Annotated in this window: 30 protein-coding genes, 1 tRNA gene and 1 pseudogene; 22 read left to right on the top strand and 10 right to left on the bottom strand. The window is 66.2% G+C overall.

Features of this window, described 5'->3' with window-relative positions; all coding sequences use genetic code 11:
* Positions 1–223 precede the first annotated feature (223 nt).
* The 12 genes from folP (at position 224) to V3B41_RS19150 (ending at position 12,031) form a co-directional block, all read left to right on the top strand.
* Complete coding sequence (gene folP / locus V3B41_RS19205) at positions 224–1,120, top strand: dihydropteroate synthase (protein WP_329861790.1); 897 nt, start codon at positions 224–226, stop codon at positions 1,118–1,120.
* The gene (gene miaA, locus V3B41_RS19200) at positions 1,120–2,073 is read left to right on the top strand and encodes a tRNA (adenosine(37)-N6)-dimethylallyltransferase MiaA (RefSeq protein WP_329861789.1); all 954 of its coding nucleotides are present in this window, start codon (positions 1,120–1,122) and stop codon (positions 2,071–2,073) included. The genes folP and miaA overlap by 1 nt, the downstream gene beginning before the upstream one ends.
* Before the next feature lie 96 nt (positions 2,074–2,169).
* Positions 2,170–2,445: an RNA chaperone Hfq gene (gene hfq, locus V3B41_RS19195; RefSeq protein ID WP_004152891.1), complete on the top strand. Its 276-nt coding sequence runs from the start codon at positions 2,170–2,172 to the stop codon at positions 2,443–2,445.
* Positions 2,446–2,459: 14 nt separating this feature from the next.
* On the top strand, positions 2,460–3,770 hold the full coding sequence (gene hflX / locus V3B41_RS19190) for a ribosome rescue GTPase HflX (protein WP_049428128.1): 1,311 nt from the start codon (positions 2,460–2,462) through the stop codon (positions 3,768–3,770).
* 103 nt (positions 3,771–3,873) lie between these two features.
* On the top strand, positions 3,874–4,368 hold the full coding sequence (locus V3B41_RS19185; RefSeq protein WP_049428177.1) for a nicotinamide-nucleotide amidohydrolase family protein: 495 nt from the start codon (positions 3,874–3,876) through the stop codon (positions 4,366–4,368).
* A 34-nt stretch (positions 4,369–4,402) separates the two neighbouring features.
* A complete protein-coding gene (gene ubiB, locus V3B41_RS19180) occupies positions 4,403–6,085 on the top strand; it encodes a 2-polyprenylphenol 6-hydroxylase (RefSeq protein ID WP_049428179.1) in 1,683 nt (560 codons plus the stop codon).
* A 186-nt stretch (positions 6,086–6,271) separates the two neighbouring features.
* Positions 6,272–6,907, top strand: a complete 636-nt coding sequence (gene lexA / locus V3B41_RS19175; RefSeq protein WP_049428130.1) for a transcriptional repressor LexA — start codon at positions 6,272–6,274, stop codon at positions 6,905–6,907.
* 204 nt (positions 6,908–7,111) lie between these two features.
* Positions 7,112–8,149: a recombinase RecA gene (gene recA / locus V3B41_RS19170; protein WP_049428133.1), complete on the top strand. Its 1,038-nt coding sequence runs from the start codon at positions 7,112–7,114 to the stop codon at positions 8,147–8,149.
* Positions 8,150–8,259: 110 nt separating this feature from the next.
* The gene (gene recX, locus V3B41_RS19165) at positions 8,260–8,751 is read left to right on the top strand and encodes a recombination regulator RecX (RefSeq protein WP_005409024.1); all 492 of its coding nucleotides are present in this window, start codon (positions 8,260–8,262) and stop codon (positions 8,749–8,751) included.
* A 109-nt stretch (positions 8,752–8,860) separates the two neighbouring features.
* A complete protein-coding gene (gene alaS / locus V3B41_RS19160; protein ID WP_049428135.1) occupies positions 8,861–11,509 on the top strand; it encodes an alanine--tRNA ligase in 2,649 nt (882 codons plus the stop codon).
* 147 nt (positions 11,510–11,656) lie between these two features.
* The gene (gene csrA / locus V3B41_RS19155; RefSeq protein WP_004152909.1) at positions 11,657–11,860 is read left to right on the top strand and encodes a carbon storage regulator CsrA; all 204 of its coding nucleotides are present in this window, start codon (positions 11,657–11,659) and stop codon (positions 11,858–11,860) included.
* A gap of 78 nt (positions 11,861–11,938) precedes the next feature.
* Positions 11,939–12,031: transfer RNA gene (locus V3B41_RS19150), tRNA-Ser, on the top strand.
* 105 nt (positions 12,032–12,136) lie between these two features.
* Here V3B41_RS19150 and V3B41_RS19145 read toward each other — a convergent pair.
* Positions 12,137–12,571, bottom strand: coding sequence for a DUF4189 domain-containing protein (locus tag V3B41_RS19145; protein WP_049428182.1), 435 nt, complete (start codon positions 12,569–12,571; stop codon positions 12,137–12,139).
* Between the two features lie 120 nt (positions 12,572–12,691).
* On the bottom strand, positions 12,692–15,022 hold the full coding sequence (locus tag V3B41_RS19140; protein ID WP_049428137.1) for a TonB-dependent receptor: 2,331 nt from the start codon (positions 15,020–15,022) through the stop codon (positions 12,692–12,694).
* A 203-nt stretch (positions 15,023–15,225) separates the two neighbouring features.
* Between V3B41_RS19140 and V3B41_RS19135 the strand changes: the two genes are divergently transcribed.
* Positions 15,226–15,708: a hypothetical protein gene (locus V3B41_RS19135; protein ID WP_049428141.1), complete on the top strand. Its 483-nt coding sequence runs from the start codon at positions 15,226–15,228 to the stop codon at positions 15,706–15,708.
* Between the two features lie 51 nt (positions 15,709–15,759).
* Here the strand turns inward: V3B41_RS19135 and aceE are convergent, their stop codons facing one another.
* A complete protein-coding gene (aceE, locus tag V3B41_RS19130) occupies positions 15,760–18,432 on the bottom strand; it encodes a pyruvate dehydrogenase (acetyl-transferring), homodimeric type (RefSeq protein WP_049428143.1) in 2,673 nt (890 codons plus the stop codon).
* 244 nt (positions 18,433–18,676) lie between these two features.
* On the bottom strand, positions 18,677–18,976 hold the full coding sequence (locus tag V3B41_RS19125) for a hypothetical protein (RefSeq protein ID WP_049428145.1): 300 nt from the start codon (positions 18,974–18,976) through the stop codon (positions 18,677–18,679).
* A 139-nt stretch (positions 18,977–19,115) separates the two neighbouring features.
* On the opposite strand from V3B41_RS19125, the gene V3B41_RS19120 reads away from it, so the two are divergent.
* From V3B41_RS19120 to V3B41_RS19105, 4 genes and pseudogenes are all read left to right on the top strand, one after another.
* Positions 19,116–19,631, top strand: a complete 516-nt coding sequence (locus V3B41_RS19120; protein ID WP_049428148.1) for a sigma-70 family RNA polymerase sigma factor — start codon at positions 19,116–19,118, stop codon at positions 19,629–19,631.
* The gene (locus tag V3B41_RS19115) at positions 19,628–20,650 is read left to right on the top strand and encodes a FecR domain-containing protein (RefSeq protein ID WP_049428151.1); all 1,023 of its coding nucleotides are present in this window, start codon (positions 19,628–19,630) and stop codon (positions 20,648–20,650) included. The genes V3B41_RS19120 and V3B41_RS19115 overlap by 4 nt, the downstream gene beginning before the upstream one ends.
* A 141-nt stretch (positions 20,651–20,791) precedes the next feature.
* A complete protein-coding gene (locus V3B41_RS19110) occupies positions 20,792–23,725 on the top strand; it encodes a TonB-dependent receptor (RefSeq protein WP_049428153.1) in 2,934 nt (977 codons plus the stop codon).
* 10 nt (positions 23,726–23,735) lie between these two features.
* Positions 23,736–25,322 (top strand): annotated as a pseudogene (locus V3B41_RS19105) (alkaline phosphatase D family protein); the annotation flags it as partial.
* Between the two features lie 109 nt (positions 25,323–25,431).
* Here V3B41_RS19105 and V3B41_RS19100 read toward each other — a convergent pair.
* Both V3B41_RS19100 and V3B41_RS19095 read right to left on the bottom strand, forming a co-directional pair.
* A complete protein-coding gene (locus tag V3B41_RS19100) occupies positions 25,432–27,540 on the bottom strand; it encodes a phospholipase C, phosphocholine-specific (protein ID WP_049428159.1) in 2,109 nt (702 codons plus the stop codon).
* Positions 27,541–27,548: 8 nt separating this feature from the next.
* Positions 27,549–29,927: a TonB-dependent receptor gene (locus V3B41_RS19095; protein ID WP_049428162.1), complete on the bottom strand. Its 2,379-nt coding sequence runs from the start codon at positions 29,925–29,927 to the stop codon at positions 27,549–27,551.
* A 60-nt stretch (positions 29,928–29,987) separates the two neighbouring features.
* On the opposite strand from V3B41_RS19095, the gene V3B41_RS19090 reads away from it, so the two are divergent.
* Positions 29,988–31,607, top strand: a complete 1,620-nt coding sequence (locus V3B41_RS19090) for an OmpA family protein (protein ID WP_238378627.1) — start codon at positions 29,988–29,990, stop codon at positions 31,605–31,607.
* A gap of 12 nt (positions 31,608–31,619) precedes the next feature.
* Here the strand turns inward: V3B41_RS19090 and V3B41_RS19085 are convergent, their stop codons facing one another.
* Both V3B41_RS19085 and V3B41_RS19080 read right to left on the bottom strand, forming a co-directional pair.
* Positions 31,620–32,546, bottom strand: a complete 927-nt coding sequence (locus V3B41_RS19085; protein ID WP_049428164.1) for a c-type cytochrome — start codon at positions 32,544–32,546, stop codon at positions 31,620–31,622.
* Entirely contained in the window at positions 32,543–33,889 is a 1,347-nt protein-coding gene (locus V3B41_RS19080; protein WP_049428167.1) for a cytochrome c, read from the bottom strand. Before V3B41_RS19080 ends, V3B41_RS19085 begins: the two co-directional genes overlap by 4 nt.
* A 183-nt stretch (positions 33,890–34,072) precedes the next feature.
* Between V3B41_RS19080 and V3B41_RS19075 the strand changes: the two genes are divergently transcribed.
* On the top strand, positions 34,073–35,191 hold the full coding sequence (locus V3B41_RS19075; protein WP_049428170.1) for an alpha/beta fold hydrolase: 1,119 nt from the start codon (positions 34,073–34,075) through the stop codon (positions 35,189–35,191).
* 94 nt (positions 35,192–35,285) lie between these two features.
* Here the strand turns inward: V3B41_RS19075 and V3B41_RS19070 are convergent, their stop codons facing one another.
* A complete protein-coding gene (locus V3B41_RS19070) occupies positions 35,286–36,425 on the bottom strand; it encodes an MFS transporter (RefSeq protein ID WP_049428188.1) in 1,140 nt (379 codons plus the stop codon).
* A gap of 184 nt (positions 36,426–36,609) precedes the next feature.
* Here V3B41_RS19070 and V3B41_RS19065 point away from each other — a divergent pair, with 184 nt between their 5' ends.
* Positions 36,610–37,305, top strand: coding sequence for an alpha/beta hydrolase (locus tag V3B41_RS19065; RefSeq protein WP_049428171.1), 696 nt, complete (start codon positions 36,610–36,612; stop codon positions 37,303–37,305).
* Between the two features lie 144 nt (positions 37,306–37,449).
* The gene (locus V3B41_RS19060; RefSeq protein WP_080354986.1) at positions 37,450–39,654 is read left to right on the top strand and encodes a TonB-dependent siderophore receptor; all 2,205 of its coding nucleotides are present in this window, start codon (positions 37,450–37,452) and stop codon (positions 39,652–39,654) included.
* Between the two features lie 112 nt (positions 39,655–39,766).
* On the opposite strand, the gene V3B41_RS19055 is transcribed toward V3B41_RS19060, so the two are convergent.
* Complete coding sequence (locus V3B41_RS19055) at positions 39,767–40,468, bottom strand: pirin family protein (RefSeq protein ID WP_049428172.1); 702 nt, start codon at positions 40,466–40,468, stop codon at positions 39,767–39,769.
* Positions 40,469–40,608: 140 nt separating this feature from the next.
* On the opposite strand from V3B41_RS19055, the gene V3B41_RS19050 reads away from it, so the two are divergent.
* Positions 40,609–41,529 (top strand): LysR family transcriptional regulator, encoded by a 921-nt coding sequence (locus tag V3B41_RS19050; protein ID WP_100443621.1) that lies wholly within the window; start codon positions 40,609–40,611, stop codon positions 41,527–41,529.
* Positions 41,530–41,820: the final 291 nt, after the last annotated feature.

Here is a 41,820-nt window from a genome sequence, read left to right as displayed (position 1 = left end):
TGTCGAAGGCGGGGTGGGTCCGGTTGCGGGGGCGTGAGCCGCATGGATGCGGCGACCGAGCTTACATGGACGTACTTGCAGCGGCCCCCGCAACCGGACCCACCCCGCCATTCTTCAGTAAACCCGCTGTTGCTCCGGCTGTTGCTGTCGCTCTGGCCTCGGCGGGTGCAGGGCGCCGCCCTGCCGAACTAAACTACCCGCCGTTGTCCCTGCAGGATTGCCCATGTTCGATACCTCGCCCCAGCTCGATTGCGCCGGCCGCATCCTGCGCCTGGACCGTGCCCGGGTCATGGGCATCGTCAATGTCACGCCGGACTCGTTCTCCGATGGCGGCGCGCACGACACCACCGAGGCGGCCGTCGCCCACGGCCTGAAGCTGGTCGAGGAGGGCGCAGACCTGCTCGACATCGGCGGCGAATCGACCCGCCCGGGCGCTGCGCCGGTATCGATCGAGGATGAGCTGCGCCGGGTGATTCCGGTGATCGAGCAGCTGGCCGCGCGCAGCGCCGTGCCGATCAGCATCGACACCTTCAAGCCGGAGGTGATGCGCGCGGCGGTGGCCGCTGGCGCCGGCATGATCAACGACATCTTCGGCCTGCGTCAGGACGGCGCACTGGAAGCCGCTGCCGACGTCGGCGTGCCGGTGGTGCTCATGCACATGCAGGGCGAGCCGGGCCACATGCAGGGGAATCCACACTACGACGACGTGGTCGCCGAGGTGCACGGCTTCCTGGTGCAGCGCCTGTTCGCTGCCGAGATGGCAGGTATCGCGAAGAAGAACCTGCTGATCGATCTCGGTTTCGGCTTCGGCAAGACCACCGCCCACAACATGACCCTGCTGGCCCGCTCGGAGCGCTTCCTGGAGCTGGGCGTGCCGATGCTGGCTGGCCTGTCGCGCAAACGCAGCCTGGGCGAACTGACCGGGCGCGACACCCCGTCTGAACGCGTGGCGGCGTCCGTGGCCGCGCATCTGATCGCGGTGCAGCGCGGTGCGCGCATCGTGCGCGTGCATGACGTGGCGGCTACGGTGGATGCGCTGAAGATCTGGCAGGCCGTCGACGCCGTGCCGACGCCACGTGCCGACGCCACGCCGACGATCCGCTGGCCGGACGAAGATTGATGGGCATCGACCGGCGGCCACTGGCGATCGCCGTGATGGGGCCGACCGCCAGTGGCAAGACCGCCACCGCGATCGCCCTGGCACAGCAGCTGGATGGCGAAATCGTCAGCGTCGATTCGGCGCTGGTCTACCGCCACCTGGATATCGGTTCGGCCAAGCCCGATGCGGCTGAGCGCGCGCAGGCGCCGCACCATCTGCTGGACCTGCGCGATCCGTGGCAGACCTATTCGGCAGCCGAGTTCGCCGCCGATGCCGGCCGGGTCGTGGCCGACATCGTGGCGCGTGGCAAAGTGCCGATCCTGGCCGGTGGAACGGGGCTGTATTTCCGGGCCCTGCTGCAGGGCCTGTCGCCGATGCCGGAGGCCGACCCGGTGATGCGCGAGGCGCTCAGCGCCGAGGCGGCCGAGCGTGGCTGGGCGGCACTGCACGCTGAGCTTGCCAAGGTCGACCCGGCTGCGGCGGCACGCATCCATGCCACCGACCCGCAACGCATCCAGCGGGCGCTGGAGGTCTACCGCCTGACCGGCACCCCCATCACCGAATGGCAGCGTCGGCCGGGCGTGGCACCCTTGCCGGTGCGCACCCTCAAGCTGATCCTGGCTCCCCGTGACCGCGCGGTGCTTCACCAGCGGATCGAAGCGCGCTTCGACGCCATGCTGGCGCAGGGCTTCCTTGATGAGGTACGGGCACTGCGCGCGATGCCGGAAATGGCTGCCATGTCGGCGCCATTGGACCTGCCGGCGGTGCGCGCGGTCGGCTATCGCCAGGCCTGGGAGTACCTGGACGGGGAGGGCGATGCCGCCCGATTCCGTGACAAGGCGATCTTCGCCACCCGGCAACTGGCCAAGCGCCAGCTGACCTGGCTGCGCGGCGAGCTTGATGCGCGCTGGTTCGACCCCCATGTGGATGGAGAGCGCCTGGCCGGCGCGGTGTCGACCTTCGTCGCACGCTGAACCCCCGCCAGCCGTGTAACATCATCGGTCGGCGGGCGGCTCGGGGGCCGTGGCAACCGTCGGCAACCCAATAAGAACAATAATCAGGAGTGTGCAATGTCCAAGGGGCAATCGCTGCAGGATCCTTTCTTGAACGCACTGCGGCGCGAACGCGTGCCGGTTTCGGTGTACCTGGTCAACGGCATCAAGCTGCAGGGCACGATCGAGTCGTTCGACCAGTTCGTGGTCCTGCTGCGCAACACGGTCAGTCAGATGGTTTACAAGCACGCCATTTCCACGGTCGTTCCGGCACGCAACGTGAAGGTCGGTCCGGGCGGTGGTTATGTGCAGTCGGGTGAAGGTGGTCAGGCAGGTGATGAAGCAGACGAGTAAGACCGGAGCGGTGAATGTTTGACCGCTCGAAAAAGGGTGAACACGCCCTGTTGATCCAGCCCCATTTCGGCAAGCTGGAAGACGATGTGCTGGAAGAATTCGGTGATCTGGCCCGCTCGGCTGGGGCCAGCATCGCCGCGACCATTACCGCACGCCTGGACCGTCCCAATCCGTCGACCCTGATCGGCAGCGGCAAGCTGGACGAGATCAAGGCAGCGGCCGACGCCAGCGGTGCCGACCTGATCCTGGTCAACCATGCCTTGAGCCCAGGCCAGGAGCGCAACCTGGAACGTTTCCTGGAGCGCCGGGTGATCGACCGTACCGGCCTGATCCTGGACATCTTCGCCCAGCGTGCGCACAGCCACGAAGGCAAGCTGCAGGTCGAGCTGGCGCAGCTGCGTCACCTGGCCACGCGGCTGGTGCGCGGCTGGACCCACCTGGAGCGCCAGCGTGGCGGTTCGATCGGCCTGCGCGGCCCGGGTGAAACCCAGCTGGAAACCGACCGCCGCCTGCTGCAGAAGCGGGTCGAGCAGCTGCAGAAGCGTCTGGAAAAGGTCGAAGTGCAGCGCACCCAGATGCGTCGTGCGCGCGTGCGCAGCGAGCTGCCGCGCGTGGCCCTGGTGGGCTATACCAACGCCGGCAAGTCGACCCTGTTCAATGCCATGACCGGCGCCGAGGCCTACGCCGCCGATCAGCTGTTCGCCACACTGGACCCGACCGTGCGCCGCATCGCGGTGCCCGGTGGCAACGTGGTGCTGGCCGACACCGTCGGTTTCGTCCGCGACCTGCCGCATGACCTGGTCGCCGCGTTCCGCTCGACGCTGTCGGAGGCACGCGAGGCCGATTTCCTGCTGCACGTGGTTGACGCCGCCGATCCGCACCGCGAGGAGCGCATCGCTCAGGTGGACGAAGTACTGACCGCCGTCGGTGCCGGTGACCTGCCGCAGCTGCTGGTGTTCAACAAGATCGACCGCATCGAGGGTGCCGACGTCCGCCACGACGGCCAGGATGGCATCCCGGACGAATCGCGCCGCGAGCGGGTGTGGATTTCCGCACGCGACGGGCAGGGCCTGGAGCTGCTGCAGGCGGTGCTGGGCAAGCGCCTGGGCCTGCAGCACGTCACCGGCGAACTGCGCCTGCCACCCGATGCCGGTCGCCTGCGCGCGCGGCTGCACCAGCTGGAAGTGATCCGCAGCGAACAGGCGGATGAAGAGGGCTGGCTGCTGCAGGTTGACCTGCCGATCGCCGAAGCCGAAAAGCTGGCCGCCAGCGCCGACGGTGCACCGATCCGGTCGCTGCTCCCGGAGAAGCTGCCGGAGTGGTGAGATAGCGCCGGGCCATGCCCGGCGGCTGCCATTGCGGTGGTGCGCGACATGAGGCTGTCATCTGCGGTACAACGTGCAGGTTCTTCACCCCACCGTCATGCCGATGTCCATCCCCACCGACGCTGAACTCAATGCCCAGTCCGCCGCGCTCGGGCGGCGCCTGCAGCAGGCCTCGCTGCAGCTGGTGACCGCTGAAAGCTGCAGTGGTGGCTGGATTGCCAAGTGCATGACCGACATTGCCGGTTCCTCGGCGTTCTTCGACTGCGGCATGGTGGTCTACAGCTACGAAGCCAAGCAGCGCCTGCTCGGCGTGCGCGCGCAGACCCTGGAGCAGTTCGGTGCGGTCAGCCGCGAAACCGTGCTGGAAATGGTCTCCGGTGCGCTGGTCAATTCCGGTGCCGGCATCGCGGTGGCGGTGACCGGCATCGCCGGCCCCGGCGGTGGCAGCCCGGACAAGCCGGTGGGCAGTGTCTGGATCGGCTGGAAGCGCCGTGGCGGCTATGCCCGCGCCGAGCTGTTCCAGTTCGATGGCGACCGCGAAGCCATCCGCCGGCAAACCGTGGCGGCGGCATTGCGCGGCATCGACGCCCAGCTGTGACATGCTGCTCCGGTAATCGTCCGGAGCACGCATGATGTGGGAAACGCTGGGCACGGTCCGTGACCTGGGCCGACTGCAGGAAATTGCGGTTGTCCTGATCCGCTATGGCTTTGGTGACGTGGTGCGACGCATCGGCCTGGCCAGCACGCTGGAGCGGGCAGGGCGCCTGCTGCACTGGAACGAAGAGCGGCAGGAACTGCTGCGGATGACCGCGCCGGTGCGTGTGCGCAGTGCGATGCAGGATCTCGGTCCCACTTTCGTCAAGCTCGGGCAGGTGCTGGCGACGCGCGTTGACCTGCTGCCGCCGGAATGGATCGCTGAACTGTCCGAACTGCAGAACGCGGTGCCGGCGCTGCCGTACGCGGATATCCGCGAGCAGCTCGAAGCCGACCTTGGCGCCTCGCCGACGGAAGTGTTCGCCTTCCTCGATGAAACCCCGATGGCCGCCGCCTCGCTGGCGCAGGCCCACCGCGCGCGCCTGCATGACGGCCGCGAGGTGGTGCTGAAGGTGCGGCGCCCGGGTATCCGCGATGTGGTCGAGGCCGACCTGCGGCTGCTGGCCCGACTGGCCGAGATTGTCGAGGCGCGCCTGCCGGACCTGCGTCGTTACCGCCCGGCCGAGGTCGTGCAGCAGTTCACCGTGTCGCTGCGCCGCGAACTGGATTTCGCTGCCGAATGCCGCAATGCCGAGCGCATCGCGCGCAACTTCAACGGCCGTGACGACATCCTGATCCCCAGCGTGCACTGGCAGTGGACCTGCGAAAGCCTGAACGTCCAGGACTTCGTCGACGGCATTCCCGGGCGTGACCTGGCCGGTGTCGATGCGGCGGGCCTGGACCGGCGCGAACTGGCCCGGCGCGGCGCGGACATCGTGTTGAAGATGGTGCTCGAAGACGGCAGCTTCCATGCCGACCCGCACCCCGGCAACATCATCTACCTGCGTGACGGCCGCATCGGCGTGATCGATTTCGGCATGGTCGGCGCCTTGTCGGAAGTGCGCCGCTTCCAGGTCGCGCAGCTGCTGCACGGTCTGGTCGAGCAGGACCCGCAGGGCGTAGCCGACGTATTGCTGGACTGGGCCGGTGGCGTGGAAGTGGACGAGAACCGGCTGCAGCACGACATCAGCCAGTTCGTCGATCAGTACCGCGGCGTGCCGCTGAAGGACCTGCGCATCGGCCTGATGCTGGGTGACATCACCCAGCTGCTGCGCAGTTACAGCCTGACCCTGCCGGCCGACCTGGCGCTGATGATCAAGGCGTTCCTGACCCTGGAGGGCATGGGGCGCCAGCTGGATCCGGATTTCGACATGGCCAGTGCTGCGCGCCCGTTCCTGGAGCGGGTAGTGCTGCAGCGCTATGCGCCCAAGGCGCTGCTCAAGCGGGGCCGACGCAGCCTGCTGGGCCTGGTCGACTTCGCCGGTGAGCTGCCGCGCGACCTGCGCAAGCTGGTGCAGGCGGCGCGTCGCGGTCGTCTCCAGCTGAAGGTGGAAACCAGCGCGCTGCAGGGCTTCGGCGAACAGGTGAACCGCGCAGCGAACCGGCTGGTGATGGGCATCGTCACCGCCGCGTTGATCATCGGCTCCTCGATCGTGATGCACAGCGTCGGCGGTGTTTCCAGCCGCTGGCTGCTGGCGCTGGGGGTCTGCGGCTTCATCGGCGCCGGCTTCTGCGGCGTGTGGATCCTGTTCTCTATATGGAGAAGCGGTAAACACACATGAGTGTGTTTACCGCGGAATCGCGCAGCGATTCCTGTAGAGCCGAGCCATGCTCGGCTGCTCTTGCCCAGGTCAGCCCAGCCCAGCCCAGCCATTCGCCACATTGCCGAGCACGGCTCGGCACTGCAGATGTCGCCGTGTCGTCTTCGGCACTTGCAGTCCCGCACGTTAGTAGTAATACTACTAACCATGGACCTGACCGACACCCAGCAGGCGATCCTGCAGTTGATCGCCGAGCGTATCGAGAGCGAAGGCGCACCGCCGTCGCAGACTGAAATCGCACGCGCGTTCGGCTTCAAGGGCGTGCGCGCGGCCCAGTACCACCTGGAAGCCCTGGAGCAGGCCGGTGCGATCCGTCGCATCCCAGGCCAGGCGCGCGGCATCCGCCTGGTGCAGGCACCGCCGGTCGAGAAGCTGGCCGAGCCAGATCTGCCCGACAGCGTGCTGCGCCTGCCGGTGCTCGGCCGGGTTGCGGCCGGCCTGCCGATCGGCGCCGATATCGGCTCGGACGATTTCGTGGTGTTGGACCGGGTCTTCTTCTCGCCAGCGCCGGACTACCTGCTGAAGGTGCAGGGCGATTCGATGATCGACGAGGGCATCTTCGACGGTGACCTGATCGGCGTGCACCGCACCCGCGACGCCCATTCCGGGCAGATCGTGGTGGCCCGCATCGATGACGAGATCACCGTCAAGCTGCTGAAGATCGCCAAGGATCGTATCCGCCTGCTGCCGCGCAACCCCGACTACAAGCCGATCGAGGTGCTGCCGGACCAGGACTTCTCGATCGAAGGCCTCTATTGCGGCCTGTTGCGACCCAACCGGTGACCCGTTCCATAGCGCATTACCCCGCGGTCTTTTGTGGCGATTCTCTGGTTCCACTGAGGTTGGTACGGATGTCCGATAATTCTTTTCAGAGCGCCGGGCAGAATCTCAGCCTGTGCGATACGTCCGACTTAAAGTGAGCCCATGGCAAAGAAGACCCCCAAAGACAGCACCTCCAACGACACGACCTCTGCAAGGACCCATCCGATGGACGAGAACAAGAAGCGCGCCCTCGCTGCAGCTCTGGGCCAGATCGAGAAGCAGTTCGGCAAGGGCTCGGTGATGCGCATGGGCGACCGTGTGGTCGAGCCCGTCGAAGCCATCCCGACCGGTTCGCTGATGCTCGACATCGCACTGGGCATTGGCGGGCTGCCGAAGGGCCGTGTCGTTGAGATCTACGGGCCGGAATCCTCGGGCAAGACCACGCTGACCCTGCAGGCGATCGCCGAATGCCAGAAGCTGGGCGGCACCGCGGCCTTCATCGACGCCGAGCACGCGCTGGACCCGATCTACGCCGCCAAGCTGGGCGTGAACGTGGACGACCTGCTGCTGTCGCAGCCGGATACCGGTGAGCAGGCGCTGGAAATCGCCGACATGCTGGTCCGTTCGGGTTCGGTCGACATCCTGGTGATCGACTCGGTCGCCGCGCTGACCCCGAAGGCCGAAATCGAAGGCGAGATGGGCGACCAGCTGCCGGGCCTGCAGGCCCGCCTGATGAGCCAGGCGCTGCGCAAGCTGACCGGCAACATCAAGCGCTCCAACACCCTGGTGATCTTCATCAACCAGCTGCGCATGAAGATCGGTGTGATGATGCCGGGCCAGAGCCCGGAAACCACCACCGGTGGCAACGCGCTGAAGTTCTACGCCTCGGTCCGCCTGGACATCCGCCGCATCGGCGCGATCAAGAAGGGCGACGAGATCATCGGCAACCAGACCAAGATCAAGGTCGTCAAGAACAAGCTGGCACCGCCGTTCAAGCAGGTCATCACCGAGATCCTGTATGGCGAGGGCATCAGCCGCGAAGGCGAACTGATCGACATGGGCGTGGATGCCAAGCTGGTCGAGAAGGCCGGTGCCTGGTACAGCTACGGTGAAGAACGCATCGGCCAGGGCAAGGACAACGCCCGCGGCTACCTGCGCGACAACCCGACTGTCGCCGCCAAGCTCGAGGCCGAGCTGCGCGAGAAGTTCCAGCCGGCCGAAGCGGCCCGCGAGGAAGGCGACGACGAAGGCGACGACGAGTAAGGCTTGCTGTGGGGCAGGGCGGCGCCGTCAGTGACGTCGCCCTGTCCCGCAGGTTCGAATCGCCCAGGGATGGGCTGGGCGCCACGGATGGCGCCACCCTTGGAGTACCCATGTCCGACGCCGAAGACATTCCGACCGGCCGAAAGCGCCGGCCGCGTGAGCAGACCCCCGTGCAACGGGCGCTGGGCCTGCTGGTCCGCCGCGAGCACTCGCGCAAGGAACTCACCCGCAAGCTGACCGCCCGTGGCATCGAAGACGAGGCCGCGCAGGCCGCTGTCGCCAAGCTGACCGAGGCCGGCTGGCAGGACGACACCCGTTTCGCCGAGAACCTGGTGCGGATGCGCGCCAACACCGGCTATGGGCCGATCCATGTCCGTGCCGAACTCGGCACCCACGGCCTGGACAGTGCCGCCATTGCCGCGGCGATGGACAGCTACGAAGGCGACTGGCAGGAAAACGCCCGTGACCTGGTCCGCCGGCGCTTCGGCGAGGCCGGCCCGCAGGATCTGACGCAGCGGCGCAAGGCGGCCGATCTGCTGGCCCGACGCGGCTTCGACGGCGACAGCATCCGCCGTGCGACCCGCTACGACCCGGATGACTGAGACTGGCGGCGCCGGGCCTGATACCCTTTAGGTTTTCGGCGGTCCCTCGCGACTCTGGCCAACGCGGCTGGTGGTCCGGGCCCGCCGGCCCGCAGACTGCCAGCCCCCAATGAACGCATCCGCCAAATTCACGACTTCCCAGATCCGCAGCGACTTCCTTGAATTCTTCAAGGGCAAAGGCCACACCATCGTGCCGTCGGCGCCGCTGGTGCCGGGCAATGATCCGACCCTGCTGTTCACCAACTCCGGCATGGTGCAGTTCAAGGACGTGTTCCTTGGCGCGGAGAAGCGCAGCTACGTGCGTGCAGCCGACGTCCAGCGCTGCCTGCGCGCGGGCGGCAAGCACAACGACCTCGACCAGGTCGGCTACACCGCGCGCCATCACACCTTCTTCGAAATGCTGGGTAACTGGTCCTTCGGCGACTACTTCAAGAAGGATGCGATCGCCTGGGCCTGGGAACTGCTGACCCAGGTCTGGAAGCTGCCGGCCGAGCGCCTGCTGGTCACCGTGTACCAGACCGACGACGAAGCCTACGAACTGTGGCGCGACATGGTCGGCATTCCGGAAGCGCGCATCGTGCGCATCGGCGACAACAAGGGTGCACCGTTCGCCTCGGACAACTTCTGGCAGATGGCTGACACCGGCCCCTGTGGCCCGTGCACCGAGATCTTCTACGACCACGGCGACCATATCGCCGGTGGCCCCCCGGGTTCTCCGGATGAAGACGGTGACCGCTTCATCGAGATCTGGAACCTGGTGTTCATGCAGTTCGACCGCCAGCCCGACGGCACCCTGGTGCCGCTGCCGGCGCCGTGCGTTGATACCGGCATGGGCCTGGAGCGCCTGGCGGCGATCCTGCAGCACGTGCATACCAACTACGAGATCGACCTGTTCCAGGCGCTGATCCGCAAGGCCTCGGAGCTGACCGGCACCGCCGACCTGGAGAACAAGTCGCTGCGCGTGATCGCCGATCACATCCGCGCCTGCTCGTTCCTGATCGTCGATGGCGTGCTGCCGTCCAACGAAGGCCGTGGTTACGTGCTGCGCCGTATCATCCGCCGCGCCCTGCGCCACGGCTGGATGCTGGGCGTGCGCCAGCCGTTCTTCAGCAAGCTGGTGCCGACCCTGGTCGAGCAGATGGGCGAGGCCTATCCGGAACTGCCGGCAGCGGTGGACACCGTCACCCGTGCGCTGCAGGCCGAGGAAGAGCGTTTCGCTGAAACCCTCGATGCTGGCATGAAGATCTTCGAAGACGTCGCGGGCAAGGCCAGCAATGGCGTGATCCCGGGCGTTGACGCCTTCCGCCTGTACGACACCTATGGCTTCCCGCTCGACCTGACCCAGGACATCGCCCGCGAGCGTGACCTGACCGTCGACATCGCCGGCTTCGATGCTGCGATGGAGCAGCAGCGCGAAACCGCACGTGCGGCCGGCAAGTTCGGCGGCGGCGTGACCCTGCCGGCCGAGCTGGTGGCGACCCTCAGCCCGACCCGGTTCCTGGGCTACGACCGCCTGCAGGCCGATGGCCTGACCGTGCTGGCCGTGCTGAAGGACGGTCGTCCGGTGCAGTCGGCCGATGCCGGTGACGCCGTCATCGTGATCACTGACCAGACCCCGTTCTACGCCGAATCCGGTGGTCAGGTCGGCGACACCGGCGTGCTGACCGGCAACGGCGTGCGCCTCGCGGTGGACGATACCCAGAAGTTCGCCGGCCAGTTCCATGGCCACGTCGGCACCCTGTCCGAAGGTGGCCTGAAGGTTGGCGACGTCCTGTCCGGCCAGGTCGATGGCGAGCGCCGTGGCGCCACCATCCTCAACCACTCGGCCACCCATCTGCTGCACGCCGCCCTGCGCGAAGTGCTGGGCACCCACGTGCAGCAGAAGGGCTCGCTGGTCGCACCGGACCGCCTGCGTTTCGACTTCTCGCACTTCCAGCCGATCAGCGCGGAAGAGCTTGCCGTGATCGAGCGCAAGGTCAACCAGCAGGTGCGCGCCAACAACGCCGCCGAAGTGCACAACATGGGCATGCAGGAAGCGCTGGACTTCGGTGCGATGGCGCTGTTCGGCGAGAAGTACGGCGAGCACGTGCGCGTGCTGAAGATGGGTGACTACTCCACCGAGCTGTGCGGCGGCACCCACGTCAACCGTACCGGCGACATCGGCCTGTTCAAGATCACCTCCGAGGGTGGTGTCTCCGCCGGCGTGCGCCGCATCGAGGCCGTTACCGGCCAGGGCGCCCTGGATTACGTGGACGCCGAAGAGGCCCGCCTGGCCGAGGCCGCTGAACTGCTCGGCGGCAGCGCTACCGACGTGGTCGAGAAGATCCGTGCCCTTGGCCAGCGCCAGAAGCAGCTGGAGCGCGAACTGGATGCCGTGAAGGCCAAGGTCGCCGCAGGTGCCACGGCCGACCTGTCCGGCCAGGCCGTCGAGGTTGCCGGCGTGAAGGTGCTGGCGGCCCGCCTGGAGGGCTTCGATGCCAAGGCCCTGCGTGACGCCATGGACCGTCTCAAGCAGCAGCTGGGCGATGCGGTGATCGTGCTGGCCGGCGCCCAGGACGGCAAGGCCGCCTTGGTCGCGGGTGTGAACGGCAGCGCAATGGGCAAGGTCAAGGCCGGGGAACTGTTGTCCCATATCGCCAGTCAGATCGGGGGCAAGGGCGGCGGACGCCCGGACCTCGCCCAGGGTGGTGGCGAGGACGGGCCCGCCCTTGCCACTGCGCTGGCTGCGGTCGTCGAATGGGTCAGCCCCCGCCTGTGATGAACCTGGCCGTCCCCCTCCTTGTAGGAGCGGGACGGCTGACGGTACCATTGCGAATCTTTTCCCTTTGTCGTGGTAGCGCTTCTTGACGGAGCGTCAAGCCGGTGGGGGATACCCTTCCACACGGTTCCATGGAGACTTACAAAAATGTTGATCCTGACTCGCCGCGTCGGCGAAACCCTGATGATCGGTGACTCGGTGAGCGTCACCGTGCTTGGCGTCAAGGGTAACCAGGTGCGTATCGGCATCACCGCGCCGAAGGACGTCGCTGTGCATCGCGAAGAGATCTATCAGCGCATCCAGCGCGGTGACGAAGCCGGTGGCACCGGTAGCGAAAATTCTGCCGAATAACGCTTTACCTTCGCACTCGATTAACGTTATGATTCACGCCCCGCTGAGGTGCAACGCACCAGACGCGGAGAAAACCCCGGAGTGATGCCCGAGTGGCCGAAGGGGCTCCCCTGCTAAGGGAGTATAGGGTCAAAAGCTCTATCGAGGGTTCGAATCCCTCTCACTCCGCCAGATACAAAGAAGCGCCTGCAGATCTTCGATCTGCAGGCGTTTTTCTTTGCCTGAGGCTCGAATGGACAGGTCAGTGCCGAGCCGTGTCTGCCTGGTCCACCGTGCTCATCGCAGGCGCCGGTCGGGAGTGGCCGCGGGCACCGAAACAGGTGCGCCTGGGTGGACCGGCGGTTCAAGCTCATCGGATGGCGCTTCCCTCCACAGCAGGGCAAGCACGCAATCGTTGGCACGCTCCCTGCACATTCTCTCTGCCTTCTTCTGCGCAGCATCCGGCGTCTTCTCTGCCAGTGCAAAGCCCAGCGCAATCGTGCCTGTGGCGATGGCCGAATAGCCTTCGTTGGCCGTGCTGGCGGATTGACCACAATTGCGTGATCGCGCTGCGCAGTAGTGCAGCGACTGCTGCATCGCGGTGGTCAAGGAACGTTGGTTCATCGAGTAGCCGTAGCGACCGTCCTTGTCGTAGGTGATCGCCGATGCGGCACCGGCGCCGGATGCAATGTTCAACAGCACCCCGAGGGAAATCGCTTGTTTCCAGTTCATCACCTTCTCCATTTTCGCCGATGGTGGATCAATCGCGGCCCGGGAGGCAACCACGCAGTCCGTGACCCAGGACGCCCACAGGTGGCTCACCTGCAGGCTTGCCTTTCTCCGGCCTCTGCCTCAGAGCCTCACCGTCACCCCCACCTGGAACCCACGCCCCGGCAACGGCGCGATGTACTTCAACGGTGAGTTGTGCGGCCGTGCTTCTTCATTAAGCAGGTTGCTGCCATTGACGAACACTTCCATGCCGGCGATGTAGCTGTTGCGCACCGGCAGCTCACGACTGACCTGCAGGTCGACCAGGTTGAAGGCATCCAGCGGTACTTCCTCGCTGACGTTGCGGCCGAGGTACTTCTGCGTGTCGTAATAGGTGCTGGACAGCTGCGCCTTCCAGCCTTCGCGCTGCCACTGCAGGTTGGCACCGTAGCGGTTGGTCGGCATGTTCGGCAGGTACTCGCCGTCATTGTGGGCACGCAACGAATCGGGGTGATCGGCCTTGTTCTTCACCAGGTCGGCGAAGGCGGAGACGTTCAACGTGCCGTAGCGGCCCAGGTCCAATGCCTGCGAGGCATCGATCTCGAAGCCCTTTACCGTGGTATCGGTCTGTTTCCAGTATTTCAGCGGCAGGCGGTTGGCCATCTGCGCGCCGGAATGGCCGAGGTAAAGATAGTTCTCGTAGCGCATCCGGTAGGCGGTGCCTGACAGTTCGAAACCGCCGAGGTGGAACAGGCCGGTCAGCTCCAGATTCTTCGCGCGCTCCGGTTCGAGATTCTGGTTGCCTTCTTCCTGGGTCATCACCGAGTAGTGCGCGTTGCTGGCGTACAGCTCGTTGATTTCCGGTGCGCGCTGCGAGGATGAGTAGCGCACTTTGGCGGCGAACAACGGACCGAGCTCGACATACGAACCCAGGCTGTAGCTGTTGAGCCGGTAGGAACGATCCTGCAGTTTCGTGTTGGCAGCATTGCGCGCGGTCTTGAAGCGGCTCGGCTGCAGTTCGTGATCGACACGCTCGTGGCGCACGCCAGCGTCGAAACTGGCCCAGCCGAAGTCCAGCGTTTCCTTCAGGAACACCGCGTTGCTGCGGGAGTCCACATCAGGCAGATAGCGCAGCGAGCCACTACCTGTCACGTCACGCGACTGGTGGCTGAAACCGAGCAGGCCGCTGAGCGGTCCGATCCGCTGGTGGCTGAGCAGCAGTTCGGCCTGGGTACCCTCGAAATCGTAGTCGTTGGCCCTGGAAGCACCCAGCCGTTCGCCCGAGGTGTTGTCCAGCCTGGAGACACGCAGTTCGGCACGCTCCAGCCCCGGCAGCGGATCGCGCAGCAGTGCTTCCAGCGCGTAGCGCTCCTGCTTGATCACCACGCCCACCGGCAGCCCGTCGGCATAGTTGGAACCGAATGACAGGTTCTGCATCGAGAACCCTGGCACGCCGTATTCGCTGTCCTTGGCATCGATGCTGATGCCCACATAGCCACGATCGAAGAACAGCGTGGAGCCGAACGCCACCTGCGAGTTGCGCGCGTAGCTGTTGCCCAGCCGGCGATGGTAGTCGGGCGTCACATCGTTGTTGATCTGCTTCTGCACGTATGAGGGCGTGCCTGAGACATAGGCAGGATTGACCGGATTGATGTAGGTGCGGCGCTGCCAGACCGAAGTCGGGTTGTTGGTGTAGAACGAGAAATCACCGTCGGCCCAGTCCGGGTTCTCGGTCATGAACTGGTCGATGTACGGCTGCGAGGCCTTGTTGTAGATCTGCTGCACGCGCGCTTCCTTCTGGCAGCTGTCGGCCAGCGCAGAGTTCACACCACCGGTCGGCGGGAACAGACGCGTATTGCAGACACTGGCCTTGCTGTTGCCAGGGATGTCGTAGTGCGAGATGCGCTGCCGAGAGACCTGCAGGTTGGTCGAGACGTTGTGCTGGTTGTTGAAGTTCATGCGGAAGCCCTGCGCGTCGGCGGCATTGAAGCCCTTGCGCAGGACCAGTTCCATCGACTGGTCCCTGTCTTCCATGCTGCGCGAGATCAGGCCGGAGTCGATCTCCACGCTGCCGCCGATCGCGTTGCCACCGTAGCGCACGGTATCGGACGACTTGTTGACGGTGACGCTGCGCACGAACAGCGGGTCGAACGGAATGTTGATATCGGCGCTGATCGCGTTCATGCCAAGGATGGACTGGCCGTCCTGCAGGATCTGCACGCGGTTGCCGCTGAGGCTGCGGATGACCGGCGCGCCGGCGTTCGGGCCGAAGGCGCTGCTCTGCACGCCGGAGACGTGCTCCAGCAGGTTGCCCAGGGTGCGGTTCTGCGCCTGCGGGTTGTCGACGGTGACCCGGCTGTCGATGCGCGAGGACTGGGAGGCCTCGACCCGGAGGGTGGGAAGGGTGGGTTCGTCCGCGGCATGGGCGGACTGGACGGCGAACAGAATGGCTGCAGCAAGGAGATGACGACGCATGACACGATCCGTGAAAATGACGTGAAATGTTATAACGTAACTATTTGATGTGACAAGTTGCAGACGCGCCTGCTGCAAGCGTCTTGGCAGGATGCCCCTGTTCATCTGAATGGCTTGCCTGGCGCCTTGGCAGCGCGCACGATCCGGGTCACTGCGTAGCGCAATACTCCCGCAGCCCCTTCTTCACTCGAACGGAGCAACGTATGAAGCTGCTGTCCGCTGTGTTGTTGTCTGCGCTTTCGCTGCCGGCCGCCCCGGCGTTCGCGATGGAGGCACCGCCCTCACCGCTGCTGGGACGCTGGTCGCTGGACATTGCCACCTCGGCGCTGCCCGAGGCGCAGCGCCCGAAACAGGTGGTGCTGGAATTCAAGGATGCCGGTGGTGGACGCTGGAGTTCGCACGTGGACATCGTCCTGCACGACGGCAAGACCATGAAGTCCGATGGCACGCTGTCCCTCGACGGCACGCCGGGGCCTTTGTCCGGCACCTACGGCGCGGACAAGGCCAACCTGAAACTGCCGGCGCCGAACACGCTGGTCATGCAGCTGGTGGACCATGGCACGCCCGCGTCCACCCGCATCTATACCGTGGCCGCCGACCGCACGACGATGACTGAGACCAAAGCGTTCTACGGCCACGACGGTACGCCGATCCTGCAGACCAATCTGTTCAAGCGGGTGCCTTAGCGCTGCTGCATTCACCACGCCCGTACCTCGGGCGTGGCGAATGCAGCCGTCTTACACCGCAGCCGGATCGCGCTTGCCGGTGTCGATGCCGTACCTGTCGATGGCCTCCTGCATCCGCGAGCGCTCGATGCGGCCTTCGTCGGCCAGTGACTTCAATGCCGCCAGCACGATGAAGTGGCGATCGACTTCGAAGAACGTGCGCAGCGATTCACGCGTGTCGGAACGGCCGAAGCCATCGGTGCCCAGTGCGGTGAAGCGGCGGTCGTTGATGAAGGGACGGATCTGGTCGCCGACGATTTTCATGTAGTCGGTGGCTACCACCACCGGGCCGTCGTGGCCCTGCAGGCACTGCTGCACGTAGGGCACGTGCGGTTCTTCGGCCGGATGCAGCAGGTTCCAGCGTTCGGCGGCCAGCCCATCGCGGCGCAGTTCGGTCAGGCTGGTGGCGCTCCAGACGTCGCTGGCGATGCCGAAGTCCTGCAGCAGCAGTTCTGCCGCCGCTTCCACTTCGCGCAGGATCGAGCCGCTGCCCATCAGCTGCACGCGTGGCTGTGGGGCGGCATCGGCGGCCGCCGGATGCAGCAGGTACAGGCCCTTCAGGATGCCAGCCTCGACGCCTTCGGGCAGGGCCGGCTGCGGGTAGTTCTCGTTGAGTACGGTGATGTAGTAGTAGATGTCTTCCTGCTCGACATACATGCGGCGCAGGCCGTCGTGGATGATCACCGCCAGTTCGTAGTTGTAGGTCGGGTCGTAGGACACGCAGCTGGGAATCACCGATGACAGCACGTGGCTGTGGCCGTCATCGTGCTGCAGGCCTTCGCCCATCAGCGTGGTGCGGCCCGACGTGGCACCGAGCAGGAAGCCGCGCGTACGTGCATCGGCTGCAGCCCAGGCGAGGTCGCCAACGCGCTGCAGGCCGAACATCGAATAGAAGATATAGAACGGAATCGTGGCCAGGCCATGGTTGCTGTAGGCAGTGCCGGCGGCGATCCACGAACAGATCGCACCGGATTCATTGATGCCTTCCTGCAGGATCTGGCCGTCCTTGGCCTCCTTGTAGTAGCTCAGCTGGCCGGCATCCTGCGGGGTGTACAGCTGGCCGAGGTAGGAGTGGATGCCGATCTGGCGGAACAGGCCCTCCATGCCGAAGGTGCGCGATTCATCGGGCACGATCGGAATCACCAGCTTGCCCAGGTCCGGGTCCTTCAGCAGGCTGGTGAGGATGCGCACGAAGCCCATGGTGGTGGACTGGCCGCGATCGCCACTGCCCTGCAGCTGGGTGTTGAAGATCGACAGTGGTGGCAGCGGCAGCGGATCGACCTTGGCCAGGCGCGCTGGCAGCTGGCCACCTTGGACGCGGCGGCGTTCGGCGAAGTAGGCTGCCTCGGCGCTGCCGGGTTCGGGGCGCAGGTAGGGCATTTCTTCCAGCTGGTCGTCGCTGACCGGCAGGTTGAAGCGGTCACGGAAGGCGCGCACCGCGTCGGCGCTCATCTTCTTCAGTTGATGGTTGATGTTCTGGCCTTCACCGGCCTCGCCCATGCCGAAACCCTTGACCGTCTTGGCCAGGATCACCGTCGGCCGGCCGCTGGTGTTCGCCGCCTGCTGGTAGGCAGCGAACACCTTCTGCGGGTCGTGGCCACCACGCGCCAGCGCCCAGATATCGTCGTCGCTCATGTGCGCGACCCGCTCCAGAAGCTCGGGATAGCGGCCGAAGAAGTGTTCGCGCACGTAGGCGCCGCTCTGCGACTTGAAGGTCTGGTAGTCGCCATCCACGCATTCCATCATGCGCTGGCGCAGCAGGCCGTTGTGGTCGCGGGCCAGCAGGTCGTCCCAGCCGCTGCCCCAGATCAGCTTTATCACGTTCCAGCCAGCAGCGCGGAAGGTGCCCTCCAGTTCCTGGATCACCTTGGCGTTGCCGCGTACCGGCCCGTCCAGGCGCTGCAGGTTGCAGTTGACCACGAACACGAGGTTGTCCAGCCGCTCGCGGCCGGCCAGCGAGATCGCCGCCAGCGATTCAGGCTGGTCCATCTCGCCATCGCCGAGGAAGGCCCAGACCTTGCGTCCCTGGTGTGCTTTCAGGCCGCGGTATTCCAGGTAACGCATGTAGCGCGCCTGATAGGCCGCGGTCAGCGGGCCCAGCCCCATCGACACCGTGGGGAACTGCCAGAACTCCGGCATCAGGCGCGGGTGTGGATACGAGGACAGGCCTTCGCGGCCGGCTTCGCGGCGGAAGTTGTCCATCCGTGCCGGATCGATGCGGCCCTCCACATACGCGCGGCCGTAGATGCCCGGCGCGGAGTGGCCCTGGATGTAGATCATGTCGCCGTCGAAGGTGTCGGTGCGGCCACGAAAGAAGTGATCGAAGCCGACGTCGTACAGCACCGCCGCCGACTGGTAGGTGGCGATGTGGCCACCGACGTTGGAGTGCTTGCCGGCGCGCAGCACCATCACCATCGCGTTCCAGCGGATCATCGCGTTCAGGCGGCGTTCGATGGCCAGGTCGCCCGGGTAGGCCGGCTGGCGCTCGGGCGGGATGGTGTTGACGTAGGCGGTCCAGACACGGGTATGCAGGTCGCCGTGCTGCTGGGCGTCCAGATCGCTCAGCTGGTCGATCAGATAGTGCGCGCGCGGCCGGCCGCCCGCCTGCATCACCGCCTCCAGCGATTCACGCCACTCCTGGGTTTCCAGTGGATCGGTATCGAAGGGAATGAGGGCTTGGTTCATGGCTGTCTCCAGAGGGCGCCGGTCGGACGTCTGCCTGGGCGACAACACCGGCAGGGCGCACAGCACTGGAGCGGGGTCGCAACGGCAGGGCCGTGACGCGAAGAGCGGCCGTGGCGGCCACCGAGGAGACAAGCGTAGGCCGGCCCCCCCGGCTTCGATAGGCGGGCCTGGCTTGGGTCTCTGGCAAGCAAGGGTTGGCGCCGCGCGCCGTATCATGGGCCGATGCGCTGGGCGCGGGCGCTGATCAGGCCGGGGACAGCCCAGGCAGGAACACCGGGATGACCGCCACGCCGATGCCGAGCAGGCACCAGGCGACGATGGGCAGCCAGCGCGCCAGGCGTTGGGCGGGTTCCGGTGTGCGACGGCCGCCGATCCACAGCAGCAGCGTGAGCACGCCCAGTGCATAGGCGAGGGCGACGATCACCGGATGCACGTGGATGACCCGGCTGGGCGGCCACATCTGCTGCTGGTAGGCGGTGGTGTGGGCGACCAGCAGCAGGAACAGCAGGCTGCTGAGGGTGTTGATGGCGGTGCGTGCGTTCATTGCGGGGCACTCCTTGTGCCGGCTGCCGGGACATTGCAGGGGCGGCATTCTAGCGGCTGCCTGCCGGTCGTTGAAACGCCACTGTCATCGATGGCGGTCACCCTGCGGGGCTTTCCAGCCTCGGGATGGTTGGCCGGCCGTGAACAGCGTGAGGATCTGGGAGAAGAGCTACGCGCTGCGGCGACGACTGCTGCGTGGCTTCTTCCTGCGTCGCGGTTCGGCCAGCGAGGATGCCGAAGACCTGGCACAGGAGGTCTACCTTCGCCTGTTGCGCAGCACCGGCGAAGATGCCGATGCGGTCGAGAACCCGGAAGCCTACCTGTTCACCGTGGCGGCCAACCTGGCGCGCGAGCATGCGCGTGCGCGGTCGTCGCTGCCGCCGCTGGAAGATGTCGATCTGTTGGCCGAAGTGCTGAAAAGCGAAGAAGACATCGAGGGTGAATTCGAGCGTGCGCAGCGCTGGAGTGATATCCGCAGCACCATTGCACGACTGCCGGCGACCACGCGGTGGGTGATGGAGCTGCACTACCGCGATGGGCTGGATTGCCCGGGAATCAGCCAGCAGCTGCAGGTGTCGGTGCACATGGTGCGCAAGCACATAGGCAAGGGGCTGGAGGCTTGCAGGAAGGCGCTGGGCGCCAGGGACCACACATGAACCGGAACTCATCGCCCGTGGTCGACGACACGATCGCCTGTGAGGCCATGGACTGGTTCCTGCGCAATCGCGACGGAACACTGGGCGAGGCCGAGCGGGTTGCGTTCCTGGACTGGATGAAGCGCTCGCCGGAGCACGTGCGCGCCTATATGCACGCCCTCGCGCTGCACCGGCAGGTCGGTGAGGCGCTGCAATCGCCGTTGCCTGAAGAGGCGCCGGTGCCACCGCGGCAGGTCGCTGCCAAGGTGGTGCCGCTGTTCGGTAGCGTGCACGCGCCGCCGCGCGCTGTGCCGCGTCGCGGTCGTGCGCGCTGGTGGATGGCGGCTGCCGCAGCCTGTATCGCCCTGCTCGGCGTGGGCCTGGTTCCGCAGGTGATGCCCACCGAGCAGCTTTACAGTGCCGGACAGGGTGAGCTTCGCGACGTGGTGCTGCCCGACCAGACCCAGGTGCGGCTCAACGCGGACAGCCGCCTGCGGGTACGCATGGGCTGGTTCAGCCGCAAGGTGGAGCTGCTGCAGGGCGAGGCCACGTTCGATATCGCCCGTGACCGACGGTCGTTCGAGGTGCAGGTGAACGGATTGCAGATCCGCGATATCGGCACGGTGTTCGATGTCTCGCGACGGTTGCAGAGCACACGCATCGGCGTGGTTTCCGGCGAGGTGGAGATCTGGAGCCAGCGTGCGGACGCCCGGCGTCTTGCGCAACTGGGCGAGGGCCGGGTGGTGCAGGTCGATGCGCGCAGCCATTCGGTGGAGTCACTGGACGTACCGTTGTCGATGCTGCTGGACTGGCAGCAGCGCAAAGTGTCCTTCCTTGATGAACGGCTGGACGAGGTGGCCGCTGCCTTCAACCGGCACAACCAGGTACAGGTGCGCGTGCTGGACGAAGGCGCGGCATCGGCACGGTTGTCGGGCAGTCTCGATGCGCATCGCATCGGTGCGCTGCAGGCCTTCCTCGAACGCGACCCGCGTTTCGTGGTGAGGCGTGAAGGCGACACCGTGCGGGTCGGCAGTCGCTGAGGCCGACGTGGCCGTTGACTGTCAGAAAAAATTCATCGAATCCGCATTCTCCACTTCGGTGGATGCGGGCTCTTACTTGGGAGAAGCCGCTGCCGAGCCACGCAGCGGCGCCTGCTGCCTTCTCTCTTCCAAGGACCCGTGATGCGCAACACGCTCTACCTGTCGATCATCCTCGCCCTGTCTCCCTGCAGCGTACCGCTGGCGGTCGCGGCCACTGCCGATGGCCTTGAGGCCCGTGTTTCGGCGCCGATCGCGGCGCAGCCGTTGGCACGCGCACTGGAGCAGTTGTCGCGCAGTTCCGGGGTGCAGTTCCTGTACTCGGCCGGCGGTGATGCCCGCATGGCCGGTGCGGTGCCGCGCGGTGCCACCGTCAAGCAGGCGCTGGATGCACTGCTGGCCGGTACCGGCCTGGGTTACACCGTGGTCGATGGCAATGTCATCGCAATCGATCCGGCACCCGTAAGCAACGCGCCGAAGCCGGCCGCGCCGAAGCCGCGCGAGGCAGAGGCGGTGGTGGCGCCGACCCTGGACACCGTCAAGGTGATTGCCGCGCACGAGGTGATCGACCAGAAGAAGTCGTCGCCGGTGATCAAGGATTCGGTGGTCTACGACGAGATGGACAGCTACGGCGACGAGACCCTGGCCGAGAGCCTGATGGCCGCTCCAGGCCTGAGTGCGGTGGAGGATGCCGGCGAGCCACGTTACGTGACCGTGCGCGGCGTACAGGCCAACCTCAACTACACCACCATCGATGGCATCGCGATTGCCAGCGTGGGAGGCAGTGGCTCCGGCGAGCGGATGAACAACCTGCAGCTGATTCCCAGCGACATCGGTACCCGTACGGACATCTACAAGAGCTTCAGTGCGGAGCAGGCACCGGATGCGATCGGCGGCGTGATCGACATCATCAGCCGCAGTGCTTTCGACCGATCCGGCAAGTACGTGTTTGCCGATGTGGCGGGCATCTATTCCACCGCTGAGACCAACGTCGAGCGCAGCGCTGGTGGCAACCACGAGGCGATGGGTCACTTCGGCAAGAGCGCCAAGATGGTGTTCTCCAATCAGTTCGGCGCCGACCAGGAGTTCGGCATCGTTGCGGTGGCACGCTACGAGCAGCGTTCACGCAACAGCGTCAAGCGCTGGGTGGAGTCGAACTACTACTACAACGACGCTGGCAGATACCTCACCGACGGTACCACCGGTCCGGACGAGGCCAAGGGCTGGAACGGGCTGCGTGCGCCTGGCAACTTCAGCACCGGCACCTATACCAACTTCATCACCAACTTCGGTGGCTCCGCCAAGCTTGAGTGGAAGCCGTCGGATGACCCGTTCTACGCATCGCTGCTGCTGTACTCGTACCGGTTCTACGAGAACTCGACGATGAACAAGACCGATCTGTACGGCAATGCCAGGTTTCCGATCCGCAACCAGACCGAGGACAGCGGCACCACCCAGATCAACAGCATCTACATCAAGAACCGTCACGACCGCTGGGACCGCAGCAACCGTGGTGCCATCGCCAGTTTCAACTGGGACATGGGCGACCGTTCACGGCTGACCCTGCGTGGCGGCCATACCGAAGAGACCTTCCACAACAGCCAGGTCTACTGGGGTGTGCGCGCCTACCCAAGCAATCTGTTCGTCGACTACGAGAACGACAGCCACGGGTTCCCGAACGCGGTGGCGGTTTCCGATTCCAGCCTGCTGACCAGCTCGGCGTTCAAGCTCAATCCCGCGCAGGCCTATGTCTCCCCGCGCGATGCCAAGGAGAGCATCGACAACCTGCGCGCCGATTTCAGCTACAACATCGACGCCGATGCCCGTGGCTTCGGCCTGGCCACCGGCGCCGAATACCGCCATCTGAAGATCTGGCAGGACATCGACTTCGACTACTTCAAGAGCAGTGCCACGCTCAACGATTACCTGTATCCGGGTTCGACGCTGCTGGGAAGCGTGCCGGGCTTCCCGCTGATCGACAACCGCAAGTGGAACGAGGAACTGCTGCCCAAGCTGGGCAACAACAATGCGGCGTATCCGAATGCCAACTTCACCAGCGACTACAGGTACGTGGAGGACATCACCAATGCCTATGTATCCGCGCACTACGCCTGGGATCGGCTGCTGCTGATCGGCGGCCTGCGCTATGACCACACCCGCTTCGATGCCTACAGCCCGTTCAGCGATGATGGCGGCACTACCTATACCTCCGCCTTCCGCAATACGAGCGGTGGCTACAACAACCTGCTGCCTTCGTTGAATGCGACGTTCAAGCTGAGCGAGGACCAGCGCTTGCGATTCTCCGCCAGTCGCACGCTGGGCCGGCCGACGCCGAGCAACATCGCGCAGGCCACCAGCACCAGCTGTGGCGATGACGAGGAGGGCAGGGGCTTCTGCAGCATCAAGCAGGGCAACGCCAACCTGCAGCCGCGCCGTTCCACCAACATCGACCTGGCGTGGGACCTGTACTTCAACGGCAACAATGGCCTGGTCTCGGTGGCGCTGTTCGACAAGGTGATCAAGGACGATATCTACACCTTGACCACGTTCGAGAACGTGGGGGATACCCGCTACCGGGTCACCCAGCCGATGAACACCGACGAGTCGAAGCTGCGTGGCGTCGAGTTCGCGGTGGCCAACCGCAACCTGCAGTGGGGCCGCCAGCGCTTCGACATGTACTTCAATGCAACCCGTCTGGAAGGCCAGACCAACTACCGCATCAGCGATGGCACCGAGCGCCGCTTGGACCGGCTGCTGTACCAGCCGGACTGGTCGCTCAATGGCTCGGTGATCTGGCGCATGCCATGGAAGAGCGCGCAGCTGCGCCTGTCCGGCACCTACCGCAGCCGGATGCTGGTCGACTTCGGTGACACCCAATGGCTGGATTCGTACTACGACCCATACATGACCTTCAACATGGCCTTCAGCCACAAGGTCAGCAAGCACGTGACACTGAAGTACGAGGCCAAGAACCTGTTCAACACCCAGCCGACCTACAGCACCGGTCCGAACGGACGCTTCCGAACCGAGATCGACGACTACGGCCGCTTCTTCTACTTCCACATCATCTACAACTGAGGGCACAGCCGTGGAGACGATCAATCGCAGGCGATTCCTGGCCCTGGCCGGCCTGTCCGCTGCCGGTGCCTGGATGGGCACGGCACACGCGCTGGCCGCGCAGGCCGATGCCACCGCGCTGAACCCGCGCAACCTGCTGGCCAAGCCGCGCTTTGCCAGTACACCCTTCACCCTGGGCGTGGCCTCGGGTGATCCCTCGGCCGATGGCATGGTGCTGTGGACGCGCCTGGCGACCGAACCGCTGGTGTTCGGCGGTGGCATGCCGACCCGGCCGATGGTGGTCGAGTGGCAACTGGCGGCAGACGATGGCATGCGCAAGGTGGTGCGCCAGGGTTCGGCAATGGCGCATCCCGAACTCGGCCACGCCGTGCACGTGGAGCTGGGCGGATTGGCGCCCGGACGACCCTACTGGTACCGCTTCACCGTAGGCGGCCACGCCAGTGCGATCGGTTGTACCCGCACGCTGCCCGCAGCCACGGCCGCAGTGGATCGTGTGCGTTTTGCGGTGGCTGGCTGCCAGCACTACGAAGAGGGCCACTACACCGCGTGGCGGCGCATCGCCGAGGAACCGCTGGATTTCGTCTTCCACTACGGTGATTACATCTACGAAGGCGAAAGCCAACCGGGCCTGCGGAAGATGAACGGCCAGCCGTTCACCAACCTGCGTAATCATGTCGGGCCGCAGACCTACACGCTGGACGATTACCGTCGCCGCTACGCCCAGTACAAGAGCGATGCCGACCTGCAGGCCGCGCATGCGTCGGCACCGTGGTTCGTCACCTTCGATGACCATGAGGTGGACAACAACTGGGCCGGTGCCGAAGACCAGGATGACACGCCCAGCGAAGTGTTCCTGCTGCGCCGGGCACAGGCGTTCCAGGCCTACTACGAGAACATGCCACTGCGCCGTTCGGCATTCCCGCGCGATGGCCACATGCAGATGTACCGGCGCGCACGCTACGGCACACTGATGGATCTGCACCTGCTCGACACCCGCCAGTACCGGAGCAAGCAGGCGAACATGGCGCTGCGTGAGGACGTGGAATCGCCGGAACGCAGCATTGTGGGCGCGAAGCAGGAGCGCTGGCTGTTCGATGGTCTGGCCGATGTCGCACCGCGCTGGCACACCATCGCCCATCAGGTGGCACTGGGCAACTACATGCGCGAGAATGATGGCATCGTGCAGTCGTCCGACGATCAATGGTCGGGCTATCTGGACAGCCGCCGGCGCCTGCTCGATCACATCCAGAAGGTCGGCTTCGGCAACGTGGTGACCGCCTGTGGCGACGCGCATCGCCACTATGCCAGCGATCTGGTGCAGGACCACCGTGACTCAGGGGTGATCTCCAGCGAGTTCCTGGCCACATCGATTACTTCCGGCGCCGATGGCCAGGGTGTGGATGCGTATGCCAGGAACCAGCTTGCGCACAGCCCCTATCTGAAGACGACCACCGACAAGCGTGGCTACGTGCTGTGCGATGTCACCCGCGATGCGTGGATTGGCGACATGAAGACGCTGGATACCGTGATGCAGCCGAATGGCGCGGTGCAGAGCTGGAAGCGCTATGCGGTGGAGCACGGCCGGCCGGGGCTGCAGGCGCCCTCATCCTCCCGGTCTCGCCTGCAGAGCCGAGCCCAGGCTGGGCGGCTCTTCGACAACTGACCGGAAAAGCAGCCGAGCATGGGCTCGGCTCTACAGAGATCCTTCAATCGTGCTCGAACCGCAATGGCTCGCTGCCCATCGCCGGGTCGCTGGTGCCGGGGCGTCCATCCTCTGCGCGGCCGGCCAGGCGCAGCACGCTTTCACCCGCGCTGAGCTGAAGGTCGTACCAGCCTGCGGTGGACGCTGCTTCCCAGGCCACCGTGGTCTCGGCATGCGCCGGCACCGCCAGCGCCTGCTCGGGCATGTGCCCGGCATAGGCACCTGCCTGCACGCGCACCTGCTGCGTGCTGTCACCCAGGTTGCGCAGGCGCAGCCGCAGCTGACCATCCGCACGCTCGACCGTGGCCTGGACCGCGGATGCCTTGGCGCTGCCCTTGAAGTGGCGGTGGAAGCCGTTCGGGCCGAGCAACCACAGGTCATAGCGGCCCTGGGCGTCCAGCGGCCAGCGCTCGCGCAGCGGCGTACCGGGCAGCAGCGTGTAGCGGCGTGGCACCGCATCCAGCCGGAGCCGGTCGTAGACATGCAGCACAGCCGCTGCGCCTTCGCAGGACAACGTCAGCTCCACGCCCGCAGCGTCGACCGCAGCGATCGATGCCTGCGGCCGGTAGGGCAGGGCACGCGCCGGTCGTACACCGCTTTCCTGTTTCGCCGGTTTCAGTCCCTCGGGCAGCGCCGGCACGGTACGCCGCGGCAGGGCCGCCGCACGTGCCGCCACCGCGCTGACATCGGGCAGGCCGCGCACGAACGGACGGGTATCACGCTGGGCGAAGTCGAACGCGTTGCTCAGATCCCCGCAGACCGCACGGCGCCAAGGCGAGATGTCCGGTGCGGCCACGCCGAAGCGACGTTCGATCAGGCGTATGACCGAGGTGTGGTCGTACACCTGCGAATCGACCCAGCCGCCGCGGCTCCACGGCGAAATCACGTACAGCGGCACACGCGGACCGAGACCATACGGGCGCCCCCGCAGTTCGGCGGCATCGTACTTCTCGTCGCCCGGTGCGGGATGACGGTGATACTCGCCCTCGGTACTGACCGACGAGGCACCTGCCCATCCACCGTTCACCGGTGAGGGAGGGGCCGGTGGCGGCATGTGGTCGAAGAATCCGTCGTTCTCGTCGAACATCAGCAGCAGGGCGGTGCGGCTCCACACTTCCGGATCGGCGGTCAGCGCATCCAGCACGCGCGCCGTATAAGCCGCGCCCTGGGCCGGGCTGGACGGACCGGGATGTTCGCTGCCGGCGGCATCGGCGATGATGAAGCTGACCTGCGGCAGGCGCCCGTCGAGTACGTCCTGGCGCAGCTGTGGCAGGCCACGGGTGCTGACAGCGCGTGCGCGCAGCTGCGGATCATGCCCGGGTGCCGCGCTGTAGGCACGACGGAACGCCTCGAAGCCGGCCAGCGGGTTGTCGGTGAAGTTGTCGGCCATGTCCTGGTAGATCTGCCAGGACACGCCGGCGTTCTGCAGGCGCTCGACATAGCTGGTCCAGCGGTACGACGCCGGATGCCCGCCGTGTTCGGGGAAGTTGTCATGCGAGTTGGCGATCACCGGGCCACCGGCACGGGCCTCTGCATCGTTGTGGCCGGTCCACAGGAACACCCGGTTCGGGTTGGTGCCGGCCTGCATGGCGCAGTGGTACGCATCGCAGATCGTGAAGGCATCGGCCAGCGCGAACTGGAACGGCAGGTCGCTGCGCTGGAAGTAGCCCATCGAGTGGTTCTGCTTGGCCTTCGGCCATTGCCCCATGCGGCCGTGGTCCCAGGCGCGCTGCGCATCGGGCCAGGTATGCGGCGTGCCTTCCACGCGCATGTAGCCGAAGTGCGCGGCGGTATCCAGCGGGAACGGCGCGATCGCTCGCTCGCCGCTGGCATCGGGCTGCAGCCACAGGCTGCGGGTGCGGCCACCTGCTTGCAGCGCGGCGGCCGGGGCGACGAACCGATCACCGAAGCCACGTACGCCTGGCAGCGTGCCGAAGTAGTGGTCGAACGAACGGTTCTCCTGCATGAACACCACGATGTGCTGCAGGTCTTCCAGGCTGCGCGTCTGCGCGGCAGGGGCGATCGCTGCGGCCCGGGCGATGCTGGGCAGCAGCGGAGAAAGGCCGGCGGCAACGCCGGCCTGCAACAACCGGCGTCGGCCGATATCGGTCACGGGCTCACTCACAGGTCCACGCGGAAGGAGATGCCGACGGTGCGCGGAGCGCCGATGAAGGCGTTGTCGCGGCCGTCCACCCCTGCAAGATACCGCTTATCGGTGAGGTTGCTCACCACCAGGTTGGCACCCATGCCCTTCAGGCGCGGCGACAGGCCCTGCAGGTCGAAGCCGATGTTGGCGTTGAACACCGTGGCCGACGGCAGCTTGTTGACGTTGGCGGCATCGAGGTAGCGCGTGCCCAGGTAGCGGCCGGAGAGGCCGACGTTCCAGTTGGCGCCCTGCCAGTCGGCCGACAGCACCAGGGTGTTCTCCGGCTGGCCGATCACCTTGGCGCCGTCGACGATGCCCAGCTGGGTATCGCGGGCGGCATTGCCACTGCCCAGGTATTTGGAGCGGTTGTAGGTGTAGGCCGCGTTGATCCGCCAGCCATTGTCCCAACCATAGCCGAACGCCGCTTCCAGGCCGTTGCTTTCCACGCCACCGAAGTTCTCATAGACGCCGTCGGTCTCGCCCAGGTAGTCGATGCCGCTGACGAAGCCTGCTGGCAGGTAGACGATGCGGTTGTCGAACTTGATGTTGTACAGCGTGACCGAGGCGGTCAGCGGCCAGCGGCTGATGCGCATGCCTACTTCGATGTTGTCGGCGGTTTCGGGCTCGACGTTGCGGAAGCGCTGCGGGTCGGTCTCGCCAAGCACGCCGGACGGAATCGCGGCGAAGTTCTGCGAGAAGCCGGCGAACAGCTCCATGCCTTCCACGCCCGGCGCCCAGGTGAAGCCGGTGGAGAGCAGCGGATCGGACTTGGAATCGGAGGTGACGTGCTCGCTGGCACCGATCACGCGTCGGCGCGACTGGTCGACGAAGAACTGCTTCACGCCCAGGCGCGCGCTGAACGGACCGAAGCGGGCCACGTCCTCGATGTAGTACATCTGCTCGTCAACCTTGTACTTGTCTTCGAACTGCACCCAGTACGGCTGGTGGTCGAAGTCGATGCTCTGGCCGACATTGAGAAGGCGATGCCAGTCGCGGCGCGCCGAACGGTCCAGCTTCTCCACCCACAGGCCGCCACGGATCGTGTTGTCGACCGCGCCGAAGGTCTGTCGCCACTCGACGTCGGCGGTCACGCCCATGCGGTCGTTGTCGTAGTGGGTATGGCGATACGACTGCGCGCCCAGCACGTTGCCGGCGTAGCAGTTCGGATCATATTCGGCGCTGAAGCCCAGCCGTGGGGTGCAGCTGGCCAGGCGCTGTGCGGCGCTGCCGTCGGGATTGACGAAGAAGATCTGGCCACGGTTGCTGCCGCCGTACACGGTCTTTCCACCGATGTACTCCGATTCGGGGCGGCCGGCACCGTCATCGCTGACCTGTGCCAGGTAAGGTGGCAGCCAGTCGCCACGGCCCTGCATCCGGTGCCCGTAGGCGGCCATCGAGGCCTTGAATCCATTGCCGCCATCGAACGCCGCGCGCAGGTAGCCGAAGGTGTTCTCGCGCAGCGCACGCGAACCGGAGCGGTAGTTCTGGTCCAGGTACGGGATGCCGGTGAGGGTGCCGACCAGGTTGTCGCGCTCCGGGTTGGTGGCGAAGCCCTTCGGCGAAACGCTGGTGTACTCCGGTTCGTCGGCATCGTTGTAGGACAGGTAGCCGGTCAGCGTCCAACGGTCCAGTTCGGTGATGAACTTGCCGGCGATGTGGTCGTTGCTGGCGTGCCCGGTGCCGTCGATCCAGTCGTGCACCTTCGACGAGGAGGCGCTGACCCAGGCGCGGCTGTGGCCGCCGAGCAGGCCGGTGTCGTAGCGCACGTAGTACTTGCGCGCATCGTTGTCACCGGCGCCGACCACGAAGCGCAGGCGGCTGTCCTGCAGCGGGTCGCTGGTGAGGAAGTTGAGCGTGCCGCCCAGCGCCTCGTTCGAGCGTGAGGAGATGTCGGCGGTGCCCTGGCTGACTTCCACCGTCTCCAGGTCGAGGGTGTCGATGTAGCGGTTGGCCAGCGAGCCGCCGCCGTAGCCCGAACCGCCGTTGGGCAGGCCGTCGATGGTGGTGCCGATCTGCTGCGTATCGCGGTTGGTGACGAAGCCACGCATGCTGATCTGCGTGCCCCACACCGACGAGCCGGTGGCATCGGCCTCGCTGACCACCACGCCGGGTACTTCGTTGAGCGCATCGTTGACGCTGCTCATCACCGTCTGCCGGTTCAGCGTTTCCGCGCGTACCGAGGTCTTGGCGTAGCTGGTGGCCTGGCCGATCACCTGCACCTGGTCCAGGGTACGGGCATCCGTGCTGCGCGCCTCGGCCGCGTCGCCCTGCGGTGCTTCGGCCAGGGCGTCCAGTGCAGGGGCGATCAGCAGGGCAAGCAGCGAAACACGGGGAAAGCGCGCAATCGTTCGCATCGAAACCGGACCTTCAGCAGAGGGAAGCCCCGGAGTGTCGGCAGCGCCAATGACATCGGCATGACGTGGCCGCGCAACTACGATGGCACTGTGGGGCCGGTCACGACCTTCGGGTATGCTCGGCGCTTCAATGGACCTGAGGTGGTGGCGATGCAGATGCGATCGAAGATCTGGCTGAGGGGTGCGGCCCTGGTGCTGCTGGCGGGGTGCAACCGCACGCCGCCAGACGAACAGGTGGCGCGGGCGGCGCCACCGACGGCGGGCGAGACCGCGGTGCCGGCCGTCACGCCAGCGGGATCTTCGGCACCTGCCGAGGGCGCGGGCCTGACCGATCGCGATGGCAAACCAGTACCGCAGGTGCCGTTCGATATCGCCAGCGTGCCATTGAGTGACGCCGTGCTGGGCGAGCTGCCGTTCTTCAGCCTGCCGCAGGGCTACGCGCCACAGAACGCCCCGCACCCACGCGCCTGGGCACGCTTCCCGTTCCGCATGGGCGACGGCGTGCACTGGGTGGAGGGGCCGAGCTGGTCGGCACGCATCGTTGCAGACTCCCAGGGCGCTCCCGACAAAACGTTCTCTGCACTTGAAGTGCAGCGCAATTTCGATGGCGTGATCACCGCCGCCGGTGGCCGCAAGGTATTCGAAGGCACGCTGCTGCGCGACATCTACTACGGCCCGCAGCTGGAAGGCGAGATCGGTGGCGGATTCATCGATGCGGTGAACGGTGAACAGGATGCGCCGACCACGGTCTACGTACTGCGCCAGGCTAACCGCAACGTCTGGGTGCAGCTGGAAGTGGACAGCAACGGCGCCGGCCTGGTGGTGGTGGATGAAGTGCCATTCAAGGCCACCGCACAGTGGCTGGAGACCTTCCCGCACCTGTCGCTGCCCGCCGGCTATCGCGACCGCAACAAGGCCAAACAGCGTGACTTCGATGCCTTCCCGTTCTGGACCGGCGATCATTTCGAGCAGGTCGAGGGCCGCATCTTCGCTGCCGACTTCGACAAGGGCGAGCGTGAGTACTCGATGCATGAAGTACGCCGCAACCTCGAAGCGATGATGGAGCAGGCAAAGGGCACCAAGGTGTTCGAGGGCCGTATTCCGCTCGAGGCCGCCGAGGGCGTTTCGAAGCAGGTGCAGTCGGCCTACAGCGAATCCGCAAGCTACAACTGGAACAACTACGACAGCGTGGTCTACCGCGTGGACCTGGCCGACGGCCGCCAGGTGTGGGTGCACGCGCGGCTGGAATACCTCAGTGCCGGCTGGGTGGTTGCCGAGCGCAAGGGATTCGCCCAGACAGCGGCGCTGCTGCCGGCCGATGCGCTGAAGAAGAAGCTCGACAGTGATGGCCGGGTGGCGATCCAGGTCAACTTTGCCACTGACAAGGCACAGATCCTGCCAACCTCCGAACCGCAGCTGGCGCAGGTGCTGGACCTTCTGCGTGGCGATCCTTCGTTGAAGCTCTCGATTGAAGGCCACACCGACAACAGCGGTGCCGCAGCACACAACCGCACCCTGTCGCAGGACCGTGCGACGTCGGTGGTGGCCGCGCTCACCGCCCAGGGCATCGCGCCCGACCGCCTGCAGGCAGCCGGATTCGGCGCCGACAAACCGTTGGCCGACAACGGCAGCGAGGACGGCAAGGCGCGCAACCGCCGGGTCGAGCTGGTCAAGCGCTGACCCGCGGCGTGCTCAGTACCGCGCGTCCTTGGGTTTCGGGTCGCGCGGCCAGTCCTTGGCCTTGTTGGCGAAGTCCGGACGCGGCTGGTTGATGAAGTAGCTGGCGATGTCCACCGCATCCTGGTCGGGCATCACCTGCTGCCCGAGCGGGGGCTCGCGGGTCACTGCCGGTGGCATGTTGTGCTTGACGAAACCGGCGGCCTTGTAGAGGCGCGCCATGCCGGCGCCGATGTTGAAGCTGTGGTCGCCCCACAGCGGCGGGAAGGCGGTGTCACCGCTGGCGTCGCGCCGGCCTTCGCCGTTGTCGCCATGACACGCCGCGCACTGCACGGCGTACAGCGCCTGGCCACGGTTCGGGTCCGGGGTCAGCGTGCTGTCGATCGGTCCTTCGCTTGGCGCGGCGACCTTTGCACCGTCTGGTACAGGACTGCTCAGCCACGCCATGTAGTCGAGCATCGCGCGCATCTGCGGCGCGTCCTTCGGCAGCGGCTTGCCGTTCATCGAACGCTGCAGGCAGCCATTGATGCGCTCGGCCAGCCCGATCACCTTGCCCGGGCGAGGCATGTAACGCGGATAGGCACCACCGCCGGTGTTGAAGTAGTGGTTGCCGAACGGTCGCTTGCCTTCGGCCATGTGGCACGAATTGCAGTTCAGATCGTTGCCGACGTTGTCCGGCAGCAGCCGCGCGGTTTCGTTGAGGAGGCGGCGACCGAGCATCACCGATTCGGCATTGCCCAGCCCGGCGATCTCTTCGGCGCTGGGCGCGTGGTAGTGGCCGACCACCTTGCCCTGCGCGTCGAGGATATCGATCGTGCTGGCCACGGCGGCATCCAGGTCCGGGTACAGGTGGCGATAGGCAAGGGTGCCAGCAGCGGCCAGCAGCACCAGGGTGATCGCGCTGCCGATCAGCAGGCGGGAACGTCTGCGCGAACGCTTCATCGTGCGGCCTCCTGCGGAACGTAGTGCACCGGCTTGTCGCGCACCACCCGGCGCATCCGCGCCACGTCGACCTCGCTCACCGCGCCGGCCTGGTTGCCCCAGCTGCTGCGGATGAAGGTCAGGATCTGTGCCAGCTGCGCGTTCGGCAGCTGCTCGAAGCCGGGCATGGTGAAGGCCATGCGGTCATGCGGCGTATGCGGCGTGCGGCCGCCGATCAGGGTCACCTGCACCAGCGAACTGGGATCGTCAGCGAACACGATCGAGTTGCCGGCCAGGGCTGGATAGACGCGCGGCATGCCGCGGCCGTCGGCGCGATGGCAGGCCTGGCAGTGCTCGGCGTAGGCGAGCGAACCGGCCACGCGGTAGTCGCCGCTGCGCAGTGCGGCGGTGGTCGTATCGGTGCCGGGCGACCACTGCGCGCTACGCCCTTCGCGGGCGGGCAGCTGCTTGAGGTAGCGTGCCATCGCCAGCAGGTCAGCGTCGGACAGGTACTGCGTGCTGTGCTCCACCACATCGGCCATGCCGCCGAAAGCCGCCGAACGATCGGTGCGGCCGGTGCGCAGGAAGTCGACGATCTCGCCTTCGTTCCAGCTGGCCAGGCCGGTCGATTCATTGCGCAGGTTCTTCGCATACCAGCCTTCCAGCACCGAGCCGGACAGGAACTGGCGGCTGCCATCGTCGGCCATGGCCTTTTCCTGGAAGGCCAGGCCGCGTGGCGTATGGCAGGCACCGCAATGGGCCAGGCCTTCAACCAGTTCAGCGCCGCGCTGCTGGCCGGCATCCAGCTTCGGATCCGGGCTGAAGCTGCGTGGGCGCGCGAACAGCAGCTGCCACCAGGCCAATGGCCAGCGCATGTTGGCCGGCCAAGGGATGGTGCTGTCGGCGTTGTCCTGTTTCACCGGCTGCACCGAGCCCATGAAGTAGGCGTACAGCGCCTTGACCTCGGCATCGCTGGCGATCACATACGAGGCGTACGGCATGGCTGGATACAACGGCTGGCCATCGTGGCGGATGCCACGGCGCACCGCGCGTTCGAAGTCGGCGTAATCGTAGGCACCGATGCCGGTCTGCGGATCGGGCGTGATGTTGGTCGAGTAGATCGTGCCCATCGGCGTCTGCATGCCGAGGCCACCGGCGAACGGCTTGCCGCCCGGTGCGGTATGGCAGGCCGCGCAATCGGCGGCGCGCGACAGGTACTGGCCCTGCGCGATCAGCGTCGGGTCGTGGATATCGACCTGCGCCGTCTGCCGCGGCGCAAACCAGTAGGGCGTGGTGCGGGCGATGCCGTAGGCGGCGGCCAGCGAGGCGGCCAAGGCAATGGCGAGCTTGAGCGAGGTGCGCATGGTGGCACTGTGGAGATTCCCTCGCGCGCGTTCATTGATCCGGATCAATGACTGAACGGATACAGCTTGTACACCAAGCTGAATCGTTCCTGCGTTGTCATCAAGCCGTCATCCATGCGCGATAGATGGCCCGCGCCCGCGTCGCTAACCTGCCACGCTGTCGCACCTTTTCCTCGATTGCCCATGAAGCGCCTGCTGCTGTTGTTGCTGGCGTGCGCCGGCCTGTGGCTGGCTGCATGCTCTTCCTCGATCAACGCGTCGTCCACCTCGCTCGCCGATCGGCTGATCGCGCCGGGTGGCGTGTCGACCCTGCTCGATCGCCCGCGCATCGCCGCGGCCATTGCCGAACTGCCCAACCGCCATGGCTTCGCACCGGGTCGCGATGGCGTGCCGATCTTCTGGCGCGTGTTCGACCCGGGTGATTACGGCGCGCGCTACCGCTACCTGCCGCAGCGCCACGAGAACGGCCTGCCGCTGGACACCGGGCTGAGCCTTGCGGTACCGCAGCCGTTCCGTGCGCAGGCGCCGCGCGGCACGGTGGTGCTGCTGCACGGCTGGATGATGAACGGTGATTCGATGTTGCCGTGGTCGCTGCAGCTGGCCGAATCCGGCTACCGCGTGGTCACGCTCGACCTGCGCAATCATGGCCAGTCCGGTGCGGGGCCGTCCGGCTATGGCACCTACGAATCGGACGATGTGGTCGATGTGATCAGCGAACTGCGTGCACGCGGCGAAGTGACCGGCCCGCTGTATCTGTTCGGCGTGTCGTATGGCGCGGCCACGGCGGTGTTCACCGCCGACAAGCTGGGGGACCAGGTGGAAGGCGTGGTGGCGATGGAATCGTTCGCCAACGCCGGCGTGGCCATCCGCACGATGATTCCGCACCTGATGGGGCTGCAGCCGGAAGGCCTGAAGGCGCAGGCGGTGGCCTCCTACGCGCGCTGGCGCTATGGCGGCCAGGACATCAACCAGGTGATCGCCGCCGCCAGCCGCCGCATCGACGTCGATCTGGACCGTGTGGACGTGGCCCGCGCGCTGGCCGATACCCGCGCCTGCGTGCTGTTGCTGCACGGGCAGGGCGACCAGCACATTCCGGTCAGCCAGGGCCGCGAGTTGGCCCTGGCCAACCCGCGCGCGCACTACATCGAGATGCGCGGCGAGGACCACATCACCCTGCCGCTGCGGCTGGACCTGCTGGCCGGCGTGGTCGACGACTGGATGGCGCGCGACGAGCACCACCCGAAGAGCGCCTGTCCGGCCCCGCAGCTGCCAGCCCAGGCCGAGTGGCTCACCCACACCTGAAAAGGGGACGGATGAAAAGGGGACGGAGGGAATTAAGTCGTTTCCCGCACACCTGCGTTGGAAACGACTTAATTCCCTCCGTCCCCTTTTTGTGTCAGGGCAGGCGTTGTGCCAGTGCGCGGGCGGAGGCGGCTACGCCGAGCAGCAGGGCGGCCACGCACAGGAAGGCGAAGCCGAGGCTGGTGGCGTGAGCCAGCGCACCAATGGCTGCCGGGCCGGCGAGGATGCCGGCGTACCCCAGCGTGGTGACCGCGGTGATGGCGATGCTCTCCGGCATCACCCGTTGCTGGCCGGCCATCGAGAACAGCGCCGGCACGATGTTGGCGCAGCCCAGCCCGACCAGCACGTAGCCGGCCAGTGCCACCGGGAACGACGGCACCAGCGTGGCCAGGCTGAAACCGGCCGCTGCGGTGATGCCGCCGATGACGATCGTGCGGGTACGGCCGAGGCGCTCGACGATGCCATCGCCGAACAAACGCATCGCGGTCATTGCCAGGGTGAACACCGCAAAGCCAGCCCCGGCCTGGTCGCGCGGCACCTGTCGCACTTCGGCCAGGAACACCGCGCTCCAGTCCAGCATCGAGCCTTCGCCGAGGAACACCACGAAGGCCAGCACGCCGATGAACAGCACCACGCCATGCGGCAACGCCAGCAACGGCCCCTCATGCAGGATCCGTTGCGGGCGCCAGTGCGGCGCCGAGAGCGCCGCCACCAGCAGCAGTGCCGTCACCGAAGCCAGCGCGGCCATCCACAACGGTGTTCCAAGCACCAGCAGGCCGGTCATGCAGCCGGCGCCGACGAAGCCGCCGATGCTGTAGAAGGCATGGAAGCCCGACATCATCGGCCGCCCGGCGTCGCGTTCGACGGCCACTGCCTGCATGTTCATCGCGCAGTCCAAGGCGCCGACGCCTGCACCGAACACGAACAGTGCCGCCCCCAGTGCCAGTGGCGTCGGTGCCAGTACCAGCAGGGGCAGGGCGCACAGCATCATCGCGCAGGTGATCACCATTACCCGGCGGCAGCCCAGCCGCCCCGTCAATGCGCCCGCCAGCGGCATCGCCAGCAGCGAGCCGAGGCCGAGGCACAGCAGCACGGCACCGAGGCTGGCATCGGACAGCCCGGCCTTGGCTTTGGCGTAAGGCACCATCGGTGCCCATGCAGCGGTGGCGAATCCGGGAATGAAGAAGGCAGCACGGGTGGCGTGCTGCTGGGCACGTGGGGATGAAGGCGTCATGCGCGGCGCGAAGCTCCAGGGAATCGCCATGAAAACGGTTCCAGTCGGGTTCGGCAAGTGCCATGCATGACATCGGACGACGCATACGATTGCAGTGACCCGATTGCGTCACCAGTGATTAACGCCATGCACGGACAGTGGCTGCACGGTTGGCATCCCGCCGGCCGCTGCCGGAGACCTGTTCATGAGCACGACACCGACCATCCTCCTCGTCCATGGATTCTGGGGCGGGGCCGCACATTGGGCCAAGGTGATCCTGGAACTGCATCGCAATGGCCACGACCGCGTGCAGGCGGTGGAACTGCCACTCACATCGTTGGCTGACGACGCAGGGCGCACCCGGGAAATGATCCGTCAGATCGATGGACCGGTGCTGCTGGTCGGCCACTCCTACGGCGGCGCAGTTATCAGCGAGGCCGGCAACGAGGCCAATGTGAAGGGCCTGGTCTACATCGCCGCCTTTGCTCCCGATGCAGGCGAGAGCCCCGGCGGCATCACCCAGCAGCATCTTCCGGAAGCGGCGCCGAACCTCGCCCCGGACAGCGACGGCTACCTGTGGCTGCGTGCCGACAAGTTCCATGAGAGCTTCTGCCAGGACCTGAGCGACGACGAAGGCCGGGTGATGGCGGTGACCCAGAAGGCGCCGCTGGCCAGCACCTTCGGCGATACGGTGAGCGACCCTGCATGGAAGCACAAGCCAAGCTGGTACCAGCTCTCGCGCCATGACCGCATGATCGCACCGGAAAACCAGAAGGCCATGGCCGGACGGATGCAGCCCAAGCGCCTGCTGGAGCTGGATGCCAGCCATGCCTCGCTGGCATCGAAGCCCAGGGAGGTCACCGCGTTGATCCTGGAGGCCTGCGCCGCCATCGGCGGTTGAGCCCCAGCAGCACAGCACGACGGCACGCTGCACGACAGCCGGGGCGCAGGGGAGTACACTCCTGCGCCTGCGGCTGTCCGGCCGCGTTCCCATCCTGCCTCCAGCCGCCGCCAGAGGATCCCACCCGATCGTGGAGGTCCTGTCGTGCTGTACGTGCCCGTTGTCCGTCTTCCGTCCTCATTGCCGCGTCGCCGCCTGCTGCCGCAGGTGCTCGCGCAGAGCCTTCTGATTGCATTGTTGGGCAGCAGCGCAATGGCTGCCGCGCAGTCCGCGACCGAACCGGACAAGGATCGCCAGGCACCCGCCTCGCAGACCCTGCAGACGGTGCAGGTCACGGCCAACCAGCTGGGCACCATCACCGAAGGCAGCGGCGCCTATACGCCGGGCACCATCGCCACCGCCACCCGCCTGGTGCTGACGCCGCGGCAGACTCCGCAGACCATCAGCGTGATCACCCGTGCCGAGATGGATGACTTCGGCCTGCACGGCATCGATGACGTGATGCGGGTGACCCCTGGCATCAGCATCGTCACCTACGACAGCGAGCGCACCGAGTACTACGCACGTGGCTTCGCCGTGCAGAACTTCCAGTACGACGGCATCCCGATGTCGCGTGACTCGGCCTACTCGGCGGGCAACACGCTCAGTGATACCGCCATCTATGACCGCATCGAGGTGCTCAAGGGCGCCACCGGTCTGTTGACCGGCATGGGAGATCCCGGCGCGACCATCAACCTGGTGCGCAAGAAGCCGGGCAAGGACTTCGCCGGCAGCGCGACGCTGGGTGTGGGGCGCTGGGATGACTACCGTGCCGAGATCGATGTCGGCGGCCCGTTGACCGCCGATGGACGCGTGCGCGGTCGTGCAGTGGGCGCCTGGCAGGACAAGCATTCCAATCTCGATTACTACCAGCGCACCAGCAAGGTCGGCTACGCGGTGCTGGAAGCCGATCTGGGCGAGCGCACGCTGCTGACCGTGGGTGGCGATGCGATGGACAGCGACCCGAAGGGTTCGACCTGGGGCGGCATTCCGCTGCTGGACAGTGCCGGCAACTTCAATGACATGCCGCGTTCGTTCAACAACGGCACCCGCTGGAGTGGCTGGCGCCAGTATGTTCGCACCGGCTTTGCCACGCTCGAGCACACCTTCGCCAACGACTGGGTGGCCAAGCTGCAGCTCAACCACCAGGTCAACGGCTATGACGCGGCGCTGGCGGGTGCGGCCGGTGGCAATCCCGATCCGGTCACCGGCGAAGGCGTGTCGTTGTGGCTGGGCAAGTACGTTGGCAAGACTGTCAGCAACGCGGCCGACTTCTACCTGAGCGGTCATTTCGGCCTGTTCGGCCGCGAGCATGAGCTGGTGGTCGGTGGCAGCGCCTCGCGCAAGCGCTGGACCAATACCGGTTACGCGCCGCAGCCCGGCTATCCGACCGAGGTGTCCGATTACCGCGCATGGCAGGGCGACATTGCGGAGCCGCAATGGCAGCGCAGCTACGACAACAATGAAGTGACGCGCGAGAATGGCGTCTATGTGGTCGGTCGTTTCGACGTGGCCGATCCACTGAAGGTGATCGTGGGTAGCCGCCTGGCCAGCTACCGCTCGCCGGGCACGCACGAGACCGGCGTGTTCGTGCCATATGCCGGTGTGGTCTATGACCTTGGCGAGCACTACTCGGTGTATGCCAGTTACAGCACCATCTTCAAGCCGCACAGCGAACGCGACGAGCAGGGCAAGGCGCTGGATCCGCTGGAAGGCCGCAGCCATGAGGTGGGCCTGAAGGCCGAGTTCCTCGATGGGCGCTTCAACGCCAGTGCGGCGCTGTTCCAGCTCGACCAGGACAACTTCGCCCAGCCCACCGGCGGCAAGACACCGGACGGGCAGGATGCCTATCGCGCCCTGATGGGCGTGCGTACCAAGGGCTACGAGCTTGAGATGTCGGGCCAGCTGGCCGAGGGCTGGCAGGTGCAGGGTGGCTTCTCGCACAAGATCGCCCGCCAGGCCGGTGCCAAGGTCACCACGCTGGAGCCGGAAAACCAGTTCAGCCTGCACACCAGCTATCGCCTGCGTGGCGACTGGAAGGGCCTGACGCTGGGCGGTGGCGCGCGCTGGCAGGATTCCACGTTCGGCGAGATCAGCAACCCGGCCACCGGTGCGCAGGTCGTGCATCGCACCCAGCCGTACTGGCTGCTCGATGCGATGGCGCGCTATGAATTCAACGATCGCCTGTCGGCCACGCTCAACGTCAACAACCTGCTGGACAAGCGGTATTACACGATCTTCAGCTGGTACAGCACCTATACCTGGGGCGAGCCGCGCAATGTGCGGTTGAGCTTGAATTACAGGTTCTGACACCGGTCCTGTAGAGCCGAGCCCACGCTCGGCTGGCTGCCAACCGCAGCCGAGCATGGGCTCGGCTCTACAAAGACGCCCGCGATGCGTGATGGCATCGCGGGCGCTGTCGTTACAGCGGCAGGTCGAACACCAGCACTTCGGCGTCGTTGCCGTTCTCCAGGGTCAGCTGCGCTTCGTCGCTGACCTGCAGCGCATCACCGGCTTCCAGGGTGATGCCGTTCACCTGCAGCTGGCCACGCGCCACCTGCACGTACGCGCCACGACCGTTGCCGAGAGCGTGGTGCAGCTTCTGGCCGCCATCGAGAATGGTGGCGAAGATGCGGGCATCCTGGTGGATGCGCAGCGAACCGTCGGCACCGTCCGGCGAAGCGATCAGGCGCAGCTGGCCGCGCTTGCTGTCCGGCGTGAAGTGGGTCTCCTCGTAGGACGGCGCGATGTTCTCCGCATCCGGGAAGATCCAGATCTGCAGGAAGTGAACGGTCTCGTCGGCCGAGTGGTTGAACTCGCTGTGGGTGACGCCGCTGCCGGCGCTCATGCGCTGCACGTCGCCGTAGCGCAGCACCGAACCGGTGCCCATCGAGTCCTTGTGTTCCAGCGCACCGCCCAGCACGTAGGAGATGATCTCCATGTTGCTGTGGCCGTGGGTGCCGAAGCCCTGTCCGCCGATCACCTTGTCTTCGTTGATCACCCGCAGCGGGCCGAAGCTGACGTAGCGGGGGTCGTAGTAGTTGGCAAAGGAGAAGGTATGGCGCGAGGACAGCCAGCCATGCTCGGCCAGGCCACGGGTAGCGCTCTTGCGGATCTGCAGCATGATGGAATCTCCTTGTTCGATGGTTTCGATGGGGCGGGGTGGGTCGGTAGCCGCTGTGTTTCCCCGTTGGAGAGAAGTATCCGCTTGCGCCCAGGGTTTGAAAAACGGATAGTTTTGACAGCCATCATCGAAAAATTCGAATGCTCAAGCTCAGCCTCGATGCCCTGCAGATCCTGGACGCCATCGACCGCCGCGGCTCGTTTGCCGGCGCCGGCAAGGCCCTGCACAAGGTGCCCTCGACCATCTCCTACACCGTGGCCAAGCTGGAGGAGGACCTGGGCGTTCAGCTGTTCGACCGGGTCGGCCCGCGCGCCGAGCCGACCGAGGCCGGCCGCGCGCTGCTGGATGAAGGGCGGCATCTGCTGCGCGCCGCACGCGAGCTGGAACTGCGGGTGCGCCGGGTGGCGTCGGGCTGGGAGACCGAGCTGACCCTGGCGGTGGACTCGGTGTTTCCGACCTGGCTGCTCGGCCCGGACATCGCCGCGTTTCGTGAGGCCGAGGCACCGACCCGGTTGCGGCTGATCGGCGAGGCGCTGTCCGGCACCTGGGAGGCCCTGCTGGACCGCCGGGCCGACCTGCTGGTCGGTGCACCGGGCGAGGGCCCCAGTGGGGGTGGTTACGTGGTCGAGCCGCTGGGCACGGTGGAGTTCGTGTTCGCGGTCGCGCCCGATCATCCGTTGGCTGCAGTGCCGGGTGTGCTGGGTCGCGAGCAGCTGGTCGAGCACTGCGCGATCGCCGTCTCCGATTCGGCGCGACGGCTGCTGCCGCGCACGGTGGGCCTGTTGATGGGGCAGGAGATGCTGACGGTGCCCGACATGGCCAGCAAGCTGAAACTGCAGTGCGAAGGCGTGGGCTTCGGTTTCCTGCCCGAGCCGTGCGCGCGCGCCGCGGTCGCGCGCGGCCAGCTGGTGATCCGTGAGGTGGAGGAGCACAAGCCGGAAGAAACCTTCTGGCTGGCCTGGCGCACTGGCGAGGACGGCGCCGCGTTGCGCTGGTGGCGCGAGCGCCTGCGCAGGCCGGAGCTGCTGTCGCAGTGGTGGCAGGCAATGGCCAGGGGGTAGGGGTTTGGCAGGGCTGCGCCCTGCACCCGCCGAAGCAACAGCTATGGCCGAAGCAAAAGCAACAGCAACGGCAACAGCAACAGCAACAGCAACAGCAACAGCAACAGCAACAGCAACAGCTGGTTTCCTGAGGGATGGCGGGGTGGGGGGGGGGGGGGGGGGGGGGCGGCCCGCCCCCCCCCCCCCCCCCCCCCCCCCCGGCGCCGCCCCCCCCCCCCCCCCCCCCCCCCCCCCCCCCCCCCCCCCCCCCCCCCCCCCCCGCCTTCGACAGTTTCCGGCGATCTGTCGGTG

It is taken from the genome of Stenotrophomonas sp. SMYL89, assembly GCF_036319985.1.
Taxonomy (GTDB): Bacteria; Pseudomonadota; Gammaproteobacteria; order Xanthomonadales; family Xanthomonadaceae; genus Stenotrophomonas; species Stenotrophomonas maltophilia_Q.
Note: the sequence above shows the minus strand (reverse complement) of the source record. Positions and strands in the feature narration are given on the sequence as shown.

Excerpts from the sequence above, each read along its gene's own strand:
- folP (WP_329861790.1), top strand. The coding sequence starts at position 224 with ATGTTCGATACCTCGCCCCAGCTCGATTGCGCCGGCCGCATCCTGCGC.
- miaA (WP_329861789.1), top strand. The coding sequence starts at position 1,120 with ATGGGCATCGACCGGCGGCCACTGGCGATCGCCGTGATGGGGCCGACC.
- hfq (WP_004152891.1), top strand. The coding sequence starts at position 2,170 with ATGTCCAAGGGGCAATCGCTGCAGGATCCTTTCTTGAACGCACTGCGG.
- hflX (WP_049428128.1), top strand. The coding sequence starts at position 2,460 with ATGTTTGACCGCTCGAAAAAGGGTGAACACGCCCTGTTGATCCAGCCC.
- V3B41_RS19185 (WP_049428177.1), top strand. The coding sequence starts at position 3,874 with ATGTCCATCCCCACCGACGCTGAACTCAATGCCCAGTCCGCCGCGCTC.
- ubiB (WP_049428179.1), top strand. The coding sequence starts at position 4,403 with ATGTGGGAAACGCTGGGCACGGTCCGTGACCTGGGCCGACTGCAGGAA.
- lexA (WP_049428130.1), top strand. The coding sequence starts at position 6,272 with ATGGACCTGACCGACACCCAGCAGGCGATCCTGCAGTTGATCGCCGAG.
- recA (WP_049428133.1), top strand. The coding sequence starts at position 7,112 with ATGGACGAGAACAAGAAGCGCGCCCTCGCTGCAGCTCTGGGCCAGATC.
- recX (WP_005409024.1), top strand. The coding sequence starts at position 8,260 with ATGTCCGACGCCGAAGACATTCCGACCGGCCGAAAGCGCCGGCCGCGT.
- alaS (WP_049428135.1), top strand. The coding sequence starts at position 8,861 with ATGAACGCATCCGCCAAATTCACGACTTCCCAGATCCGCAGCGACTTC.
- csrA (WP_004152909.1), top strand. The coding sequence starts at position 11,657 with ATGTTGATCCTGACTCGCCGCGTCGGCGAAACCCTGATGATCGGTGAC.
- V3B41_RS19145 (WP_049428182.1), bottom strand. The coding sequence starts at position 12,571 with ATGAACTGGAAACAAGCGATTTCCCTCGGGGTGCTGTTGAACATTGCA.
- V3B41_RS19140 (WP_049428137.1), bottom strand. The coding sequence starts at position 15,022 with ATGCGTCGTCATCTCCTTGCTGCAGCCATTCTGTTCGCCGTCCAGTCC.
- V3B41_RS19135 (WP_049428141.1), top strand. The coding sequence starts at position 15,226 with ATGAAGCTGCTGTCCGCTGTGTTGTTGTCTGCGCTTTCGCTGCCGGCC.
- aceE (WP_049428143.1), bottom strand. The coding sequence starts at position 18,432 with ATGAACCAAGCCCTCATTCCCTTCGATACCGATCCACTGGAAACCCAG.
- V3B41_RS19125 (WP_049428145.1), bottom strand. The coding sequence starts at position 18,976 with ATGAACGCACGCACCGCCATCAACACCCTCAGCAGCCTGCTGTTCCTG.
- V3B41_RS19115 (WP_049428151.1), top strand. The coding sequence starts at position 19,628 with ATGAACCGGAACTCATCGCCCGTGGTCGACGACACGATCGCCTGTGAG.
- V3B41_RS19110 (WP_049428153.1), top strand. The coding sequence starts at position 20,792 with ATGCGCAACACGCTCTACCTGTCGATCATCCTCGCCCTGTCTCCCTGC.
- V3B41_RS19095 (WP_049428162.1), bottom strand. The coding sequence starts at position 29,927 with ATGCGAACGATTGCGCGCTTTCCCCGTGTTTCGCTGCTTGCCCTGCTG.
- V3B41_RS19090 (WP_238378627.1), top strand. The coding sequence starts at position 29,988 with ATGACGTGGCCGCGCAACTACGATGGCACTGTGGGGCCGGTCACGACC.
- V3B41_RS19085 (WP_049428164.1), bottom strand. The coding sequence starts at position 32,546 with ATGAAGCGTTCGCGCAGACGTTCCCGCCTGCTGATCGGCAGCGCGATC.
- V3B41_RS19080 (WP_049428167.1), bottom strand. The coding sequence starts at position 33,889 with ATGCGCACCTCGCTCAAGCTCGCCATTGCCTTGGCCGCCTCGCTGGCC.
- V3B41_RS19075 (WP_049428170.1), top strand. The coding sequence starts at position 34,073 with ATGAAGCGCCTGCTGCTGTTGTTGCTGGCGTGCGCCGGCCTGTGGCTG.
- V3B41_RS19070 (WP_049428188.1), bottom strand. The coding sequence starts at position 36,425 with ATGACGCCTTCATCCCCACGTGCCCAGCAGCACGCCACCCGTGCTGCC.
- V3B41_RS19065 (WP_049428171.1), top strand. The coding sequence starts at position 36,610 with ATGAGCACGACACCGACCATCCTCCTCGTCCATGGATTCTGGGGCGGG.
- V3B41_RS19055 (WP_049428172.1), bottom strand. The coding sequence starts at position 40,468 with ATGCTGCAGATCCGCAAGAGCGCTACCCGTGGCCTGGCCGAGCATGGC.
- V3B41_RS19050 (WP_100443621.1), top strand. The coding sequence starts at position 40,609 with ATGCTCAAGCTCAGCCTCGATGCCCTGCAGATCCTGGACGCCATCGAC.